Origin of the sequence: Rhodococcus wratislaviensis (assembly GCF_900455735.1) — a bacterium.
Classification (GTDB): domain Bacteria; phylum Actinomycetota; class Actinomycetes; order Mycobacteriales; family Mycobacteriaceae; genus Rhodococcus_F; species Rhodococcus_F wratislaviensis.
Window position 1 is genome coordinate 172,634 of record NZ_UAUI01000029.1, and the last position, 55,354, is coordinate 227,987.

Here is a 55,354-nt window from a genome sequence, read left to right on the forward strand (position 1 = left end):
GCCAGCCCGGTGCCGCCGGCCAGCAGCAGGGCGCGACGCTTCTGCTCGCGGAGGAAGAAGCTTCCCATCGGGCCGGTGAACTCGAGCGCGTCGCCGACCTGTGCGCGGCTACGCAGGTACTCCGACATCAGGCCGCCGTCGGTGATCTTGACCAGGAACGACAGTTCCTTCGACGTCGGTCCGGTGCTGAACGAGTACGAGCGCGTCGCTTCGGTCCCGGGAACGGTGATGTTCACGTACTGGCCGGGGAGGAAGACGAGGTCGTCCCGGTTCGCGATCTCGATCGTGAACCCGATGGTGGTGTCGGAGAACTTGCGGATCTCCGTGACCGTCGACGAGAACGTGCCCGCGGCGGTCTTGGCGACGTCGGACGTCGTCGGGATCTGCAGCACCAGATCGCTTTCCGGCATCATCTGGCACGGCAGGCAGTACCCCTGCTCCGCTTCTTCGTCGGTGAGCGCTTCCTCGATGTAGTCGCCGCCGTCGTACGTGCCGGATTCGCAGAGCGACTTGCAGGTGCCGCACGCCCCGTCTCGACAGTCGAGCGGAATGTTGATGCGCGCGCGGTAGGACGCGTCGGCGACCGTCTCGTCGCCGTCACACTTGATGAAGCGGGTGATCCCGTCCTCGAAACTCAGTGCAACTTGGAAAGTCATGGAAAACAGCTCGATTCGCGAAGAATGGGGAACAAATCAGATGTGGTAGATGTCGACCACGTGGTGGATGTAGTCGTTCTTGAGCACGACCTTCTTCTTCCGGATCAGAGGCTGCTCACCGGAGAAGTCGATGGTGTAGAACGAATTCCCGAAGTACGTGTCGACCGTGTTGTACCGGAAGTAGAGCGTGAACCAGTTGAACCGGACGTCCACGACGTCGCCGCGACGCTCGGTGACCTCGACGTTCGAGATGTTATGACCGGTGCGGGGTTCCGGAAGACTCGTCGCGCTCGACCGATCGGTCTTGATGCGGAACACCCGGTCCTCGATGCCACCACGGTTGGCGTAGTAGATCAGGGAGATCTCGGTCATCGGGTCGGTGGTCAGTTCACCGTCGTCGGCCCACGCCGGCATCCAGAACTCGGAGTCGGGGTGATAGCACTCGATCCACTTCTCGAACTCGCGGTCGTCGAGGTAGCGGGCCTCACGGTAGAGGAACTGCTCGATGTCGTGCTGGGTGACAGTGCTTTCGGCTACTGCGGTCATGTTTCTCGTCTCCCTCAGCGGTTGTTCGCGGCAACGTCGGCGTCGAGCGCCTTGGTGAGCGCTTGCACCCAGTAGCCGTGCTGGATCGGGTACAGGCCCTCGTCCTCGGTCTTCACGCCGCTGGAGATGGGGTTGATGCCGATCTTCTTCGCGTCCTCGTCGGGGCCCTGGAGTTGGTGGGTGACACCGCGGCTGAGGTCGTTGAACGGTGCGGCGCCGGCCTGGTACGTCTTCTGGCAGGAGCGGAACTCCTCGAGATCGTCCGGGGTGGCCATGCCGGTGGCGTTGAAGAAGTCCTCGTACTGGCGGATGCGGGCGGCGCGTGCGGTGCGGCTCTCACCCTTGGGGGCGATGCAGTAGATGGTGACCTCGGTCTTGTCGACGGAGATCGGACGGAAATGCCGAATCTGCGAACCGAACTGGTCCATGAGGTACACGTTCGGGTACAGGCACAGGTTGCGGGACACGCCGATCATCCAGTCGGCGCGGTCTTCGCCGTACTCGGCGACGAGTTCGTCGCGACGCTCGTTCAGCGGACGGTTGGCGGGGTCGGCCCACTTGGTCCACAGCAGCAGATGGCCGTTGTCGAACGAGTAGTAGCCGCCCTGCTGCTTCGACCACTTGCCGGCGTCCATCGCCTTCGTGGCGTTGGTGGACTCGCCCGACTCCCGGCGCGACGTGGTCGCGGCGTAGTTCCAGTGGGTGGCGGACACGTGGTAGCCGTCGGCGCCGTTCTCGGTCTGCAGCTTCCAGTTGCCGTCATAGGTGTAGGTGGACGCGCCGCGCAGGACCTCGAGGCCGTCGGGCGACTGGTCGACGATCATGTCGATGATCTTCGTGGTGTCACCGAGGTGTTCCTCGAGCGGCGGGACGTCGGCGTTGAGGCTGCCGAACAGGAAGCCACGGTAGTTCTCGAACCGCGCGACTTTGGTGAGGTCGTGGGAGCCGTCCTTGTTGAACTGCTCCGGGTACCCGGCCTCACGCGGGTCCTTGACCTTGAGGAGCTTGCCGGAGTTGTTGAACGTCCAGCCGTGGAACGGGCAGGTGAACGTGGTCCGGTTGTCCGTCTTGCGCCTGCAGAGCATGGCGCCGCGGTGGCTGCACGCGTTCACCAGGGCGTTGAGCTCGCCCTCCTTGTTGCGGGAGATCACGATCGGCTGGCGGCCCATGTACGTGGTGAAGTAGTCGCCGACGTTCGGGATCTGGCTCTCGTGGGCCAGGTAGATCCAGTTGCCCTCGAAGATGTGCTTCATCTCGAGTTCGAACAGGTCCTCGTCCGTGAATACGCTACGTCGCACCTGGTAGCGGCCGGTTTCCGCGTCCTCGATGAGTGCGTCGGCCAGCTTGGCCCGCACGTTTTCGGACGGCGCTGTGTACAGGGTTTCAGTCATGGGATCCTCCAAGATCTCCGGGGGCTTGCGCCCTGCGAGGGCGCCCGGGTCCGGCAATGAATTCCACTCTTGCAGCCTGTGCGCTGCATCACACTAGGCATTTACCGAGTACTGACTAGGACGTGTTCGGCATGCGCACACCGGGGTCTCGGAGAACCCCGGTGTGCGTCGGTGCCGCGATCAGACGGCAGGCGTGAACTTCTCCCGGAAGATTCGCCGTGGAGCCATACGCCGGCGCTTGAATGCCTTGACGCCGGCGTCGACCATCGCGGGCGGCCCGCACAGATACCCGGAGTATCCGCGACAGGCGTCGAAGTCCTCCACGAACGCGTCCGTGACGTAGCCGGACCGCCCGGACCACGACTGGTCGCTGAGGCACGGCACGTACCGGAAGCCCGGGTGTGCGCACTCCCACTCCCGGAACAGGTCGACGTCGTAGAGGTCGGACTCCTCGCGCACGCCGTGATACAGGTGGATCGCGCGGTCCGGAGCCGACGTGAGTGCCTGGCGGGCCATGGCTTTCAACGGCGCCAATCCTGTCCCGCCGCCGAGCAGAACCATCGGACCCTCGTCGTCCGGATCGAGGCGGAAGTCGCCGAGCGGGCCCAGCAGGTCGACGCGCTCGCCGACGGACATCGATCCGAAAACCCATCCGTCCGTGGCCACTCCGCCCGGCTGCCGGCGGATGTGGAATTCGAGCACCTTCGATTCACCGGGTGGATTGGCCATGGAGTACTGACGACCCTGGCCGGTGCCGGGTACCCGCAGTTCGACGTACTGCCCCGCGGAGAATTCGAGCGGGCTGTCGAGCGTGACGAGAACCCGCCGCGTGTCACGGGCGACGTCCTCGATCGCGCTCACGGTGCCGACGAGGTCCCGCAGGGCGTGGACGGCGCCCGCCGGCGCCGTGTCCAGGCGTTCCACCACCGTGTCACTGCACGGGGTCACCTGGCAGGCCAAAGCAAACCCCCGCTCGCGTTCGGCCTGGGAAAGCGTGTTCTCGGGCGACCGACGGTGATCGACGGACCCCGACACGACCCGCAGCTTGCACGTTCCGCACGTGCCCTGATTGCAGGAGTTCGGCATCCACACTCCGCCCCGCAGAAGCGCGTCCAGCAAAGATTGGTCGGGTCCGCACTCCACGGTGTCGGCGGCGACCGATACGGTGAAGGTCACGGCTACACCTCCCACGTGGTCTGGAGTGCGGTGGGGCCGCGGAAGCCCCAGCCCCAGAACTCGACGTCCGCGGCGGTGTCGCGCTCGAGGTTCGGGATCGCCTCGAACAGTTCCTCCAGTCCGATCCGGCACACGTGGTTGGCGAAATAGATTCCCGCGCACGCGTGGTTGCCCGAGCCGAATGCGAGGTGGGGGAGCGGGGGACGGGTCATGTCGTACTGGGTGGGGGCGTCGTAGACCTCCGCGTCGTGGTTGGCCGAACCGTACGACAGCAGGACGACGGACCCCTCGGGGAGGGACACGTCGCCGAGCGTGACGTCCGTGGTGCTGATGCGTGCGGTGGCCGACCAGATCGGGGACGTCCAGCGCATCCCCTCGGAGATGGCCCGCGGAATGAGGGCAGGCTCGTCGACGACGGCCTCCAATTGCTCGGGCCGGGTGAACAGGCCGACGAGCGTCGACGCCATGCCGTGGCCGGGTTCCTGCATCGCGCCCAGAAGATAGACGAAGAGGGTGGGGTAGATGTACTCCCGGTCGCGAACCCGGCCCTCGGGCATGCCGTCGTGCAACCAGTGCGAGATGGCGCTGTCGTCGGGGTTGACGATCCAGTTGTCGATCAGCGGATCGACGATCGCCCGGATCTCGGCTTTCGCCTCGTCACCCTGGACAAATCCCTCGGGGTTGGTGAACTCGCCGTTCTCGTCCACCCCGGCGTTGGTGAAGGAGTTCGACAGCCGGTGGAACCAGTCGCGCAGCGTGTCCGAACTGACGTCGTTCAGGCCGAGCAGGTCGCCGAGTGCGCGGACGCTGACGGGCTCGCAGTACTGAGAGACCAGGTCGGCCTTGCCGTCGTTCTCGAACTGCTCCACGTAACGCCGGGCGATGGGGCGGACGAGTCCGTCGACCCAGCGGTCCACCTCCGACGGCTGCAGTGCGGGGTCGACCATCGAGCGGAGGTCGCGGTGGATCTCGCCGTTGACCCCGATCACGGCGGGGTGACCGAACGTGCGGCCGCCGGCCTTGGTGATGATCCCCTCGAAGTCGGGGCTGTTGGCGATGGTGCGGCAGAGGTCGGCGGTGGTCGCGACGAACGAACCGAGAACCGGGACGTACGCCAGCGGCGCCTCGGCGCGCAGCCGTTCGTACACCGGGTACGGGTTGCGCTCGAGTTCCGTCATAGTGATCTCGTCGATCCAAGACAGGGTGGCGGTCATGTCAATTCTCCTCTTCGGAAACAACTTTCGCGGCCATGGCGGCGTGGAGGAGAACGTAGTGCGCAGGTCGGTGGGTCGTCTAGCCATTCTGCGCGGGGTCTGGACGATGTGCGCGACCAGTTGTGATCGGGGTCTCAGTTATCCTCGACTCGGCGTCCCGGCGCAGCTTCAATAGGTCGGAACGACTCTTACCGAGGCAGGTGCATGACGATGGCATCGACGATCACCGAGACCCAGGACTGGGATGCGGCGTCGAGGGCGGTGGCCGGTGCGTATTTTCCGCACACCCTGACCGATCTGTCGTCGGGCGGTGCGATGACGCTGTCGATGCGGACCGTCGACTTCGGTCCCGTCACGCTCGGCAGGCTGGACTGGGGCGCGGACGTGTCGATCGAATGCGACTACCCGGGTGCGTACGAGGTCAACATCCCGCTGTCCGGTTCACTGGAATCCTGTTCGCAGGGCGACACGGTGGTGTCGCGTCCGGGGCAGGCCACGGTCTTCCGGGCCGACGAGCCGACTCTGATCAGCCGGTGGAGCGGCGATTGCACGGTGCTCGGCGTCAAGTTCGACAGCGACTACCTCCAGCGGGAGGCCGACCGGATTCTCGGCGCCGACTTGCGCCTCGGGCTGCGCCTGCCGTCCCAGATCGATCTCACCGGTGCATCGGAGAGCAGCTGGTTTCGCCTGGTCCGCTCGCTGACCGCGCAGCTGCGGGAGCCGGCCGACCTCCTCGCCAATCCGGTGGTCGGCCCGCAACTCGCCGGCGCGATCACGTCGGCCTTCGTCCTCGCCGTCACACCCGACGAGGAGGTGCGCGGCGGCGCGCCCCGACCGCGGATCGTCAAGCGGGTCCTCGACGGGTTGAACGACGACCCGGCCCGGGCCTGGACGGCGGCCGACATGGCCGAACTCGCCGGCACCAGTGTGCGCCGGTTGCAGGAAGGGTTTCGCGAGTACGTCGGACGAAGCCCGTCCGAATGCCTCCTCGACATCCGCCTGAGTCGCGCCGACGCCGACCTGAGGGCGCTGGAGCCGGGTGTCACGGTCTCCGAAGTCGCTGCCCGATGGGGGTTTACCCATGCGGGCCGGTTCTCCGCCGCGTACCGCCGGCGGTACGGCAAATCCCCGTCAGAGCTGATTCGCTTCTGACGGGGACTGCGCGGGTGTTCGGTTACTTGTTACCGAAGTACGAGACGTCGTCGTTGCCGATGAGGTCGGGGACCGTCCAGCCGTCGAGGTCGTACTCGGACAGGCACTGCTCGGCGAAGCCCTTCATGGAGGCGACGTCGCCGCGGTTCTCGGCGGCGAACAGCAGTTCGGCCTTCACGTTCTCGTGGTTGCCGGAGTAATTGCGCTCGTACAGTTCGTGGCGGCCACCGAACTCGCTGCCGATCGAATCCCACAGCGCCTTCATGATCTTGACGCGTTCGACCGCGGTCATGCCGTCGGAGCCGCGGACGTACTTGTCCAGGTACGGGCGGACGTCGGGGCTCTTGAAGTCGCGTGCGCTCGAGGGCAGGTAGATCAGGCCGGACGCGACGTCCTGTTCGATGATCTCCTTGATGCGCGGGTAGCCCTGGATCATGAACATGCGGTACGTGAGGCCGTATTCGAGCTTGGGGATGACGGTGTCGCCGATCCACGGCTCGGGATTGCGTGCCATGGATTCGGTGAGTGACCAGAACAGGTTTCGCCAGCCGATGACCTCACCGACGCGGGTCTGCACGCCGCGGAAGCCGCCGGCTCCGGTGGCGTCGAGGGCCTTCATCAGCATGCCGGCGATGAAGTCGAGTTTCACGGCCAGGCGCGTGCAGCCCTGGAACGTGAAGCGGGGCAGGAATCCGGACTGCGGGAAGAAGCCGTTGATCTTGTCCACGTCGCCGTACATGAAGACGTTCTCCCACGGCACCAGCACCTTGTCGAAGATGAAGATGGTGTCGTTCTCGTCCATGCGGCTCGACAGGGGGTAGTCGAACGGGGTGCCCATCACGGCCGCGTTCTGGGTGAACGAGGACCGGCAGATCAGTTTCACACCCGGCGCGTCCATCGGGACGGTGCAGATGAGGGCGAATTCCTTCTTCTTGATCGGCAACCCGTAGTGGGCGATGAAGTTGTAGTTGGTGATCGCGGAGCCGGTGGCCACGACCTTGGCGCCGGAGACGATGAGGCCGGCGTCGGTTTCCTTCTCCACCTTCATGAACACGTCGCCGACCTCGTCCGGCGGGAGCTGCCGGTCGACGGGCGGGTTGATGATGGCGTGGTTCCAGTAGAGGACCTTTTCCTGCGATTCCTTGTACCAGCGTTCGGCGTTGTCCTGGAACGGCGAGTACAGCTCCTTGTTGGCGTGCAGGGTGCCGAGGAAGGAGGCCTTGTAGTCGGGGGAGCGGCCCATCCAGCCGTATGTCATGCGCGCCCAGGTGGCGATGGCGTCGCGTTCCTTCAGCAGGTCGTCCGAGGAGGTGGGTGCCTTGAAGAACGGCATCGTGACGCCGCCGTTGCCGGTGTCGGTGGGGGTGGTGACCTTGTCGACGTGTTCGCCGGTGTGCATCGAGTCGTAGAGGCGGGCGGTCATCCGGATGGGGTTGCGGAACGCCGGATGGGTGGTGACGTCCTCGACGCGCTCGCCGTGCAACCAGATCTCACGGTCGTCGCGCAGCGACTCGATGTACTCGTCACCGGTCATGGGCCGCGACGCGAAGTTCTTCGTGCGGTTGGCTTCGCAGTCTGCGGCCGGGTTGACCTTCGTCGGGTCGAGCGCGGTCTCGGGAGCGCTTTCGGTGGTGGTCATGGAATGTCCTTTCGGATCGGGCGGTCAGTTGACGGGCTGAAGATGGAATGGGGTGAAGGAGGTGGTGGAGTCGAACCAGCCGTTGTTCGGATCGTCCATCGATCCGTTCCATGCGGCCGACGCGGACGGTGAGCCGAGGTCGTGGAAGGTGCTCCGGTAGAACAGCAGCGGGTCCTTGCCGCTGGATTCGGCCGCGACGATCTCACCGATGAAGATGATGTGATCGCCACCGTCGTACTCGGCCCACGGCCGGCACGACAACGTGGCGGCGGCACCGCAGATGATGGGGGCGGTCGGCCCGTCGGCCCACACGGGTTCGGGGTTCTGCGGTCGGCCGGCGAAATGCATCGCGGTGTCCACCTGGTCGGCGGCGAGAATGTTGACGGCGAAGGGTGCCTTGCTCAAGTAGTTGCAGGCCTTGGACTTTCGGGTCAGGGTGATCTGGCACAATCTCGGCTCGATCGAGACGGCGGTGAAGGCGGTGACCGTCGCTCCGTGCGGCAGGCCCTCGGAGTTGGCGCACGTGATGACCGTGACTCCGCTGGCAAACTGCCCGAAAATGTTCCGGAGTTCGCGTTGCTCCATGCTCGGAGCCTCCCTTCCTGTCCGGGGCGCTGATGAGGTACGGACGAAGGTACGACCGTGGGAACGGCGCGTCGATCCGCTGAGCGCGGAGGTGATCCGCTTTGCGCGGTGACTTGGATCACGCCGAAAATTGCAATCGAAGGTGTCCGTAGTCACACTGGTGCCATGCAGCCCGCGTCCAAGCTGATTCGCCCCGAAGATTGGGACGAAGCGTCGCACGTGGTGTCGGACGTGTACTTCCCACACCGGCTGACCCCGCTGAACAGGTCCAACGCGGGCAACACCGTCGCGGAGGCGGTGGAACTCGGGCCGGTCAAGATCACCCACATCGGCTGGGGCGCGGACGTGTCGATCCAGTCGGACCACCCCGGCGCGTATGCGATCAACGTGCCGCTGTCGGGGCATCTGGAATCGGTGACCGGCAAGCACGAGGTGTCGTCCGTGCCCGGGGCGGGAACGATATGCCCGCCCGACACGACGACGCTCATCACCGACTGGAGCAAGGACTGCTCCATCATCGGCGTGCGCGTCGACCGCGACTACCTGCACCGCGAGATGGCGCGGATCCTGGCGCGGCCGGGACTGCGACTGCCCCCGCAGTTGGATCTGACCAGCGAGAACGGTGCCAGCTGGCTGGCCCTGGTGCGGTCGCTGCTCGACCAGATGCTGCGGTCGGACGGCATCTACACCAACCCCCTCGTCGCCGAGCAACTGTCGGGGGCGGTCACCACGGCGCTGGTCCTGGCAGCGATCCCGGACGACGAGACGGCCGGTGCCGGTACCCGGCCGCGCATCGTCAAGCGCGTCATCGACGAGATCCACGCCGATCCTGCACGGGCGTGGACGGCGGCCGAGATGGCCGAGATCGCGGGTGTCGGGGTTCGGCGCCTGCAGGAGGGATTCCAGGAGTACGTCGGGGTGAGCCCCCGCGACTACCTGCTGGACGTCCGGCTCGAACGCGTCCACGACGACCTGCTGCGCGCGGACGGTTCGTCGACGGTCGCCGAGGTCGCGATGCGCTGGGGTTTCACCCACACCGGCCGGTTCGCGGCGGCGTACCGGCGGAAGTACGGCGTGGCGCCCTCGGAAGCACTCCGGGGCTGACGGTCCGGCGTCAGCTCACGTAGGAGAAGATCGTCGCCATTCCGGCGGCAAGGTGATAGTCGTTGTGGCAGTGCGTGATCCACTGGCCCGGGTTGGTCGCGTCGATGTCGGCGGCGACGGTCTGTCCGGGGAGCACGATCACGGTGTCCTTCCGCGGTCCGGAGCCGTCCGGCCGGGCCACGGCGAACGTGTGCCCGTGCAGGTGCATGGGGTGGAACATCATCGTGGGGTTCGTGTAGACCAGCCGTACCCGCTGGTCCCGGTGGACGGTCAGCGGCGTGTGGTCGGGATAGGCCTGGCCGTTCACCGTCCACGTGTACTGCTTCATGTCGCCGCCGAGCGACGCCTCGAGGGTGACACCCGGGTCGACGACGGGTAGCCGGACGGCGTCGGTGGCCCTCAGGTCGGCCACGGTGAGCGGGGGAGGGTCCAGTTCGCGGGGCGCGACGGTGGGGTCGGGGGCGGCGCCGCCGCCGGTGCGCACCACCGCGAATCCCTGCGCGCCCTTCCCCTCGGCCACCGCGACCAGCGGGAACACCCCGTCCTGCAGGGTGACGACGGCGTCGTACCGCTCGCCCATACCGATCAGCACCGAATCGGTGTCGACCGGTTCGACGGGGAAGCCGCCCGTGTCGGTGACGGTCAGCCGGTGGCCACCCAGCGCGACCCGGAACGCGGTGTCGTCGCCGGCGTTGATCAGCCGGATGCGGGCGCGGTGGCCCGGCCGCGCTGTGAACACGGTCGGATCGCCGGGTGGTTTCCCGTTCAGCAGGTACACGGCGTACCGGACGTCGCCGGAGTCACCGCCGAGCACGGGCGACGTCATCTCGGGCATGGACGCCATCCGCCCGCCGCGGAGCGCGTCGAAGACTTGCGACGGCGTGCGGTCGGTCAACCAGTCGGACACCACGACGACGAACTCGGTGTCGTAGTTCGCGGGTGTCCCGGGATCGTCGATGATCAGAGCCCCGTACAGCCCTCGGCCGCGCTGGAGATCGCCGTGCGTGTGGTACCAGTAGGTGCCCGGGTCGGGCGGGATGAAGTCGTAGACGAACTCTGTGCCCGCCGGTATCGGGGCCTGTGTGACATCCGGGACCCCGTCCATGTCGTTGCGGATGGCCAGCCCGTGCCAGTGCACCGTGGTGGAATCCGAGAGCTGGTTGCGAAACCGCACCTGGACCCTGTCCCCGACGTTCGCCCGGAGTATCGGGCCCGGCAGTTGCGTGTTGTACAGCCACGCAGCGGTGCGCGTACCTGCGATGTCGACGTCGGATTGTGCCGCGGAGAGTTCGTAGGCGACCGGTCTGCCCCCGGGAAAGCGGCGTTCCTCGGCCTCGGCGTACGCGCGTACGTCCGGAGAGTCGGGCCCGATCGCGGCCTCGGCGTCGTCGGTGCGGGAGCAGGCCCCGGTGAGCCCGAGCAGTGCGGCTCCCGCTCCCCACTGCAGCACGCGTCGCCGGGACAACTGCACGTCGAGTGGACGGTTCCCAGGCATCCCCGCTCCTTCCGCGGGTGACCGTTTCCCGTGACGCTACTCGGGCGGGTCAGGCCAGGGCGCCGATTCGCGCCCGGTCGCGCAGTGCGATGAGTTCGCGGGCGTGCGCCTCCAGTTTGCGATCCTCGTCGGACTGCGGAACCCACTGCCGCGCCGCCGTCGCGGCGCCGTCCTCGTCGACGGCGGCGACCACGGTGAGGCAGTGGGTGGTCAGGTTCATCTCCCGGGTGCGCGGGTCACCGGACCGCACGTGCACCGAGATGTGCATGGTCTGCGCGCCGGTGTGCAGCAGGCGGGCGTCGACCTCGACGACGTGACCGATCTGGATCGGGCGGTAGAAACGAACCCCGCCGGCGTAGACGGACACGCACGGTGTGCCGTTCCACGACGTGCCGCACAGGTAGGCGGCCTCGTCGATCCAGCGCATCACGGTTCCGCCGTGGGTCTTGCCGCCCCAGTTGACGTCGGTGGGCGCGGCGAGGAACCGGGTGAGTGATTCCGGTGCGGTGCCCGCGTCGGTGTAATTCTGCTTGCTCATCGCCTCTTCGATGTCGGCTCGCAGGCCGATGCGCATGACCGCTTCTTCGGACTCCGCTCGGTCGGTGGCGGTGACGGGCTGCCACGGCGGCACACTCGTCGGCTTTCCGGAGTCGTCGACGGCCACGAAGATGATCAGGCAGTTGCTGGCCTCGGTGAACTGCCCGGTCCGCGGGTCGGCCGACGACACGGTGCACTGGATGTGCATGCTCGAGCGCCCCGTGTGGACGAGCCGCGCTTCGACCTCGACGAGGTGTCCCGACTCGATGGACCGGGTGAACTTGATGTTTCCCACGTAGGCGGTGACGCAGTAGCTCCCGCTCCAGCCGACCGCGCAGGCGTAGGCGGCCTTGTCGATCCATTCGAGGATCCGGCCCCCCTGGACGGCCCCTCCGAGCGTCGCGACCTCGGTGGGTGCGGCCAGGAAGCGGAGGGTGATGCTGCGGGGAGGCGTGGTCATCGATGTGATCCTCGGGAATTCGACGTGGCCGGCACGAGGGCGCGAACCGGGGACGGCGAAACGTCGTTGTCCGCCGGTGGCGGGGAAATTATCCCACAGATGCACCCGGCCGACCCGTCCGCGATGTGAACAGACCGGAGGTTGACGAATGCGTGTGACCACGCGCACACTCGACATCGACCGCACAGCGTTCTCAATGTACGCATAGCGTACGAGTGATCGGATCAGGTGATGACCTCGACGTCGACGACGACCGCACCTCACGTGGACCGGGCAGGCCTCGACCACGTCGACCGGGAGTTCTACCTCCCCGCGCAGCGAGTGCTGCCATGGAAGGCGAACCTCGCGGCGCTCCCCGGCGAACCGGGAACTCCGCTCCGCATCGCGGGGGTGGTGCGCTCACGCGACGGCGATCCACTGTCGGGGGCGGAACTCGAGATCTGGCACGCGGACGCCGACGGCTGCTACTCCGGGTACTCCGTCGAGATTCTGCGCAACAACCTGCGCGGCATCGTCGTCACGTGCGCCGGTGGCCGCTTCGACATCTCGACCGTGCGGCCCGCACCGTGCGAATTCTCCAGCGCCCGGAGCGAAGCCGACGTGGGTCACGTCAACGTGATCGTGCATGCGCGGGGCTTCCGTCCGCTCGAGACGCGGCTGGTTCCGACGCCGGGCGCGTCGCGGGAAGTGGGCGCGTCCGCCGTGGAGTCGCCCGTCGGCGTCAGTGCCGGCGGCGAGGTCGCCTGCGACTTCGTGCTCGACCCGGTCTGACCGACGTGACGCCGTCAGCCGGCGTAGCCCATGTCCGAGCTCAGTGCGGCCGCGGCGGCCAGGACGCACGGGACGGCCTGTTCCCGGAACTGCACGGGAGTGTTGCGCGCGGACGACGTGGAACAGGCGACGACCCCGACCACTGTGCCGCCTGCGTCGCGGACGGGGGCGGCCAGCGAGATCAGCCCCTTCTCCAGCTCCTCGGACGTCAGGGCGAATCCCTGCTCGCGGACCTTGGCGAGTTCCCGCTCGAGTTCGGCTGCCGTGCCGATGGTTTCGGGCCCGAGTTTCTGGAACGTGGACTCGGCGACCACCCGCTCGACCACGTCGGCGGGAGCCCAGGCGAGGAGCGCGCGGCCCATGGATGTGGCGTAGGCGGGGACGCGGGTGCCGACGGAGACGTTGATGCTCATGATCCGCCGGACGGGGACTCGAGCCGCGTACACCACGTCGGCGCCGTCGAGTACGCCGAGCGACGCGGACTCCTGGGTCTTCTCGGCCACCTCGAGCAGTCGGGGCATCGCGGCCTCGATCAGCGCGTGCGACTCCGAGTAGTGCTGTCCGATGCTGAGCACACGGGGGGTGAGCGACCACCGGCCGCCCGCGCCGGCGACGTACCCCAGCTTCTGCAGGGTGAGCAGGATCCGGCGGACGGCGGGGCGCGACAGTCCCGCTTCCGTGGCGAGTTCGGCGAGCGTGGGGTTCGGGCGTTGGGCGTCGAACGCCAGCAGCACGGCGAAACCGCGCTCGATGCTCTGGATGTAATCGCGATCGCTCTCGGTCATTGCGGCCTCCACCAGCGATTCGTGTGCGTATTCGGACTCGGGGTTGACATTTCAATGTGACTGCGCGCACAGTAGTGATGTACGCACAGCGTGATAGTAGTACGCAGAGCGTACAAAAGGCAAGACCCTCGGTGCGTGAACACCCACCGCGCCGCCCAAAACTCGATACAGCCCAATCCGCTCCCCTCCCAGCCCAAGGAGAAACAGATGACCACCACCGAGAGCCCCACCGCCGCCGGATCCGGCTCCGCCGCGACCGACAAGTTCAAAGCCGAGCGCGTCACCGCCGACACCTCGCCGGAGCGGCTCGCGGCCATTGCCAAGGATGCGCTCGGCGCACTCAACGACGTGATCCTGAAGCACGGCGTCACCTACCCCGAGTACCGCGTCTTCAAGCAGTGGCTCATCGACGTCGGCGAGGGCGGCGAGTGGCCGCTGTTCCTCGACGTGTTCATCGAGCACTCCGTCGAAGAGGTTCTCGCCCGCAGCCGCAAGGGCACCAAGGGCAGCATCGAGGGCCCGTACTACATCGAGAACTCCCCCGAGCTGCCGTCGAAGTGCACCCTGCCGATGCGTCCCGAGGACGAGAAGATCACCCCGCTCGTCTTCTCGGGCCAGGTCACCGATCTCGACGGCAACGGCCTCGCAGGCGCCAAGGTGGAACTGTGGCACGCCGACAACGACGGCTACTACTCGCAGTTCGCCCCGCACCTGCCCGAGTGGAACCTGCGCGGCACCATCATCGCCGACGAGGAGGGCCGCTACGAGATCACCACGATCCAGCCGGCGCCCTACCAGATCCCGACCGACGGCCCGACCGGTCAGTTCATCGAGGCGCAGGACGGTCACCCGTGGCGTCCCGCGCACCTTCACCTCATCGTGTCCGCGCCCGGTAAGGAATCGGTGACCACGCAGCTGTACTTCAAGGGCGGCGAGTGGATCGACAGCGACGTCGCGTCGGCAACCAAGCCGGAACTCATCCTCGACCCGAAGACCGGTGACGACGGCAAGAACTACGTCACCTACAACTTCGTGCTCGACCCCGCGTGACCCGTTCCACCCGTAGAGAAAGTGATCCGATGACCGACCTGTCGATCGTTTCCGTCGAAACGACGATCCTCGATGTGCCGCTGGTGCGTCCCCACAAGTTCGCCACCACGTCGATGACGGCGCAGCCACTGCTGCTCGTCGCCGTCACGACCGCGGGCGGCGTGACCGGCTACGGCGAGGGCGTCGTCCCCGGCGGCCCGTGGTGGGGCGGCGAATCGGTGGAGACGATGCAGGCGATCGTCGAGCGGTACATCGTCCCGGTGCTGCTGGGGCGGGGTGTCGACGAGATCACCGGCATCATGTCGGACATCGAACGAGTCGTCGCCAATGCCCGTTTCGCGAAGGCCGCCGTCGACGTCGCTTTGCACGACGCCTGGGCCCGCAGCCTGGGTGTGCCCGTGCACACGCTGCTCGGCGGCGCCTTCCGGAAGAGTGTCGACGTCACGTGGGCCCTCGGCGCCGCACCCGCCGAGGAGATCATCGAGGAGGCGCTCGGGCTCGTCGAGTCGAAGCGGCACTTCAGTTTCAAGCTGAAGATGGGTGCGCTCGATCCCGAGGTCGACACTGCCCGGGTGGTCCAGATCGCGCAGGCTCTGCAGGGCAAGGCCGGCGTCCGCATCGACGTCAACGCCCGCTGGGACAGGCTCACTGCGCTGAAGTACGTGCCCCGCCTCGTCGAAGGCGGCGTCGAACTGATCGAGCAGCCCACGCCCGGTGAGCAGCTCGAGGTCCTCGCCGAGCTCAACCGACTCGTCCCCGTCCCGGTGATGGCGGACGAGAGCGTGCAGACTCCGCACGACGCCCTCGAGGTCGCACGGCGCGGAGCCGCGGACGTCATCGCCCTCAAGACCACCAAATGTGGCGGCCTGAAGAAGAGCCGCGAGGTGGTCGCGATCGCGAAGGCAGCCGGAATCGCCTGCCACGGAGCCACGTCCATCGAAGGCCCGATCGGCACCGCGGCGTCCATCCACTTCGCGTGCGCGGAGCCCGGCATCGACTTCGGCACCGAACTGTTCGGGCCGCTGCTGTTCAGCGAGGAGTTGCTGCAGGAACCGATCCGCTACGCCGACGGTCAGGTGTTCCTGCCCGAGGGACCCGGCCTCGGAATCGAGCTCGACATGGACGCAGTCAAGACCTGGACCAGGAACTAAGGAGCACACCACCCGATGGCACTCTTTCACGTCCGCATGGACGTCGCCATTCCCCGCGACCTCGACCCGCAGGTCCGGGACGAGACCATCGCCAAGGAGAAGGCGTACTCGCAGGAGCTCCAACGCTCCGGCAAGTGGCCCGAGATCTGGCGGATCGTCGGGCAGTACAGCAACATCAGCATCTTCGACGTCGAGTCGGCCGACGAACTGCACGAGATCCTGTGGAACCTTCCACTGTTCCCGTACATGAACATCGAGATCATGCCGCTCACCAAGCACGGTTCCGACGTCAAGTAGGCCCTCCGGGCCCGTGCGTGGTTAGCGAGTCTCTGGACTCGTCAACCACGCACAGGCGGCGGAGCCGCCTATTTCTGCTGCGCCAGCAGCTGGTCCACCGCGCGCACGCTGAGGACGTGGTCGAGTGCCATGGTGGCGCTGCCGACGACTCCCGACAGTTCCCCGTGCGTCCAGGGGAGGATCTGAAGCTGTTGGGTGGCAACGGCGATGGCGTTGCCGTACAGGGTTTCGCGTAGCCCGGCGACGAACGTGTCGTAGGCCTGCGCCATGTCACCGCCGACGATCACGACCTCCGGATTGAGGAGGTTGATCGCACCCGACAACACTTCGCCGATCTGCCGTCCGCTCTCGCGGATCATCCGCCGGGCCTCGGCGTCCCCGGCCAGGGCGAGGGTGATCACGTCGCGGATGTGGGTGACTTCGCGTCCCTGCTCCTGCAGATTGCGGACCAGCGCCCACCCGCCGGCGACGGCCTCGATACACCCGACATCACCGCAGCGGCACACGACTCCTTGTGCCGCTGCGGTTTTCGTGTGCCCGATTTCGCCTGCCGCGCCGAGGGCACCACGCTGGAGGACGCCACCGGACACGAGGCCGGCGCCCAGACCGGTCGACGCCTTGATGAGCAGCATGTCGGCGAAGTCGCGGCGTTCTCCGCGCCGCTCCGCCAGCACCATGACGTTGGCATCGTTGTCGACGAAGACGGGTGCGTCGGTGACGTCGGCGAGGAACGGCTGGAGGGGGACGCCGTCCCAGCCCGACATCATGGGGGAGTTCAGGCTGCACCCGCGTTCGGTGTCGACGGTTCCGGGGAGGCTGATCCCGATCCCGACCGTCCTGCCCGCGGTCTCGCCCAGACTCTCGCGCAGTGCGATGAGGCGTTGCGCGATGACGGGCATCAGCTCGGCCGGGCTGGTGCCGATTTCCTGCTCCACGTCCTCGGCGACGATGACGTCGCCGGCGAGGTCGCAGATGGCCAGCTGGGTGCGGCTCCGGCCGATGGCCGCCGACAGCACGACACCGGCCTGTACGTGAAACGAGAGCTTCACCGGCGGTCGACCCCCGGTCGAGACACCCTCCTCGCGTTCGACGACGAGCCCCGACGCCTGAAGCGAGGAGACCCGCGCCGCGACCGCGGTGCGGGAGAGGCCGGTGAGGGTGCCGATCTCGGTGCGCGTCGTTGCTTGCCCTGCACGAATGAGGGCGAAGACGTCGCCACCCGTCGCCGGGGAGGTCGTCGAGCGAGGCGTCCGCATGCAGGCCATTCAACCAACCGGACACGCGTCTGACAACGTAAGGCCCGGATCTTTGTTCGCCGAAATACTTAAGTCTGTATTGATCGAAAGCGAAAGGTCGCCTACTGTCGTCTGTGACGGCCCACACATCCGGCTTTCAGAGGGAGATGACATGTCACCAGCGACCACCGTGGAACCGTGCGATTTCGTCGTGTTCGGCGGAACCGGCGACCTGGCGGTTCGTAAGCTGCTTCCCGCGCTCTACCTGCGCGACAGGGACGGCCAGCTGCCCGCCGAAACCCGCGTGATCGGTGCCTCGCGAGCCGGTCTCGACACCGACGGTTACCGCGACAAGGTGCGAGGCGAACTCGCGCGGTTCGTGTCCGGCGATCAGCTGGATTCGGACACCTGTGAGCGATTTCTCAATCGCCTCGAATACGTCTCCGTCGACGCCGCGGACCCCACGAACTGGGCGGGCCTCAGCGAGTGTCTCGCCGCGCGGGAAGGTTCGATCCGGGTCTTCTATCTGGCGTGCGCTCCCGGTCTGTTCGGGCCGATCTGTGAGAACCTCGCCCTGAACGGTCTCGCCGACGCGCAGTCCCGCGTCGTGCTGGAGAAGCCGATCGGACACGACCTCGCCTCGGCCCGCGCCGTCAACGACGCGGTCGGCGCCGTGTTCGAGGAGTCGCAGATCTTCCGCATCGACCACTACCTCGGCAAGGAGAGTGTCCAGAACCTCCTGGTCACGCGATTCGCCAACACGTTCCTCGAACCGCTGTGGAACTCCTCGTCGATCGACCACGTGCAGATCAACGTCGCCGAGTCGCTCGGAGTCGGCAGTCGCGGCGGCTACTACGAGTCGGCGGGTGCCCTGCGCGACATGCTGCAGAACCACCTCCTGCAGATGCTCTGCCTCGTCGCGATGGAACCGCCCACCTACGTCGACCGCGAGACCGTGCGAGACGAGAAGCTCAAGGTCCTCCAGGCCCTCAAGCCGATGAGCCCGCAGGACGTCGAACGCTGCACCGTCGCAGGCCAGTACGGTCCCGGCCTCGCCGACGGGATCGCCGTCCCCGGATACCAGGAGGACGTCGAGAACCCGGAGAGCACCACCGAGACGTTCATCGCCGTCAAGGCCGAGATCCAGAACTGGCGTTGGGCCGGCGTGCCGTTCTACCTGCGCACCGGCAAGCGCATGGACCGGCGCTGCTCGGAGATCGTGGTGCAGTTCAAGCCCGTCCCGCACCCCATGTTCCCCGGCAGCGAGGGCCACAGCGAACCCAACCGCCTGGTGATCCAGTTGCAGCCCCACGAGGGCATGCGGCTGCACATGACGGCGAAGGAACCCGGCCCCGGCGGTATCCGGCTCAAGCCGGTGTCGTTGGACCTCAACTACATCGAGACGTTCAAGCGTCCGTCACCCGACGCCTACGAGCGGCTGCTGATGGATGTGGTCCGGGGTAACCCGACCCTGTTCATGCGCCGCGACGAGGTCGAGGCCGCCTGGGAGTGGGTCGAGCAGATCCTCGTCGGCTGGGAGAAGTCCGAGCGCGCCCCGCGCCGCTACCCGGCGGGCACCAACGGACCCACCGACGCAACCACCCTGATCGAGCGCGACGGCCGCGCCTGGCACGAAGGAGTCACCGCATGACCGACGCACCCACACCGACGGCCGACGTGCACCCCGTCCTCGCCGCCGTCACCGAACGCATCATCGAGCGCAGCAAGCCCGAGCGCACGATCTACCTGGACCGTATCCGTCAGGCCGCCGACCGCGGTCCGGCGCGCGGCAAGCTGGCCTGCGCGAACCTCGCGCACGGATTCGCCGCGTCCGGCCCGGCCGACAAGAAGGCGCTGCGCAGCTTCGTCAAGCCCAACATCGCGATCGTCTCGTCGTACAACGACATGCTGTCGGCGCACCAGCCGTTCGAGCACTTCCCGCGGCAGCTGAAGGCCGCGGTCATGGAAGCCGGCGGCATCGCCCAGTTCGCCGGTGGTGTCCCCGCGATGTGCGACGGCATCACCCAGGGCCGCGACGGCATGCAGCTGTCGCTGTTCAGCCGCGACGTCATCGCGATGGCGACGGCGATCGGACTGTCCCACGACATGTTCGACGGTGCCCTCATGCTCGGTGTGTGCGACAAGATCGTGCCGGGAATGCTCATCGGCGCCCTGGGTTTCGGTCACCTCCCGACGATCTTCGTCCCGGCCGGGCCGATGACGTCCGGTCTGCCCAACAACGAGAAGTCGCGCGTGCGGCAGTTGTACGCGGAGGGTAAGGCCGATCGCGAGGAACTGCTCGACGCGGAGGCGGCGAGCTACCACGGTGTAGGCACCTGCACGTTCTTCGGCACGGCCAACTCCAACCAGCTCCTCATGGAGGTCATGGGCCTGCACCTGCCCGGATCGAGCTTCGTGAACCCGGGGACCCCGCTGCGCGAGGCTCTCACGTCGGAGGCGGGAAAGCGCGTCACCGGTCTCACCGCGCTCGGCGACGACTACACGCCGGTCGGCGAGGTCGTGGACGAGAAGGCCGTCGTCAACGGCTGCGTGGCGCTGCTCGCCACCGGCGGTTCGACCAACCACACGATGCACCTCGTGGCCATCGCCCGCGCCGCCGGAATCACCCTCACGTGGGACGACCTGTCGGAACTGTCCGCGGTGGTGCCGCTGCTCGCCCGGATCTACCCCAACGGCTCCGCGGACGTGAACCACTTCCACGCGGCCGGCGGCCTCGGCTACGTCGTGTCGTCGATGCTGGACGCGGGACTGCTGCACGAGGACGTGAAGACCGTCGTCGGCCCCGGGCTCCGCCGCTACACGGAGGAACCGAAGCTGTCCGGCGAGGGCGTCGAATGGCAGCCGGGCACGCGAATCAGCCTCGACACCAGCGTGTTGCGCGGACCGGAAGATCCGTTCGACGTCAACGGCGGCCTCAAGATGCTGACCGGAAACCTGGGTTCGTGCGTGATGAAGACGTCGGCCGTCCACCCGGACCACCGTGTGGTGACCGCTCCGGCCAGGGTCTTCGACGATCAGCTCGACTTCCTGGCCGCGTTCGAGGCGGGCACGTTGACCGGTGATTTCGTCGCCGTGCTCCGGTACCAGGGCCCGCGCGCCAACGGCATGCCCGAATTGCACAAGCTCACACCGGTACTCGGTGTTCTGCAGGATCAGGGCCGGAAGGTCGCGCTGGTCACCGACGGCCGGATGTCGGGTGCCTCCGGGAAGGTTCCCGCGGCCATCCACCTCACCCCCGAGGCGGCCGCGGACGGACCCCTCGCGCGGGTGCGTGACGGCGACGTCCTCACCGTCGACGCGGTGACCGGATCCGTGAACGTGCACCTCGACGACGAGGAACTGGCCGCCCGCCCGGCGACCGGTCGTGCGCTCGGTGCCGACGAATGGGTCGGCACGGGGCGCGAACTCTTCGCCGGCCTGCGAGCCGCTGTCGGACCGGCGACCCAGGGCGCCAGCGTTTTCCACCCCCAACCCGTCTAAGGAGTATTCAGTGACGAACAGCCCCTCCCTCCTCGACCGCGTCCCGGTCATCCCCGTCGTCGTCGTGGACGACCTCGGCGACGCAGTGCCGGTGGCCCGCGCGCTGGTGGCCGGCGGCATCCCGATGATCGAACTGACCCTGCGCACGCCCTGCGCGCTCGACGCCATCAAGGCGATCGCGAGCGAGGTGCCGGAAATCTGCGTCGGCGCGGGCACGATCGTGGAACCGGTACAGGCCGCGCAGGCGGCCGACGCGGGAGCGCAGTTCCTGGTCTCGCCGGGGAGCACCGAAACTCTGCTGAAGGCCATGACGGACACCGGACTGCCGCACCTCCCGGGTGCGGCGACGGTCTCCGAGGTGCTCTTCCTGCTCGAGCACGGCTACCGCGAACTCAAGTTCTTCCCGGCAGAGGCGTCGGGTGGCGCGAAGTTCCTCGGCTCGATCCACTCACCCGTTCCGGCGGCACGGTTCTGCCCCACCGGCGGCATCTCGACGTCGAACGTCGGCGACTACCTGTCGCTGCCCAACGTCGGCTGTGTCGGCGGATCCTGGCTCACGCCCGCCGACGCCGTGAAGCTGAAGGACTGGGACCGGATCAGCGGACTCGCGCGTGAGGCGGCGGCACTCGCCCGGTAGCGGGGGAGGCGGCGCGGTACGGTGATGTCGTGCGCGACAGTGACAACGGTGACTCCCAGCGGCCGGGTTCTCAGTCCTCGCTGAAGTCCGCCAACCAGCACCGTGTGGTCCGCGCACTCCAGACGTCGGGTGAGCTCACCCAGGCGGAGATCGCGCGTCGCACCGGGTTGGCCCCCGCCACCGTCTCGAACATGGTCAAGGAATTGACCGCGGCCGGGATGGTCGCCGTGCCCGGCGGCGACCACCCGGGCCAGCGGGGCCGTGCGGTGAAGCTGACCCGCAAGATGGGGCTCGCGGTCGGGATCGACTTCGGGCACCGCCATCTCACTGTTGCCGTCGCCGACATGGCCCACCAGGTGCTGGCCGAGGAGCGCGTCGAACTCGGCGCGGGGCACCGCGCCGAGGACGGCGTGGTGCAGGCGGGCGCTCTTCTGGACGCGGCCCTCGATCGCCTCGGCTGCGACCGTACGTCCGTTCTCGCGGTCGGCATGGGTCTGCCGGCGCCGCTCGAGACCGATACCGGTGAGGTCGGCGGCCCGTCGATCCTCCCGGGGTGGGTCGGTGTCGACGCGGCAGCCATCGCGTCGGAGTATCTCGGCACCGCGGTGCACGTCGACAACGATGCGAACCTCGGCGTGCTCGCCGAACACATGTGGGGAGCGGGCCGGGGAACCACCGATCTCGCCTACATCAAACTGTCCGACGGAGTGGGTGCCGGACTCGTCCTCGACGGCCGGCTGTACCGCGGAAGAGGCGGCACCGCAGGCGAAATCGGCCATCTGACACTCGACGAGTTCGGTCAGGTATGCCGCTGCGGCAACCGCGGCTGCCTCGAGACCCTCGTCGCCTCGCACGTCGTGATCGGCCTGCTCGCACCGAGCCGCGGCCCCGACCTCACCATCGCCGACATCGTCGCGATGGCCGAGGGCGGAGATGCCGCCTGCATCCGGGTGCTCGCCGACACGGGACGGCACGTCGGCGTCGCCGCAGCGAGCCTGTGCAACCTCGTCAATCCCGAACGTCTCGTCATCGGCGGTGAACTCGCGCTGGCCGGGGAACTGCTGCTCGGGCCGATGCGTGAGGTGGTCGGACGATATGCGGTGCCCAGCGCGGTCCGTTCCCTGGACATCCGCGTCGCCGAACTCGGTCCCCGGGCGCAGGTGCTCGGTGCCGTCGCGCTGGGTCTGCGATCCGCGCTTCCGGCCTGACTGTTCGCCGCTGAATTCTCACATCAGTTTGTGGGGTGAGCGCTGCGCTCGTGACGGTCAGTTCGTTCATTAATGAACATTTGCGCGGTGATGTTCGCCTATTTGTGTTCACATCTTGACGGTTCCCTATTCCGTTGCCTACTGTGTTCCACACCACAACGAATGCGCTCTCGCGCAGGCCTCGGCTCGATCCGAGACTCGTCACCCCCTTGCTCACGAGGAGACCCATGACTGAAAACGTCCTGTTGCCCGGTGCGGAATCGCCCGGCGACACAGCAGAGGGCACTTCGGTTCCCGTCCGTATCGCGGTCGTCGCGGCACTCGGCGGGTTGCTGTTCGGCTACGACAGCGCGGTGATCAACGGTGCGGTGTCGGCGATCGAAGGCAAGTTCCAGGTCGATTCCGCTCTCCTCGGATTCGCGATCGCCTCGGCACTGCTGGGCGCCGCGGCGGGAGCGATGCTGGCCGGGCGGATCGCCGACCGGTACGGACGCCTCGTCACCATGCGGGCCGCTGCCGTGATGTTCCTGCTGAGCGCCATCGGCACCGGATTCGCGGCCAACGTCGAGATGCTGGTGACGTTCCGGATCGTCGGCGGCATCGGTGTGGGGCTGGCCTCGGTCATCGCACCCGCCTACATCGCCGAGATCTCGCCCGCCCGGGTGCGCGGACGTCTCGGGTCGCTGCAGCAACTCGCGATCGTCACGGGCATCTTCGTCTCGCTCCTGGTCGACTACGCCCTCGCCGCCCTCGCCGGTGGGTCGCAGGAAGAACTGTGGTTCGGGCTCGAGGCCTGGCGCTGGATGTTCCTCGCGATGTGCGTGCCCGCATTGGCCTACGGACTGCTGTCGCTGACGATTCCCGAATCCCCGCGCTACCTGATCGCCCAGGGCCGCCTCGGTGAGGCTCGCGGCATCCTCGCGGTCCTGCTCGGCGAGAAGGGTCTGGACCTCAAGATCGAGAGCATCCGCTCGACGCTGGCCCGTGAGACGCAACCGTCGATCCGTGATCTGAAGGGCTCCGCGTTCGGCCTGATGCCGATCGTGTGGATCGGCATCGGACTCTCCGTCTTTCAGCAGTTCGTCGGCATCAACGTCATCTTCTACTACTCCAGCGTCCTGTGGCAGGCCGTCGGCTTCGACGAGGGCAGCTCACTGCAGATCACGGTCATCACGTCGGTGGTCAACATCGCCACCACCCTCATCGCCATCGCCTACATCGACCGGGTGGGCCGGCGACCGCTGCTGATCATCGGCTCCGCCGGCATGGCCGTGACGCTCGCGACCATGGCGTTCATCTTCGGCACCGCGTCCACCACCGTCGTGGACGGTGTCGCGACGCCGCAGCTGACCGGACTGCAGGGCCCGATCGCGCTCGTCGCCGCCAACCTCTTCGTGGTGGCCTTCGGAATGTCCTGGGGCCCTGTGGTGTGGGTCCTGCTCGGCGAGGCGTTCCCCAACCGCATCCGGGCCGCCGCCCTGTCGCTCGCCGCGGGCGCCCAGTGGGCGGCGAACTGGCTGATCACTGTGACGTTCCCGTCCATGAAGGACTTCTCGCTGGGAATCGCGTACGGCTTCTACGCTGTGTGCGCCGTGCTGTCACTCGTCTTCGTGTTGCGCTGGGTCAAGGAGACGAAGGGCGTGGAACTCGAAGCGATGCATTCGGATTCGGCCGCGTAGTACCGACCGCATCACGAAGAAGGCACCCGCGAGTACGTCACTCGTGGGTGTCTTCTTCGTCCTTCATCTGCTCGACTGCCGTCGCGGATTCGCTCACGATCGCGCGCATGGCCGCCTCCGCCGCATCGGCGTCGCCCATCTGGATGGACGACGCCACCACGCCGTGCAGGCGGATGGCTTCGGTCTCGGCGACGTGCGGCATCAACGAGTGCCGGGTGCGGCCCTCGAGCACCTCCACGACGATCTGCGACATCGCGCGCAACAGCGGATTCCCCGACGCGGTCAGCAGTGTGCGGTGAAAGTCGGAGTCGTGAGCCAGGTAGGCGTCCGTGTCCGCCGCGCGGGACGTCGACGACATTCCGATGACGGCCGCCGTCAGCGCCCCGCACTGTTCCGGCGTCGCCCGCGTCGCTGCGAGACGCGCGGCGAGAGGTTCGATGCCCGACCGTAGTTCGCTCAGGCTCGACAGCTGCTCGAACCGCTGTGGGCCGGCCAGCTTCCACCGAATCACGCTCGGATCCAGCGAATTCCAGTGCTCCTCACCCAGCACGGTGATCCCGACGCGACGCCGCACGGCCAGCAGCCCGAGGGATTCCAGGACGCGGACCACCTCGCGGACGACGGTGCGGGAGACGGCGTACTGGGTGACCACGTCGTCGGCGGAGATCCGGGTGCCGGGTGCGACGACCCCGGCCACGATGTCGCTACCCAGTCGATCGAGCACCGTCTCGTGCAATTGCCGGTACTCGCCGCCGTCTGCGTTGGTCATCCGCCGATGTTCCCACGGTTAGCCCCATTGAACACACGTTGGCGCGCGATTCAGACTCTAAGTAGTACTTAATTGGGTTCGGCCTTGAAATCATATGGTTTATGAGGCAGAGTGACCTGAGTCACGAACAAGGGTCATTCCATCACCGATCTCCCTGGAGCAACAGAATGAGTACCGCGTCACTACTCGCAGCGGCCGACAGTGCCGGCCACGACGCGCGGCTGATCACGGCCGCCGTCGTCGGCGTCGCCGTGATCATCGCGCTGATCACCTGGCTCAAACTCCACCCGTTCCTCGCGCTGTCGATCGGCGCCGTCGGCGTCGGCATCGCCGCAGGTCTGGGTGGGCAAGACTCGGTGAAGTCGTTCGTCGAGGGCTTCGGGGCCACGATGGGCAGCGTCGGAATCCTGATCGGGTTCGGTGCCATGTTCGGCAAGTTGCTCGCCGATTCCGGTGGCGCCGACCGCGTCGTCGACACCCTCGTCGGACGAGCGGGCCCGCGGTCGCTGCCGTGGATGATGGCGCTGGTCGGCGCCGTGATCGGCCTGCCGATGTTCTTCGAGATCGGCCTCGTGCTGTTGATGCCCGTCATCATCCTGGTCGCACGGCGTTCGGGACTGTCGCTGATGCGGATCGCGATTCCCACGCTGGCGGGTCTGTCGGCCATGCACGGTCTCGTTCCGCCGCACCCCGGGCCACTGGTCGCGGTCGCGGCCCTGAACGCCAACCTCGGACTCACCCTCGCGCTCGGCGTCCTCGTCGCGATTCCCACCGTCGTCATCGCCGGGCCGCTGTTCAGCAAGCTGGCGGCACGCTGGGTGGACGTCCCCGTTCCCGAGCTCTACGTGACCGTCGAGGACCGGGAAGGCGCCGAGGCCGCCGCCGAGCGTCGCCGGCCCAGCTTCGCGGCCACCCTGTCCGCCATCCTGCTTCCTGTCGTCCTGATGCTGGGCAAGGCGATCGCCGACGTCGTCGCCGCCGACTCGGAGTCGCCCGCGAAGGCGCTGCTCGACTTCCTCGGAACACCGGTCGTGGCCCTCGGACTCGCGGTGCTCGCCGGGATGGCGCTCCTCGGCCGGGGTGGCGGCATGGACCGCAAGGCCATCGCCGTCTCGCTGGAGAGTTCGCTGCCCCCGATCGCCGGGATCCTCCTCATCGTCGGCGCGGGCGGCGGATTCAAGCAGGTCCTGATCGACACCGGCATCGCCGACGTGATCGCCGACGCGATCAAGGACAGCGCCCTTCCCGTGCTGTTCCTCGCCTGGCTCGTGGCCGTACTCATCCGCGTCGCCACCGGATCGGCCACCGTCGCGACGGTCACCGCGTCCGGAATCCTCGCACCCGTCGCCGCCGAACTGACCTCCACGCACGTCTCGCTGATGGTGCTGGCGATCGGGTCCGGCTCGCTGTTCCTGTCGCACGTCAACGACGCGGGCTTCTGGCTGGTGAAGGAATACCTCGGCGTCACGGTGGTACAGAACCTGAAGACGTGGACGGTGATGGAATGCATCATCTCCGTCACCGGTCTGGCCGGTGTCCTCGCACTGAGCGTATTCATCTAAAGGGGGCCGAGAAATGTCGAGTGAGGTTGGTGAGATGCACGTGAGTACGCGCGAACCTGCAGGACGCACGCCGCAGACCGCGGATCCGGTCCTCGTGCTGATGGGGGTGTCCGGGTCGGGGAAGTCGACGGTCGCGGGAATCATCGCCGGCGCCATGGGCTGGGACCTGCAGGAGGGAGACGCCCTGCACCCACCCGCGAATGTTGCGAAGATGGCATCGGGGCAGCCGTTGACCGATGAGGACCGCTGGCCGTGGCTCGATGTCGTCGCGGGGTGGATTCGGGAACACACCGAGAACGGTCTGCCCGGGGTCATCACCTGCTCGGCGCTCAAGCGCAGCTACCGCGACGTGCTGCGGGGCGACAACGTCGTCTTCGTGCATCTCGCCGGGTCGCGGGCGCAGATCGGGGAACGGCTGACGGCCCGGCTCGACCACTTCATGCCCCCGTCGTTGCTGGACACACAGATCTCGACGCTCGAACCGATCGAGCCGGACGAGGACGCGATCGTGGTGGACGTGGGCGGATCACCCACCCAGGTGGCGACCGAGATCATTGCCCGGCTGGAGGAGCGACTGGCTCGGTGAACCTCGGGCAATCGGACGAAAATCCGTCGAAGTCGCTCGGCAACGGGCGACTTCGTCCTACCGTGGCGGGAGGTCTCGGGGAGCGGACGTGACGGTTTCGGGTGCGTTTCTCTCCGGATCGCCCTAGGGTGTCCAGTTGGCTGGACAAGCGTCCGATACAACGGAGGGCAGTATGCGAACGCGTGAATCGATCGTGTGGCACTGGGATGTCAGTCGGCGGGCGCGCATGACGTTCTGGTTTGCCAGGGCGTTCGTCAAACCGCTGTTCACGATATGGCCGACGACGGACCGCGGCATCGAACTGCTGGCGACCCTCGACGAGCTGATCGACCGGCTTCCCAAGCCGAAGGGCCTCGACATCGAGGCGATCTCGCTCGGCGGGGTGCCGTGCGAGAAGATCACTCATCCGCGACCCACGGTCACGTCGATGGACGGCGCCACCATCCTTTACTTTCACGGCGGTGGATTCGTGTTCTGCGGGCTCGCCACCCACCGTGCACTGTGCGGGTTGCTCGCCGCGCGTTCGGGTTCGCCCGTCGTCTCCGTCGAGTACCGGCAGCTTCCCAAGGGGGCGATCGGGGCGTCGCTGGTGGACGCCATGACCGCGTACACCGAGGTGCTGAAGGTCTGCGACGACCCCACCAGGGTGATCGTCGCGGGGGACTCGGCGGGCGGATACCTGGCGATGAAGGTCGCGGAAGTTGCCGCGTTGCGGGGCATCACCCGCCCGGCGGCCGTCATCGGATACTCCCCGCTGCTCAACCTAGACCTCGAGGATCACGACCCCGATTTCATGAAGCGTGATGCGTACCTGCCGATGTCGCAGGTGGCCAAGCTGAAGGACCGCTGGCTGGCCGGGCCCGATCAGATTCCGGGTGCCCAGTCGCCGGTGAACGCGGATCCGGCGCTGTTCCCGCCCGTCTTCCTCACCGCCGCCGAATACGAAATCATGCGGCCCGACGTCGAGATCATCACGGACAGGTTCGATCGCGAGGGACGGCAGATCGAGACCCACATCTGGAGTGGGCAGATCCACGCATTTCCGGTGATCGGCAAGGTGCTGCGGGAGAGCCGCACGATCATCGGGCTCACCGTCGACTTCGCGTCGCGCGCGCTCACGGAATCGAAGCGGCACTCGGCCTGAACGACTGAACGGCAGAACGGGTGGGCCTGTGCCCACCCGTTCTGCCGTTCCGGGCCTATGCGGGGTTGAGGACCCTGCGCAGCAGCGGTGACACCGTGATAAGCAGACCCAGCAGCGCGACTCCCGTGACGAGCACGAGGCCGGAGTGGAACTGGTGGAATCCGGCGCCGCTGACACCGGTGGCCGTGTGCGAGCCGGCGGTGACGAGCGCGGTGGTGAGTGCCAGCACGAGCGCGGCGCCCACCTGCGCGGACGTCTGCACGAGGCCCGACGCCAACCCCTGCTCGGAGTCGTCGACGCCCGACGTGGCCTGGGCCATGATCGACGTGAAGCCCAGTGCGAAACCGACGCCCAGCAGCAGCACGCTCGGCAGGATCGCGACCGCGTAGTGGGGCTGGTCGCTCCCCGCGAAGAGGAACCACAGGTAGCCGAGGCTCAACGAGGTCAGTGCCGCGATGATCATGCGTGCCGTGCCGAACGCGTCGATCAGGCGTCCGACGAACGGCGATCCGAACGCCACGATGATGCCGGCGGGCAGGAGTCCCAGCGCCATCTCCAGCGGCGACCATCCGAGCACCGACTGCAGGAAGATGGTCATCATGAACTGGAAGCTCAGGTAGGAGCCGAACAGCGCGACGATGCTGAGGTTCGCCCGCACGATCGACCCGGCCCGGAGGATGCTCAGACGCACCAGCGGGTGCGCCACCCGGTTTTCCGCGACGAAGAACGACGCCAACAGGGCCGCGGCCAGTGCGAACGAGCCCAGCGTGAGCGGATCGGCCCAGCCGCGGGCCGGTGCCGACACGACGGTGTAGACGGCGAGCAGCATTCCCGATACCAACGTGGCGGCGCCTACGATGTCGTGTCCGCCGTTGTCGGCGGCGCGGTCGCGGGGGATCAGGACGGCACCCGCGACCAGGGCGAGGACCGCGAACGGCACCGGCATCAGGAAGGTCCAGCGCCACCCGGCGCTGGTCAGCAGTCCGCCCAGGATCAGGCCGGACGAGTAGCCGCTCGCTCCGAAGACGGAGAAGATCGAGAGGGCCCGGTTACGGGCGGGCCCTTCCTTGAACGTGGTGGTGAGGATCGACATCGCGGTCGGCGCGGTGAACGCGGCGGCGAGGCCCTTCACGAAACGACTCGCGATGAGCAGCGTGCCGTTGTCGACGAGCCCGCCGACCAGGGACGCGATCGCGAACACGGTGAGTGCGATCAGGAAGACGCGGCGGCGTCCGAGGAGGTCGGCGGTGCGTCCGCCCAGCAGCAACAGACCACCGAATCCGAGTACGTATCCATTGATGATCCATTGGAGCGAGGTGGTGGACAGCCCCAACTCGGTTCCGATGGAGGGCAACGCAACACCCACCATCGAGACGTCGAGACCGTCGAGGAACATGACGAGGCACAGCACGGCCAGGACGCCCCAGAGGCGGGGTGTCCAGGCCTGGTCGGTCGACGGGGTGGCGGTGGCGCCCGACGAGGGGGCGAGGTCCGGGGTGGCGTCGCTGATAGTCACAGGGAGAATGTAGATGCACGTGCAATCAATGCGCAAGCACTAATTTCGTTTGCATTTAATTCGCTTGCACCTTTTGCGTACGCGCGCTAGGGTGCGGGACATGAGCTCTGAAGCAGACCTGCGCGGCACGTGGCGGCTGCTCGCGAGCAGATACAACTCGATCGCCTGCGAATTGGATCGTGAGATGCAACACGCTCACGGCCTGAGCATGAGTGATTTCGAGACGCTCGACCGACTGATGGACGCCACCTGCGAGCGACCGCGGATGCAGGACCTGGCGGCCGAGATGTACCTCAGCCCCAGCGCCCTGTCCCGGAGCGTGGCCCGGCTGGAGAAGGCGGGCCTGGTCGCGCGGGCGCTGTGTGAGGCGGACCGGCGAGGCGTGTTCGTCGACGTCACCGACGCCGGCCGCGAGGTGCACTCCGACGCCAAGAAGATTCAGGTGGGCGTGCTTACCGAAAGGCTTTCGGACGCAACCTGATCCGTCAGGTCAACGAGGTGGGTGTCGCGTAGTCGTCGGACGGGAACTCGCCGTCGACGACGGCGGTCACCACGGTGTTCTCGAGCGTGATCGCCCCTCCATGGTTGTCCAGGAATGCGGTGTCCGCGGCGTCGCGACCCGTCGCGATCCGCAGCAGTGCCGAACGCGGGGCCAATCGGGTCGCGTCGACCACACGCCATTCGTCATCGACGAACGCCTCGACGACAGCATGGAAATCCATAGGGTCGCACCCCGGCGCGTACACGGCCACCAGCCGCGCCGGAATGGTGACGGCCCGCAGAAGCGCCACCGTGAGGTGAGCGAAGTCACGGCACACGCCCGCCCCGGACAGCATCGTGTCGACGGCGCTGTCGGTGGATCTGCTCGAACCCGCCTGGTACAGCAGCCGCGACCCCACCCACGTGGTGATGTCCTGCAGCAGTTCCGGGTGCGGCTTGGACAGATTGAATTCACCCCCGGTGAAGCCGAAGAACTTGTCCGCCTCCGCATATCGGCTCGGGCGCAGATACTTCGACAGGTCGTAGTCGGTGACCGGAGGCGAATCAGCTTTACCCGCAACCGAAGCCGAGTACTCGACGTGCAGCGATCCGGGTTCGCTGTCCAGGAGGTGGACGCGAGTGCCGTGCTCCGCCACCATCTCCCGTGCCTCGACACGGTTACCGTCGAGGGTGAACGTCAACGATTCCGACAACTCCGAACCGGGCGTCCGGGCAACCGCGATCTTGAATTCGAGACTGGTGGCGTCGGTGACCGCGATGTCGAGAGTGGCGCTGACGTGACGTTTCATCAGCCCATCCTGGCACCCATCGTCCGGGGGTGCAGAACACCCCCGCCGAAATCAGGCCTGCACGCGCGGCCGCAACCACTCGACGAGGTCGTCGAGAACCTCCTCGTTCTCCGGTTCGTTGAACACCTCGTGGAACAGGTTTTCGTAGATCTCCACCGTGAGATCCTCCGAACCGACGTACTCGGCGATGAGTTCCGTGCCGTGCACACTCGCGAGTCCGTCATCCCGGCCGTGCTGGAGCAGCAGGGGAACTGTCAACGACGGCAGACGCTCCGGCAACCGTTCGGCGGCGAGGATCATCCCGCGCGCAATCCCGGCCGGGACCTTGCCATGGTGGACGAGGGGATCCTCCTCATAGGCCGACACGACCGCAGGATCGCGGGACACCAGCTTCGCGTCGAGCGACTCGACGGGCACCCCGGGGAGGAAGCGCCCCACCAGCTTGCCGATCTCGACCACGATGCGCGGCGTGCCGCTCGTCACGTCGACCGCAGGCCCGGACAGCATGAGTGCCTTCAGATCCTGCTGATGGTCGAGTGCGTAGGTCAGCGCGATGGACCCGCCCATGCTGTGCCCGAGGAGGAACCGGTCGGTGCCGGGCCAGTCCGTCGACGCGATGCCGAACAACTGGTGCAGGTCGTCGGTGAACTCGGTCCAGTCCTTCAGATGGACCCGTTTGCCGCCCGACCGCCCGTGCCCGCGGTGGTCGGGCGCGTAGATCGCGAGGTCGAGTTCCCCGAGCCGCTCGATCACATGGTCGTAGCGCCGGGCATGCTCGCCGAAGCCGTGGCACAGAACCAGCACGCCGCGCGGGCGCCGCTCGGGGAGCCAGACGTCGTAGACGATGGGAATTCCGCCGACGCCGGCGAAGGATGATTCTCGATGCTGCATGATGCCCCTTCGTGGTCCGAACACGACGACTCAGATCATTGCACGGTGAGGTACCCCGGCACGGGACAAATTAGGGTATCGGTCACTTCGACAACAGGTCGATCACGGCGCGCGAGGTGCGTCGCCGCAGCCACCCACGCGGTCCGTCCTCGCCCAGCGCGGCGCGGGCGGCGTTCAGGCCCGACACCCCGTGTACGCCCCCACCCGGGTGCGCCGAGGCGCTTCCCAGGTACAGGCCCTGGACCGGGGTCTCCGAACGGGACGTGCCCGGTCCCGGCCGGAACACCAGTTGTTGATGGAGTTGCGCCGTTCCGCCGTTGACGGCGCCACCCACGAGATTCGCGTCGGCCGCTTCGAGATCCGACGGGCGCTGTACGACGCGTCCGACGACCCGCTCCGAGAAACCCGGTGCGTGTGCCTCGAGGACGTCGTCGACGCGCGTCGCGAGCAGATCGGCGGACGCGTCGTCGGTGATGTCCCGCGGTAGATGTGTGTACGCCCAGGCGCTTTCGGTGCCCTCCGGTGACCTGCTGGGGTCCGCGGTCGTCATCTGCCCGAACAGCAGGAACGGGCTGGCCGGAATGGTGCCGGTGGTCAGGTCGGCCATCCAGCGGACGAGCCCGTTGTCGTCGGCGCCCAAGTGGACGGTGCCCGCACCGCTCAGGCTGGGGGACCGCCACGGGATCTTCTCCGACAAGGCGTAATTGACCTTCAGCACGGGCGTGTCCCACTCGAAGTGGTCGAGGTCGGCGCGCACGCGGGCAGGGACGGCGTGGTCCGGAAGCAGCGACCCGTACAGGGCGGGCGCGGACACGTCGGCGATCACCGCCCGACGAGCCGTGTAGCGGACACCCGACGCCGTCCGAACACCCACAGCTTTACCCGACCGGACGTCGATCCCGGTCACGGCGTCGCCGTAGTGGAAGTGCGCACCGGCGTGCTCGGCGCGGCGCACCATCGCGGCCGACAACTCGCCCGCCCCGCCCACCGGAACGGGGTAACCGCCGTCCTGGGCGAGCATCGTCAGGATGTAACCCATGACACCGCTGCCCGGTGCGTCCGGCGGGGTGTCGGCGTGCATCGCGTTACCCAGCAACAGAAGTCGAGCCGCCTCGCTGCGGAACAGTTCATGCGCCATCCGCCGTGCGGGCAGGAGGAGGAACCGGGCCAGTCGCAGCGACTCGGCCGTGCCCAGTTGTCGCAGCAGTCGGCTCGGACCCCGCACGGGCGGGAACGGGCTGAACAGGGTGCTCAGCAGCGGCTCCTTGACGTCGTGCCACTGCTCGACGAGCGCCGTCCACGCGGCACCGTCCCCAGGTTGACGGCGTTCGAGATCGGCGGCCGTGTCCGCGGGGTTCGGGTAAATCACCGGCGCGTCCTCGTCGGCAGCCGAGCGGGCGTGACCGAGCGCTCTGGGTGCATGACTCCACCGCAGGCCGTGCGACTCGAGGTCGAGACCGCGGAGCGCGGGCGACACGGTGGACAGGGGATAGAACGCGCTGAACAGGTCCGAGGTGAAGCCGGGGACGAGTTCTGCCGACCTCACCGCACCGCCGGGCGTCGGCTGCGCCTCCACGACCGCGACGTCCCAGCCCGCGTCGGCCAGGGTCGCGGCCGCGACGAGTCCGTTGGGACCGGATCCGATGACCACTGCGTCGACGTTGTTCACCCGACCAGGCTGTCAGAAAAGGCGGCGCTCTGCTCAGATGGGCGAGGGCGTGAACATCACCGGCATGTGCTTCAGCCCGTTGATGAAGTTGGAGCGCAGGCGCTGGGCCGGCGCGGTCTGCTCCATGTCCGGCATGCGACGCAGAATCTCACCCAGCATCACCTTCATCTCCGCCCGAGCGAGGTTGGCGCCGAGGCAGAAATGGTGACCGCCACCACCGAACGCAATGTGCTGGGAGTAGTGGCCGGTGGGCCGGTCGATATCGAACGTGTAGGGGTCGTCGAAGACCGCCTCGTCGCGGTTTCCCGACATGTGCCAGATGACCACGCGGTCGCCCTCGGAGATCTCGACGTCGTGCAGCACGGTGTCCGTGGTCGCCGTCCGCCGGAACTGCATCACCGGTGTGGCCCAGCGCAGCCCCTCCTCGATCAGAGCGTCGAGTTTGGACGGATCCTCGAGCACCTTCCTGCGCTCCTCGGGATGCTCCATCAGCGCCAGCTGGGTGTGGGAGATGGCGTTGCGGGTGGTCTCGTTGCCCGCGACCGCCAAGAGCATGAAGAACATGTTGAAATCCAGTTCGCCCAACTTCTCGCCGTGCACGTCGGCCTGGATGAGAGCTGTCGCGATGTCGTCGCGCGGGTGCTTCTTCCGATCCTCGAACATCTCCAGGCTGTACGCGAACATCTGGGCCGCCGCCGCCCGTTCCTGCCCTTCCTCGAGATGGAATTCCGGATCGGACGAGCCGATCATCTGATTCGTCAGGTCGAAGATCAGCTTGCGATCTTCCTGGGGCACGCCCAGGAAATCGGCGATCGCCTGAAGCGGGAGTTCGGATGCGACGTCGACGACGAAGTCGCACTCGCCGCGCTCGATCACCGCGTCGACGATGGTCGTGGCCCGCCGCGCGAGAATCTCGTGCAGCTGGCCGATGCGGCGGGGCGTGAAACCCTTGCTCACGATCTTCCGCAGCGCCGTGTGGTCGGGCGGGTCCATGTTCAGCATCATCAACTGCTGGCCCGCCAGGTCATCCGGGCTCAGGTCGTCGATATAGGTGGCGCCCCGCCACGACGAGTACGTCTCGGCGTCCCGGTTCACCGTCACGATGTCGGCATGACGGGTGACACACCAGAACGGGACGCCGCGCTCGTCAAGGTGCCGGTAGACCGGTGCCTCCCGCCGCAACACGGCGAACATCTCGTGGGGCACGCCCTTCGCGAAGGTGTCCGGGTTGTAGAGATCGACGTCGGCGAGCTGCACGGTCCCTCCTGAGGCCTCACGTACAAGAATACGTTCTAGTCCTGGAGGATGTGGAACAACGAAAAACGGCTCCGGAGAAATGAATCTCCGGAGCCGTTTCCACTTGGTAGCGGGGACAGGATTTGAACCTGCGACCTCTGGGTTATGAGCCCAGCGAGCTACCGAGCTGCTCCACCCCGCGTTGCATTGACAACACTACACCCTTCCCGGAGTGCTCTTGACCAACCCCGGGGAGGGCTAGGTCACATCAGCCGGAACTGGACCATTTCGATGGCGTTCTCGATCGCCTCGGAGACCTCGCGCAAGCGTTCGTCTGCGCCGGCCGCAGCGAGGATCTGCAGGCGGTCGGCGTCCCCCATCGGAATGTAGGTGGCGATCTCGTAGAGCCTCGTGCCGAGCGACCCGCGGAAACCGCCGATGACGGGAACATCGGGCGGAACGTTGCCGGTCTCCGTCGCGAGACGGCGGAGAAGGCCGTACAGGAATTCGAGTCTCTCGATGAGGGACGGGAATTCGTAGTCCGCTGTCTGAGTGCCGGTGTTCTCGTCCGGCCACACATCCACCTCGGCGATCGGATATGGGTTGTCGGGCAACCACTTCGACACCTTGATCCGTTCCTCCGTGCGGCAGAACAGCTCGTACCGCCCGTCGCCGATCGAGGCGTGGGATTCGATCCGCGCGATGGTGCCGACATCGTGGCGGACGTCGCCGCCCCCCACCTCGTTGCCGCGGGCAATGAGAACGACCCCGAAACGGGGACCGTCCGGTGCGTCCAGGCAGTCGCGAACCAGTTCCTGATAGCGGGGTTCGAAGACGTGGAGGGGGAGCTGCTGACCGGGCAGCATCGTCGAGCCCAGCGGGAACATGGGGAGCAGAGTCATCAGGGGATTCTCAATCGGGGTACGGGCGTCGCCGGCAACGGGTCGACGCGATCGATCTCGTCCGTGAGGTGTTCCGACCACGTCAGGAGGCCGGCGATGTCGAGGCCGTGCGGCGCCTCCACCTCGTAATGCCGGATCCGATCGTGGCCTTGGCGCAGCAGCGACCGCGCGCCGGTCTTGTTGCCCCGCATCAGGTGGGTGAGACCCACCGCGAGCTGTGCGAGCCCCTGCCATAGTTCCCGCTCGTCCTCGGGGGCGATCTTCCACGTACCCTCGAGGATCTCGTGGGCGTGGAACGGCATGCCGTGGTCGAGCAGCCGCTGAGCCTCGGTGATCGCCTCGTCGGGTGGTAACCGCAGGTCATCGGGGATGCGGGGCACACCCTCGGCGTCGTGCGGCAGGGGGCGGCCGAGTTCGTCGCGGGGGCGTGCATTGAGGGGTTTCCCCGCCCCGTCCCTGTCCCGATCGGTCATGGGACAAGGGTAACGCTCAGCCGCGGGTCGGCGAAGCGTTGGCGAGGGCCGCCGACACGCGTTTCGACAGCTCGTCGCGAACCAACCGGACTGTCGCGGACCGCAGGTGAACACGGTCGTCCTGGTGATAGAGATACCGGCCGTCCGCTTCGACGTCGATCCAGGTCAGTTCACCCAGAACGGGCTCGTCGAGGCCGCTGCGAGCACCACGGATGCAGATGTATCCGATTCCGGTCCGCGGCCGGCCCACGATCCTTCGCAGGAGAGTGCCGTCGGAGGCTCGGGCGTTCTGCAGGACGGAACTCCCGCTGCTGCGGTTCTCGAGGTCGTCGGGGTGCGCGGTCAGAGACGGGGTTCGTCCGGGCGGACAGTCGGGCAAGTCTTTCAGGAGTTGGGTGGTCAGCCAGTCGACGCCCTCGGTGCCGGCGGCGATCCGGATGTCGCCGCGGCCCGGTGCTCCACGCAGCTGTTCGGCGACGACCGCGATCCGGCCACGGATGCTGCCCCTCCGGCGAAGCCCGGAGTCGAGTTCGGGGGAGGGGGCGAGCACCGTGACGGACAGTTGCGGATCCCGGAGCGCCTGGATCGCGGCGACCAGTTTCGGTTCGTCGAGCGCGGTCCGCCACTGCTCCAGCTCGCGTTGCTGGACGGCGTACCGATCTTCCGTCGCAGCCGCCGATCGGTATTGCAGCGGGTACGGCATCCGGTCGAGATCGGTTGCCTCCCAGAGACACATGAATTGGGCTGACGTCAGCCGCCAGTTCATGCGCCGATCACCGGGGGTGCGACGGGGTCGAGTGTGCCGATCAGTTCGTTGCCGTTGTCGACGGTGACGAGGTAGCTCGGCGTCTGGTGCTCCGTGTCGCTGTCGCCGTTGCCGCCTGCTCGGCCGGGCGCACCCATCATCCCAGGTGCCATACCCATTCCGGGACGACTCATGCTCGGTTTCACCGGAGTCGCCGCCGCAGCAGCGGCAGCCGCCCCGGCGCCCGCTGCGGCACCACCGGACGGAATCGGGCCACCCGGAACCACACCGCTCGAGTTGGCTTCCGAGTCGCGCTTGTCGTTCTTGCGGCGCGCGCTCGACGCCGAGCCGCCGATGCCCGATCCGCCGACACCGGACCCTCCGCCTACTCCGCCGTAACCCCCGGCGCCAGCCCCCGTGCCCGTGCCCAGCTGCGAACCGGCACCGGCTGCGTTCTGCGCATTCGCGGCGGCAGTCTGTGCGGCTGAGCCGGATCCGGCCCCCGCGCCCTGATTGGCAGCGGCTTCGGCATTCGCGGCAGATGTAGTCGCGGCGTCATCCGCTGCGGACTCCCCGTCCGCCGGGTTCTCGCCGTTCGCGGACGAATCGCCCCCGCCCTCGCCCGACGCGGAGGAGGTCTTGCTGTCGGTGGTGCCCCAGGAACCGGTACCGCCCGAGTTCGGCGCAGCGGCGTTCGGATCGACGAAATCGGCCCTGTCGTTGGGTGAGTGCGGTGCCGGGAGGACGGGCACATTCGTGCCCACGTCCTGGTAATTCGGGACGTAGATGTTCTGCAGCTTTCGAATGGCCTCTTCCCTTGCCGCATCCCGCGCTGCTTCTCGAGCTTCGGCGGCAGTGGGTGTCAGGGGGAGAAGGCTCAGTGGTTGCTCCGACATCGGTGCTGGGATGCTGTTTTTCACATCCTGCGCAGCACTGCTGAGAATGTCGAGCTTCACGCCAATCGCTTGCACACCCGAGGTCAATTGGTCACTCGCGCCCGCAAGGTTTTCTGTCGCCGCGAGCGCTGCGTCGGCGGCTGCGCCCTCCCATTTTTCGGCAATCGTGTTCTTGAGAAGGGCGAACCCGAAGCCGATGGGTAGTGAGCCGACGATGGCGTGGCAAGCCTGAGCGAGTCCGCCGATGTCGTCAGGGTTCATTTCCTGCGTCTTCGCGTGGATCTCCGAGTGCTGCCAGCCCTCGAAACATTCCATCGTGGTGATGTAGGGCGGGTCGATCGCATCTGACCCGAGTTGCTCCGCCGACCTCTGCAGCTTGGTGCGGTGCTGATCGCCGGCACCATTGGGCAGCACGGCATCGAAGAAGGGAGCGAGCGGGTCTTTCGGTGCCATCGGTCAGTCCTCCTTCGGAATGAGCGGCTCGTAGGTGCGGGCTGTGTCTTCGAGGCCTCCGCACCACTCTGGTACCGATACGGGGCCAGCGTGATCGGCAAAAATGCTTCGCGTGAATCCGAGAACACCGTATGGAGTTTCGACACTGAGTTCGCAGTAATCCCTCACCGTGCTGTCGAAGATCAGGAGGGCTCTTCGGCCGTTGATCTCGATAGGGGTGGAGTGATCCTTCTTCTTCTCTTGTTCTTCGGCGAAGCTGATGTTTCCCGACAGGACATTCATGCCGTAGTAGAAGCCCTCCGGCTTGTGAAAGCTGTCGTAGCTGCACCCTAGGAAGGTGTAGCTTCCCCCCGTGAAGTCGGCGTTCTTTTCGCTCGTCGGGTCGTAACCGGCGGCGGTCAGTGTCGAATCAGGGATGTCGAGGCAGGGATCGAATGTGACCTGCGGTCGGTCAGATTGATCGACATGTCGAGGCACGCGAACAGTCGAACTGGGCAATTCCGTCGGAGTGGCTTCTCGGCTTGCTGCATGGGTGCTGCATCCTGCGAGCAGGAGGGAAACCGCGGCGACTCCGCATAATGCATTGCGCGTCATTGATCGACTCCTGTTCGAATACCAGAGAGTGCCAGGCTGATCGCGCTGTCGGTATCGGAAAATTCCTCGCCTCCCGCGGCAAATGTGTCACGCATAGTGATGATCACATCGCGGAATTCCCTCAGGCGCTCGCGTACAGAGCCAGAACCGTCGCCACCATTGAACTTGTCGTTGTATCGCGTCTGCAGTTGTTTCGCCGAGTCGAAGCCGCCGAACCCAGAAATGTACTTCAACTGGTCGGCGTTCTTAATCGCCTGATCCATCTGATCGATCATCGTGTTGCAGATGCCGACGCATCGTTGGATTGCGTCATCTTCCAGACGCAGTGTTTTGCTCATTCCCATCCCCCCCACTACTCGACAGGACCCCCACGGCCGCGTGCGGAGATGCTACCGCACAGGTGTGTCACTCGGTGTAGTGCGCAGCGACCCGATGTTCAGGCCGCGTGGAGGTATTCGATGAGGATGCGTTCCACCGGTGAGCTGATCTGAACCTCGCGGAACGGCAACGGTTTCGGTAGTGGTGGTGCGGTTGATCGGTACCGGTGTCCGGTGGGGGTGTGGATCTCGATCTTGTGCAGTCCGCCGGGCAGCTGGTGGGGCTTGGCGTTCCGCCCTGCGCCTTGCTTGGCGTAGTTGCAGGCCGCGCACAGGCCGGCGCCGTTGTGTGCGGTGGTCGGGCCGTCGTGTTCGCGGGGTTGGATGTGGTCGTGGTGCCGGATCGGCGCATCGCACCACGGTGTCCGGCAGGTTCGATCGCGCAGATCGATCAGCCTAGCCAACCCGGCGGGGAAACAACGGGCCTGGGACTCGGTCGCCGTCAGGGCTCCGGAGTGCGGGTTCGCGTACAGACGGCGCAGAGTCACCCGTGCCTCGTCCCCGGTTTCCGGATCTATCGTGGCCTGGACTGCCTCATTTATCCAGTGCCCCGCCAGTGCCGCGGGGACGGGCCCGTACCCCTGCGCGTAGGCGGGTTCGGACCCCCGGTCGAGGAGCGCGCGGTCGGAGATCACGAGGTTGACAGTGATCGGAGGTGCCGTCGCGGTGTGGGGCGCGCCGGTCACTCGAGAGACGAGCAGGTCGGCCATGATCTGCGACCGCGTGCGCTCGTCACCGGCGGCAAGGATCGAATCGGCGTCACGGGCGAGAGTCGCGTGCACCGCGACCCCCTGTGCCACCGGCAGCAGGGCGCTGACGTAGGCCATCGTGTCCGGTGCGGGACGGGACGTGACCCGCCTGTCCGATACCGCTTTGCGGGCCCGTCGTACGACGGCCTCGGCGTCGACTTCTGCAGCGGCCGCGCGCACTTTCGCGCAGACGGCCTGGTCGCCGAGTCCGTCCAAAGTTGCCGGGTCGGCGCACAGCGCGTAATCGAGTTCGGTGCGGTCTTCTCGGGTCAGGCACGCCGTTTCGCGGACGAGAATCGTTGCCCGCCACTCGCTGAGCACCCCTCGTTCGAGCAGCGCCAAGGTGCAGGGCATCTCGTGGACCAGAGCGGTCGCCATGCCGAGATGACGGCCACCTCGAAAGGGTGAGTCCCGTCGTGCCAACGCCACCTGGTTGGCGATACCTCGCCCGCGCTGTGCGACCGGCACGTCGCGGTCTGCTCGTTCGGTGCGGATGGAGGCGTCGAGGTCTGCGGTCACCCGGGCTTGGACACCCGCGCAGGCGGCTTTCACCTCTTCGAGTGCGCGGAGCACATCGATGCGCGTCGCATCGTCGATGGCCCGGTCGAGTTTCGGTAACTCGGCCAGAAACTCGGTCACCGCTGCTATATCCACACCGACCCCCCGGTTACCGTCGATTCCCCCGAATCGAACACATGTTCTACAGTAACCGACCCTGTGGGAGCTGGCAATACCTAGCCGGCACCCACCATGCGCATCGCGAGGTCGGCGTAGAGGTCTGCGACAGCCTCCGGCTCGGTGTAGGCGCCTGCCGGGAACCAGCGGCAGATGTCGACGCACAAAGACATGAGGGCGAGGGTGACGCCTTCGCCGTCGGGCACCGTGAATTCGCCGGATGCAGCCCCGGCGTCGACGACGGCGCGGACGATGTGGGTGATGTCGCGGCGCAGTTTGACCACGTCGCGGTAGTGCTCGGGCGTGAGGGCGTTGAGTTCGTACTGCACGACGCGAGCCTGTGCGTGGTGCGTGGCCTGCCAGCTCGCGAACGCGCCGATCAGTGCTTGGAGCCTCGTCGAGGGCGCCTCGTCGGGGAGGTCTGCACTCACGACGACGTCGAGTGCGGCGGTGTGGCCTTCGTAACTGATCGCGAAGAGCAGCTCTTCCTTGGATCGGTAGTGCGGGTACATCGCGGCGGGGCTCATGTCGAGGCGGGCGGCGATCTCGCGGGTGGTCGTGCCCCCGTAACCGCTGGTCGCGAACGCGTCGACGGCTGCGGCTCGGATGCGGGCGGCAGCCTTCGACGGGCTGATCACCTGGTTCGGTGATTCGCTCATGTCTTTCTCCATCCTCGGCTGCGCGGCTGTTGACAATACCGCGCCGCACGATCAGTATAAGCAAGCGCTTAGAAAATAAGCACACGCTTACATGGGCGTGGATACACACCACAGCTGGATTTCGACAAAGGAGCGGTCATGCGACGCACCCTGTACGGCCCCGATCACGAGGCATTCCGCGAATCGGCCCGGGAGTTCGTGAACCGCAACCTCCTGCCGGTGGCAGACAAGCTCATCGAGCAGCGCTTCATCGACCGCGAGATCTGGCTCGAAGCGGGACGCAACGGATTCCTCGGCCTCGAGGTCCCCGAGGCATACGGCGGAAGCGAAGCCGGCGACTACCGGTTCAACGCGGTGCTCGCCGAGGAGCTTTCGCGGGCGAGCGCCGCCGTGTCGTCGAGCTTCGGCATTCACGCCGACGTCGTCGCGCCGTACCTCGTGCAGCTCACGACCGAGGAGCAGAAGCAGCGCTGGCTGCCCAAGTTCTGCACCGGTGAACTGCTCACCGCGATCGGCATGACCGAGCCCTCCGGCGGTTCCGACCTCGCCTCGCTCAAGACCACCGCGGTCAAGGACGGCGACGACTGGATCATCAACGGGTCCAAGACGTTCATCACCAACGGTTACAACGCCGACCTGGTGATCGTCGCGGCGCGCACCAGCCCTGAGAAGAAGTCCAAGGGCATCACGCTGTTCGCCGTCGAGACCGGCATGGAGGGCTTCGAGCGCGGACGCAAGCTCGACAAGGTCGGCCAGCACGAGTCCGACACCGCCGAGCTGTTCTTCGAGAACGTGCGTGTGCCGTCGACGAACATCATCGGTGAGATCGACCGCGGATTCATCCACATGATGGAGATGCTTCCGCAGGAGCGTGTCGGTGCCGCCGTCTCGAACATCGCGCACGCCGCGCCGATCCTCGAGGAGACGATCCAGTACGCGAAGGACCGCAAGGCATTCGGACAGCCCATCGGCTCGCTGCAGTGGAACAAGTTCCTCCTCGCCGACCTCGTCACCCGCGTCGAGGTGACCCAGGCCTACGTCGACAACTGCGTCGCCGCACACGCCGACGGTGAGCTCACCGCAGTGGACGCCGCCAAGGCCAAGTGGTGGACTGCTCAGGTGCAGAACGAGGTCCTCGACCACTGCGTGCAGCTTCACGGCGGCTACGGATTCATGACCGAGTATCGTGCCGCCCGTGCGTGGATGGATGCCCGTGTCACCAAGATCTGGGCCGGTTCCAACGAGATCATGAAGGAACTGATCGGCCGCGACCTCGGCCTCTGAACCCGGTACCCGTAGCCCGACGACAAAGGAGTCGCTTCGTATGTCCGTTCTCGACAAGTTCAGCTTGACCGATCGGGTGGTCGTCGTGACCGGTGCGTCGTCGGGCCTCGGGGTCGCGTTCGCGCAGGCCGCGGCGGAGGCAGGCGCCGACGTGGTGCTGGCAGCACGCCGCACCGACCGTCTCGAGAAGACTGCCGAACTCGTGCGGGCCGCGGGACGTCAGGCGCTGTGCGTCGCGACGGACATCGCCGACCCGGCTCAGGCGCAGAACATGATCGACGAGGCCATGGAGAAGTTCGGTCGCGTGGACGTGCTCGTCAACAACGCAGGCGTCGGTACGGCGGTCCCCGCGACGCGGGAGACGCCGGAGCAGTTCCGGCAGGTCGTCGACATCAACCTGAACGGTTCCTACTGGGCGGCGCAGGCGGCGGGCAAGGTCATGAAGCCGGGCAGCGCGATCGTGAACATCGCGAGTGTGCTCGGCCTCACCACCGCGGGACTTCCGCAGGCCGCGTACGCCGCGAGCAAGGCCGGGGTCATCGGTCTCACCCGCGACCTGGCACAGCAGTGGGGTGCCCGCAAGGGCATTCGCGTGAATGCGATCGCTCCCGGATTCTTCGAGACGGAGATGACGGACCAGTACCAGGACGGGTACCTCGAATCGATGAAATCGCGGCTGGTTCTCGGTCGCCTCGGTGACCCGGAGGAGCTGGCCGCGACCGTCGTCTGGCTCGCTTCGGACGCCGCCGCGTACGTCACCGGTCAGACGATCGCGGTGGACGGTGGCATCACCATCACCTGAGCGTCGGGTTGGGCGGGGCTGCCGTGCTGGCGTATAAGTAGGAAATGACCACGCGCACCGTCCATGAAGAGTGGGACGACCAGCCCGCCCCGTCGATGGCGGCGACCGATCTGTTGCGGGAGCCTCCGGCGACCCCGCGTGGTGCACGCACGCGCGCGGCGTTGGTGGCGGCCGCGCGGACGGTGTTCGAGCGCTCCGGGTACCTCGATGCCCGGCTCACCGACATCACGAAGGAAGCCAACTGCTCGACGGGGTCGTTCTACACGTACTTCGACAACAAGGAGCAGGTGTTCGCCGCCGTGCTCGAGGTGGCGCAGGAAGACATGATGCACCCGGGCATGAAGCGGGTGCAGGACACCGACGACCCGTACGCCGTCCTGGAGGCGAGTAACCGCGCCTACCTGGAGGCCTACCGGCGCAACGCCAAGCTGATGGGGCTGCTCGAGCAGGTCGCGCACATCGACCCGGCGTTCGCGGACCTACGGCGTCAGCGGGCCGACGCGTTCATCGCGCGCAACGCGCGGGGCATCGCGGAGTTGCAGGCGCGGGGCATCGCCGACACGGAACTCGACCCGATGCTGGCGTCGCGGGCGTTGTCGGGGATGGTCAGCAGGCTGGCGTACAACGTGTTCGTGGCCAGCGTGAACGGGACCGACGGCACTCCCGTCGACTTCGACGACGTCGTGTTCACCACGACACGTATCTGGGCGAACGGACTGAGGTTCCCCGAGCGGAGCTGAGCGCCACATGACGGCGTGAGCGTGCGGGACACCCAGGTCGGCGAAACTGAATCCGACACCGGGTTCAGGTGATTTCTGTGGAAGACTGGGGTCACGTCCGTGTCCCCTCGAGGGAGGAATCTCGTGCAGGTTGCGCAGAAGGTTGCCATCGTCACCGGTGGCGGTGGTGGAATCGGCGGTGCACTCGCGGAGCGGCTCGCCGCAGAGGGTGCCAGGGTCGTCGTCACCGATCTCGACGGCACCGCGCTGGAATCGATCGTCCGAAGAATCGACGCAGAGCACCCCGGCGCTGCGCTTGCGGTGCAAGCCGACGCGTCCGACGATGCACAGATCGCCTCGGTCATCGACGCCGCGGAGAATGCCTTCGGCCCCGTCGACCTCTACTTCGCCAATGCGGGCGTCGCAGCAGGGGATGACCTCGAGCCCGACGACGCCGTGTGGGACCTCGCCCTCGACGTGAACGTCCGTGCGCACATCCGGGCCGCACGCCGCCTGGTCCCCGGCTGGATCGAGCGCGGCGAGGGGTACTTCGTCAGCACGGCCTCGGCCGCCGGGCTGCTCACTCAGATCGGTTCCGCCCCCTACTCGGTGACCAAGCATGCCGCCGTCGGATTCGCCGAATGGCTGTCCGTCACGTACGGCGACAAGGGCGTCCGCGTCAGCTGCCTGTGCCCCATGGGCGTCAACACCAAGCTGCTCACCGACGACGCGGCCCTGTCGGCCACCGCCGCGCGCGCCGTCACCACCGCGGGTTCGGTGCTCGAACCGTCCGAGGTGGCCGAATGCGTGCTCGCCGCAATGGAAGCCGAACAGTTCCTGATCCTTCCGCACCCCGAAGTGCTGGAGATGTACCGGCACAAGGGCGCCGACTACGACCGATGGATCCGGGGAATGCGCCGCTACCAGGCCACGCTCCTCGCCCAGCCGTCCTGACCCGACCGCACGAGGAGTCCGAATGTCGCTGTTCGACCTATCCGATCGCGCCCGGCAATACCAATCCGATCTGCTGGAGTTCATGGATTCGCATGTGTATCCGGCGGAGGCGGTGTACGAGGAGCAGATGCGGGAGTCGGGTGATCCGCATTTCCAGCCGCCGGTGTTGGAGGAGTTGAAGGCGGAGGCGCGGCGTCGGGGGTTGTGGAATTTGTTCCATCCGCATCCGGGGACGGGTGCGGGGTTGACGAATCTCGAGTATGCGCCGTTGGCGGAGATCATGGGGCGCAGTCATATTGCGTCGGAGGCGTGTAATTGCAATGCGCCGGATACGGGCAACATGGAGGTGCTCGAGTTGTTCGGTACGGCCGAGCACAAGGAGAAGTATCTGAGGCCGTTGCTGGAGGGGACGATGGCGTCGGCGTTCGCGATGACGGAGCCGGCGGTGGCGAGTTCGGATGCGACGAATGTGGAGTTGTCGATGGTGCGGGACGGTGAGGAGTATGTGCTCAACGGCCGGAAGTGGTTCGCGTCGAATGCGTTGCATCGTAATTGCAAGGTGTTGATCGTGATGGGGAAGACGGATCCGTCGGCGGCGCCGCATCGGCAGCAGTCGATGATGGTGGTGCCGATCGATGCGCCGGGGGTGACGGTGATGCGGGGGTTGCCGGTGTTCGGGTATCAGGATCGTGAGGGGCATGCGGAGATCGATTTCGCGGATGTGCGGGTGCCGGTGGCGGATGTGCTGAAGGGTGAGGGGGAGGGTTTCGCGATTTCGCAGGCGCGGTTGGGTCCGGGGCGGATTCACCATTGCATGCGGGCGATCGGGATGGCGGAGCGGGCGTTGGAGTTGATGTGTCGTCGGGCGTCGTCGCGGGTGACGTTCGGCAAGCCGGTCAGTGAGAATGCGAATGTTCAGGATTGGATTGCGGAGGCGCGGATCGAGATCGAGATGATCCGGTTGTTGACGCTGAAGGCGGCGTATCTGATGGATAGGGTGGGCAACAAGGAGGCGCGGACGGAGATCGCGGCGATCAAGGTGGCGGCTCCGAATATTGCGTTGAAGATTGTGGATCGGGCGATTCAGGTGCACGGTGGGGCCGGTGTCACCGACGACTTCCCCCTCGCCATGATGTATGCCCATCTGAGGACTTTGCGTCTCGCGGACGGACCGGACGAGGTCCACAAAATGTCCATCGCGAGAAGAGAACTGCGCAAATACCGTACGAAGACCGAGAACAACCAGCATGGAGGAAACAAGTGAGTCAGGAACGTAGAACCGCCATCGTCACCGGATCGGCCCGCGGGATCGGTGCCGCCGTCGCGAAGCGACTGGCCGACGACGGCTACGCGGTCGCCGTCCTCGACCTCGACGAGGCCGCATGTGCCGGGACCGTCGACGCGATCAAGTCCGCCGGTGGCGAAGCGCTGGCCGTGGGCGCGAACGTCGCCGACGAGGCGTCGGTCGCTGCCGCAGTCGAGCGGGTGGCGAATGAACTGGGCGCCCCGACCATTCTGATCAACAATGCCGGGATCACCCGCGACAACCTGCTGTTCAAGATGACCGTCGACGACTGGGACGCGGTCATGAACGTGCACCTGCGCGGTGCGTTCCTGATGTCGCGGGCCGTGCAGAAGCACATGGTGGACGCGAAGTTCGGCCGCATCGTCAACCTGTCCAGCACCTCGGCGCTCGGCAACCGCGGGCAGGTCAACTACTCGGCCGCCAAGGCCGGTATGCAGGGCTTCACCAAGACACTGGCGTTCGAGCTCGGCAAGTTCGGTGTCACGGCGAACGCGATCGCGCCCGGCTTCATCGAGACCGAGATGACCGCCGCCACCGCCGAGCGGGTGGGTGTCGGCTTCGAGGACTTCAAGAAGGCGGCGGCGTCGCAGATCCCGGTGAACCGCGTCGGGCAGCCCGAGGACATCGCACACACCGCATCGTTCTTCGTCAGCGAGGGCGCCGGATTCGTGTCGGGTCAGGTCGTCTACGTCGCCGGTGGACCGAAGGACTGATCGATGAAGGCGTGGCGTGTACACGAATTGGGGCAGCCGAGGGACGTTCTGACGTTCGAGGACGTCCCCGACCTCGAACCGAAGCCCGGGGAGTTGCTGGTCAAGGTTCTCTCGGCGGCCGCCAACTTCCCGGATGTGCTGTTGTGCCGCGGTGAGTACCAGATCAAGCCGCCGCTTCCGTTCACTCCCGGTGTGGAGCTGTGCGGCGAGGTGGTGGGGCTCGGCGACGGTGTCACCGAGTTCTCCGTCGGCGACCGGGTGATCGGCATGCCGAGCCTGCCGAACGGCGGGTTCGCCGAGTTGGCCGTCATGTCCTCGGCCACCGCATTTCCCGCCCCGGAGGCGCTCGACGACGCCGAGGCGTCGGCGCTGTCGATCGGGTACCAGACGGGATGGTTTGCGCTGCACCGCAGAACGCAGATCCAGCCCGGCGAAACGCTGCTCGTGCATGCTGCGGCAGGCGGTGTCGGCAGCGCGGCCGTGCAGCTGGGTAAGGCGGCAGGCGCCACGGTGATCGGCGTCGTCGGCGGGCCCGAGAAGGCGGCCTACACGCGGGAACTCGGGGCCGACCTCGTGATCGACCGGCACAGCGAGGACTTCGTCCAGGCCGTGAAGGACTTCACGGACGGTCGCGGTGCCGACGTCGTGTTCGATCCGGTGGGCGGCGACTCCTACACGAAGTCGACGAAGTGCATCGCATTCGAGGGTCGCATCATCGTGATCGGATTCGCGAGTGGCACCATCCCGTCACCGGGGCTGAACCATGCGCTGATCAAGAACTACTCGATCATCGGGCTGCACTGGGGGCTGTACAACGCCTACAACCCCGCTGCGATCCGGGAGTGCCACGACGAGCTGACGAGGATGGCCGCCGCCGGCGAGATCAAGCCGATGATCAGCGAGCGGCTCGGGCTCACCGACGTCGCGGACGGCATTGCGCGACTCGGCGAGGGAACGACGGTCGGACGGCTGGCTTTCCTGCCCGGCCGCTAGCGGTTGCGCTTCGCGTACAGCTCCTCGAGGTTGTGCCGCAAGGTCGCCTCGGTGTTCTTCACGGCCGTTTCGACGAACGGTTCGACGATGAGACCGAGGGCCTTGCCGGCGAGACCGCCGGGGAGTTTGTACGCGAAGTCGACGCTGATCTCGGTCTTGTCCTCACCGTGAGCGGTGAACTCCCAGGTGGAGGAGTTGGCGGCGCCGTCGAGCGACGCCAAGGTGATGACCCGGTCCTGCTCCCACTCGGTGACCTCGAGCCGCGACCGCAGGGTGCTGGGGCCGATGTGGATCGCGGCGTCGAAGGTCGACTCCATCCCCTGGTCGAATTCCCCGATCGGACGGAACTCCGAGACTCCGAACATCCAGTCGGGGACCGTCCGGTAGTCGTCGATGTACGCGAACGCCACGTGGATAGGCACGGCTGCGATCGCGGAGTGACGGACGTGGATCATCAGGTGGTCCCTGGCTCTCTGTCGGAGAAGGCTGTCGATCTGGGCGACCTCGTTCGACTCTAGTCAACTCCCGCGACCACAGCAGGGGAGCGGCGGGTACCTGTTCTACCGTAGGACCCATGACGGTAGAGGGCACCCAGCGTGGCAGTTCCTGGCGTGAGTACACCGACCAGGGGTTGTCCAAGGTTCTGGCCGCGGCGCTGGCGGCGTTCGTCGAGAAGGGATACGACGGCGCGTCGATCCGTGAGATCGCATCGCGCGCCGGGCTCTCGGTCCCCGGTCTCTATCACCATTACCCCTCCAAGCAGGCGCTGCTGGTGGGGCTGACGAACGCGGTGATGCGTGAACTCCTCGATCGCAGCCACGCGGCTGTGGCCGAGGCGGGCCCGACACCGGGGGAGCGATTCGACGCGGTCATCGAGTCGCTGCTGCGGTTCCACATGTACCGGCGCGAGCAGGCCTTCGTCGCGTCCCGTGAGACGCGGAGCATGGAATCGGAGAGCCGGAAGGCGTACATCGCGCTGCGCGACGAGCAGCAGGAGATGCTGGACGACATCGTCCGTGAGGGAGTCGCCGCCGGGCTGTTCCGTACGCCGTTCCCGGAGGACGCGAGCCGTGCCGTCGTCACGATGTGTGTCGCGGTGTCCACCTGGTACCGGGAGGACGGTCCGCTGTCGCCCGACGAACTGGTCGAGCGGTACCTGGCGATCGCGAGGAGCACGGTCGGCGCGTCCGACTGAGTCTTGACCGGCTTCCGAAGGTGTGGAATTGTCGGGGACGACTTCGACCGAGCGAGTGATCGGTCGGTACTGGAGTCGCCGTACTGACTGGAGGAAGTTGTGGCGATCGATCTGTCCTACGCACCCGAGGTGACCGCGCTCGTCGAGAAGACCGAGGCGTTCACCCGCGAAGTCGTGCTGCCCATCGAGGACGAGCACGGCGGCGACATCACAGCGGCCGGTGGCGACACCCTGCGCGTGGAGCTGCAGAAGGCGGCCAAGGACGCCGGTGTCTTCGCCCCCCACGCACCCGTCGAGTACGGCGGACACGGTCTGAACATGACCGATCGCGCGCCCGTCTTCGAGGCTGCGGGCTATTCGCTGTTCGGTCCGACGGCCCTGAACATCGGGGCACCCGACGAAGGCAACGTCCACATGCTCGCGCACATCGCCAGCCCCGAGCAGAAGGAGCGGTTCCTCGCCCCGCTGGCGCATGGCGACATGCGGTCGGCGTTCGCCATGACCGAGCCGTCGCCCGGGGCGGGCTCCGACCCCTCGGCGCTGACCACGCGCGCCGAGAAGGTGCCGGGCGGGTGGAAGATCAACGGCCACAAGTACTTCATCACCGGCGCCGACGGCGCGGGGTTCTTCATCATCTTCGCCCGCACGTCCGGCGTGCCCGGCGACCGCGGCGGCGCCACGATGTTCCTCACGCCGGCCGACGCCGAGGGGCTGACGGTGGGTCGTCACATCGACACCCTCGACAGGGCAATGATCGGTGGGCACTGCGAGGTGTTCTTCGAGGATCTGTTCGTCCCCGACAGCGGGGTTCTCGGCGAGGTGGACCAGGGATTCGCCTACGCCCAGGTCCGGCTCGGGCCCGCGCGGATGACGCACGTCATGCGCTGGCTCGGCGCGGCGCGCCGCGGCCACGACGTCGCGGTGGCACACGTCGCGCAACGTGACGGTTTCGGAGGCAAGCTGGGCGATCTCGGCATGGTCCAGAAGATGGTCGCGGACAACGAGATCGACATCGCGGCAACCCGGGCACTGTTGACGCGGGCGTGCTGGGAACTCGATCAGGGCGGCCACGCGAGCAACTCCACGTCCATCGCGAAGACCTACGCGTCCGAGGCCATCTTCCGCATCGTCGACCGCTCCATCCAGATGTGCGGCGGTCTCGGCGTGTCCGGCGACCTGCCCCTCGCCCGGCTGTCCCGCGAGGTGCGACCGTTCCGCGTCTACGACGGACCGTCCGAGGTGCACCGCTGGGCCATCGCCAAGCGTGTCGTGGGTGCCGCGAAGAAGGCCGCACGGGAGGCAGGCGCATGAGCGAACATCGGGGGCTCGACCTCGTTGCGCTGCGGAAGTTCCTGTCCGAGTCGGACGTTCCTCTCGACGGTGAGTTGCGGGCCGACCTGATCTCAGGCGGCAAGTCCAACCTCACCTACGCCATCTTCGACGACTCCTCGCGGTGGGTGCTGCGAAGGCCGCCCACCGCGGGGCTCACACCCTCGGCGCACGACGTGGCCCGCGAGTTCCGCATCACGTCGGCGCTGCAGGGCACCGACGTCCCGGTGGCCGCCACCGTCGCGCTGTGCGAGGACGACAGTGTGATGGGCGCGCCGTTCACCGTGGTGGAACACGTGACGGGCCAGGTGATCCGGACCAAGTCGGATCTCGAGGCGCTGTCCGGCGACGACATCGACTCGTGCACCGACGAACTGGTCCGTGTGCTCGGCGCTTTGCACAACGTCGACTACGACGCCGTCGGACTGGGCGCGCTCGGCCGCCCGGACGGCTACGTGGCCCGGCAGGTCACGTTGTGGGCGAGTCAGTGGGGGCGGGTGAAGACGACGGACTCCGCGGACGTCGACCGACTGCATGCCGCGCTGGTCGAATCGATTCCGCAGCAGTCGGAGTCGTCGATCGTGCACGGTGACTACCGCATCGACAACACCATCCTCGCGGCCGGCGACGTGAGCACCGTTGCGGCGGTCGTCGACTGGGAACTCTCGACCCTCGGCGACCCGCTCACCGACGTCGCCCTGATGTGCGTCTACCGGCATCCGGCTCTCGACCTGGTGCTCGGCGAACCGGCGGCCTGGACGAGCCCTCGACTGCCGTCTGCCGACGATCTCGCGCAGCGCTACACCGTGGCATCGGGGCGCGAACTGGTCCACTGGAACTTCTACCTGGCGCTCGCGAACTTCAAACTCGCCGTCATCGCCGAGGGCATCAACCACCGCTACCGGGTCGGCGCCACCGTCGGTGAGGGTTTCGACAAGGCGGGCGACGCGGTGCCCGAATTCATCGCGGCCGGCCTGCGCGCCTTGAAAGGACAGACCGTATGAGCCGCACCGCGCTGATCACCGGCGCCTCGCGTGGCATCGGACTGGGCATTGCCACCCGCCTCGCCGAGCAGGGGTACGGGCTGACGATCACCGCCCGCGATCGCGAGCGGCTCGAGTCGGTGGCCGCCGAACTGCGGACCGCGGGAGCGAAGGACGTCGTCGTGGTCGCAGGTGACCTCGCCGACGAGGAGTCGGCGGGACGCGTCGTCGAGGCGCACGCCGACGCCTTCGGCTCACTGAACGCACTGGTCCTCAATGCCGGGGTGGGAACCGCAGGCGCCATCGGCGAGTTTCCCATGCACCGATTCGACAAGAGCCTCGAAGTCAACCTGCGGGCGCCGTTCAGCCTGCTGCAGCAGTCGCTGCCGCTGCTCCGGACCGGTGCGGCGGAGAACCCGGGACGGGGGTCCAAGGTCGTGGCCCTGGCGTCGATCACCGGCGTGTACGCCGAAGCGGGGCTCGCCGTCTACGGGGCGACCAAGGCCGCGCTGATCTCCCTGACCGAGACGTTGAACGTGGAGGAGTCGGGCAACGGCGTCTCCGCGACCGCGCTCGCCCCGGCGTACGTCGACACCGACATGTCCGCATGGATCCACGACACGATCCCGCCCGAGGCGATGATCGAGGTCAACGACATCGTCGAACTCGTCGACGCCCTGCTGCGGCTGTCGTCGCGTGCGGTGGTCCCGAAGATCGTCGTCGGACGCGCCGGAACAGACGGCTACCGCGCCTAGTCCTCGTCCTCCTGCGCCTCGCCCCGCTTGCGGAAGAACTTGAAACCGGGCACGCCCTGGATCGCCTGACGCACGCCCTGAACCTCCTCGAGGAGCTGGTGGATCTCCGGCGACACTGTGTCCAGGGTCGCCAGGATCGGCATCAGCCCCTCCATGCGCAGGGTCAGCTCGGGCAGGTGGTTCACCAATCCGATCGCGGCGTGAATCTCCTCCTCGGTGAGATCGTCGACGAACCGCTGGGCCAGTGGGGCGGCCTTCGTCGCCAGCGGCTCGTACAGACCGATCAGGGTCTGCGCCGACGCGGACGTGTGCCCGGCGGTGGAGACCACGGTGGCTGCCGCCTCCGCAACCGCGTTCGCCTTCGCCACCGCGATCTCGGCGCCGTCGCTGATCGCCTCGATGCGGGAAATCAGCACCTCGACCTGGTCCAGAAGGACGCCGATCCGGCCGGGAAGGGAGACGACGAGTTCAGCGGTGTCCGCCGACCACCGGGCGATCCCGGTGAGGGTATGCACCAGGTCGCGGGTGCCGAGTTGTACGAGAGCCATCGGCCCATCCTGCCTGATGCATTTCGCACCTCACGTTTCGGTCGTGGCAGACGTCTACCTTTCAGAGACCCGCACACCTGGAAGGATTGGCACCGTGAATGCCGACCGCGCAGCACACACAGTCATCGATTCACCGATCGGCCCCCTGACGCTGGTGAGCGTCGACGGGGTGCTGAGCGGCATCTACATGGTCGAACACCGGCATCAGCCCAATCCCGCGACGTTCGGGGAGCGTGACACCGCAGGATTCGACGAGGCCACCACCCAGCTCACCGAATACTTCGACGGCCGGCGCACCGACTTCAGTGTCCCGCTCGCCGCGCGAGGCACCCCGTTCCAGCAACGGGTGTGGGACGCCCTGCGCACCATCCCGTACGGCGAGACGTGGACGTACGGTCAGCTGGCCGACTCCCTCGGCACCCCGACCGCGGTTCGCGCGGTGGCGGCGGCGAACGGCAGGAATCCGATCAGCATCATCGTTCCGTGCCACCGCGTCATCGGGAGCAACGGCAGCCTGACGGGGTACGCGGGCGGGCTCGACCGCAAACGGTTCCTGCTCGAACGCGAAGCGGAACGGGCAGGACTCCGGCTGAGCCGATGACCCTGAAGCCGTTCGAAGACATCGTGGCCGAGCACGGCCCGACAGTGCTGCGAGTCTGCCGGGCCGTGGTCGGTCCGGTGGACGCCGAGGACGCCTGGTCGGAGACGTTCATCGCCGCGATGCGGGCGTACCCCGAGCTGCGTCCGGGGAGCAACGTCGAGGCATGGCTGGTCACGATCGCGCACCGGAAAGCGCTCGACCACATCCGCGCGCGTGACCGGCGGCCCGTCCCCACCGACGAGCTTCCCGAGCAGACCACCGACCGCGGACTTCCCGGCGGTCACGACCCCGAGTTGTGGAACGCGGTCGGCGCCCTGCCGATGAAGCAGCGGGCAGCGGTGGCGTATCACTACCTGGCCGGGCTGCCGTACGCCGAGATCGCGGTGATCCTCGGCAATTCCCCGGACGCGTCGCGGCGGGCGGCCGCCGACGGCATTACGGCGCTACGCAAGACCCTCTCGATCTCTGTGAGTGGAGACATCACATGAACATCCCCGACATCGTCTACGCCCTGTCCACGTCGGACTCCGCGGTCGAGCAGAATCTGCGTGAGCGCCTCGCCGCCCTCGCCGCCGAAGCTGGGCTCCTCGACGTCGCGTACCGGACACTCGATACTCCTGTCGGTTCGCTCCTGCTCGCCGCCACCGATCGCGGGCTCGTGCGGGTCGCCTTCCCCAACCAGGATCACGACGCCGTACTGCAGACCCTCGCCGAGCAGATCAGCCCCCGGATCCTGCGTGCACCGGCCCGGCTCGACCGGGTGGCCCACGAGATCGACGAATACTTCCTCGGCGAGCGCACGAGCTTCGACATCCCGCTGGACTTCAGGCTGTCCAAGGGATTTCGGCTCGAGGTTCTTCACCATCTTCCCGAGATCGACTACGGGCACACCGCGAGTTACGCCGCAGTCGCGTCGGCCGCGGGCAGTCCGAAAGCAGTGCGCGCGGTCGGAACGGCCTGCGCCCTCAACCCGCTCCCGGTCGTCGTTCCCTGCCACCGGGTGGTCCGCAGCGACGGCAGCATGGGCCAGTACGCGGGTGGGCCGGAGGCCAAGTCGATACTGCTGACATTGGAGGCAGCGGCATGACTACCGTGACGCAACGCGTGGACGACCTGGATTGGCAGGGTCTCCACGCCGAGACCGATGCCGCGGGATGCGCGCAATCGGAGCAGATCCTGACCGCCGAGGAGTGCGGTCGGATCGCGGACATGTACGAGGAGGTCGAGCGTTTCCGGTCCACCGTCGACATGGCCCGGCACCGTTTCGGCTCGGGACAGTACCGGTACTTCGGCTACCCGCTACCGGAGGTCGTGGCCGAACTGCGTGCCGCCTTCTACCCGAAACTGCTTCCCGTGGCTCGGGACTGGGCCGCCAAGCTGAGGCAGCCCTCGCCGTGGCCGGACACATTGGACGAATGGCTGGACATGTGCCACGACGCCGGTCAGAAACGGGCCACACCGATCCTGCTCAGCTACCGCACGAACGACTGGAACGCCCTGCACCGCGACCTCTACGGTGACCTGGTGTTCCCGTTGCAGGTGGTGATCGGCCTCGACCGTCCGGGAGTGGACCACGAGGGCGGCGAGTTCATGCTCGTCGAGCAGCGGCCCCGCGCCCAGTCCCGGGGCACGGTGACGACGCTGCAGCAGGGGCACGCGCTGATCTTCACCACAAGGGACAGGCCCGTGCGCTCGACCCGCGGTTGGTCGACGGGACC

At 67.0% G+C, this 55,354-nt stretch carries 57 protein-coding genes and 1 tRNA gene (2 of these 58 cut by a window edge); 30 read left to right on the forward strand and 28 right to left on the reverse strand.

Annotation, left to right across the window (positions count from 1 at the left end; genetic code table 11):
- From benC to DTA22_RS35465, 5 genes are all read right to left on the reverse strand, one after another.
- A protein-coding gene (benC, locus tag DTA22_RS35445) for a benzoate 1,2-dioxygenase electron transfer component BenC (RefSeq protein WP_112302504.1) crosses the window boundary here: on the reverse strand, positions 1-656 show its 5' end (the start). The gene continues 883 nt to the left of window position 1, outside the view; only the first 656 of its 1,539 coding nucleotides appear in the window; it begins with the start codon at positions 654-656; its stop codon lies off the left edge, out of view.
- 36 nt (positions 657-692) lie between these two features.
- The gene (gene benB, locus DTA22_RS35450; protein WP_112302505.1) at positions 693-1,202 is read right to left on the reverse strand and encodes a benzoate 1,2-dioxygenase small subunit; all 510 of its coding nucleotides are present in this window, start codon (positions 1,200-1,202) and stop codon (positions 693-695) included.
- Between the two features lie 14 nt (positions 1,203-1,216).
- Positions 1,217-2,593 (reverse strand): benzoate 1,2-dioxygenase large subunit, encoded by a 1,377-nt coding sequence (benA, locus tag DTA22_RS35455; protein ID WP_037225713.1) that lies wholly within the window; start codon positions 2,591-2,593, stop codon positions 1,217-1,219.
- Between the two features lie 180 nt (positions 2,594-2,773).
- The gene (locus DTA22_RS35460; protein ID WP_112302506.1) at positions 2,774-3,769 is read right to left on the reverse strand and encodes a 2Fe-2S iron-sulfur cluster-binding protein; all 996 of its coding nucleotides are present in this window, start codon (positions 3,767-3,769) and stop codon (positions 2,774-2,776) included.
- Positions 3,770-3,771: 2 nt separating this feature from the next.
- The gene (locus tag DTA22_RS35465; protein ID WP_112302507.1) at positions 3,772-4,983 is read right to left on the reverse strand and encodes a cytochrome P450; all 1,212 of its coding nucleotides are present in this window, start codon (positions 4,981-4,983) and stop codon (positions 3,772-3,774) included.
- 204 nt (positions 4,984-5,187) lie between these two features.
- Between DTA22_RS35465 and DTA22_RS35470 the strand changes: the two genes are divergently transcribed.
- Positions 5,188-6,135: an AraC family transcriptional regulator gene (locus DTA22_RS35470; protein ID WP_112302508.1), complete on the forward strand. Its 948-nt coding sequence runs from the start codon at positions 5,188-5,190 to the stop codon at positions 6,133-6,135.
- Between the two features lie 22 nt (positions 6,136-6,157).
- On the opposite strand, the gene DTA22_RS35475 is transcribed toward DTA22_RS35470, so the two are convergent.
- Together DTA22_RS35475 and DTA22_RS35480 are read right to left on the reverse strand one after the other, a co-directional pair.
- Positions 6,158-7,774, reverse strand: coding sequence for a 4-hydroxyphenylacetate 3-hydroxylase family protein (locus DTA22_RS35475; RefSeq protein ID WP_112302509.1), 1,617 nt, complete (start codon positions 7,772-7,774; stop codon positions 6,158-6,160).
- 24 nt (positions 7,775-7,798) lie between these two features.
- The gene (locus DTA22_RS35480) at positions 7,799-8,359 is read right to left on the reverse strand and encodes a flavin reductase family protein (protein ID WP_037231006.1); all 561 of its coding nucleotides are present in this window, start codon (positions 8,357-8,359) and stop codon (positions 7,799-7,801) included.
- A 165-nt stretch (positions 8,360-8,524) separates the two neighbouring features.
- Between DTA22_RS35480 and DTA22_RS35485 the strand changes: the two genes are divergently transcribed.
- Entirely contained in the window at positions 8,525-9,463 is a 939-nt protein-coding gene (locus tag DTA22_RS35485) for an AraC family transcriptional regulator (RefSeq protein ID WP_112302510.1), read from the forward strand.
- A gap of 10 nt (positions 9,464-9,473) precedes the next feature.
- Here DTA22_RS35485 and DTA22_RS35490 read toward each other — a convergent pair whose 3' ends face one another.
- A complete protein-coding gene (locus tag DTA22_RS35490; RefSeq protein ID WP_112302511.1) occupies positions 9,474-10,958 on the reverse strand; it encodes a multicopper oxidase family protein in 1,485 nt (494 codons plus the stop codon).
- A 49-nt stretch (positions 10,959-11,007) separates the two neighbouring features.
- On the reverse strand, positions 11,008-11,955 hold the full coding sequence (locus tag DTA22_RS35495; protein ID WP_112302512.1) for an acyl-CoA thioesterase: 948 nt from the start codon (positions 11,953-11,955) through the stop codon (positions 11,008-11,010).
- Positions 11,956-12,186: 231 nt separating this feature from the next.
- Here DTA22_RS35495 and DTA22_RS35500 point away from each other — a divergent pair, with 231 nt between their 5' ends.
- A complete protein-coding gene (locus DTA22_RS35500) occupies positions 12,187-12,726 on the forward strand; it encodes a dioxygenase family protein (protein ID WP_112302513.1) in 540 nt (179 codons plus the stop codon).
- A 14-nt stretch (positions 12,727-12,740) separates the two neighbouring features.
- Here the strand turns inward: DTA22_RS35500 and DTA22_RS35505 are convergent, their stop codons facing one another.
- Positions 12,741-13,511 carry an IclR family transcriptional regulator domain-containing protein gene (locus DTA22_RS35505; RefSeq protein ID WP_112302564.1) on the reverse strand — a complete coding sequence of 257 codons (771 nt, stop codon included), beginning with the start codon at positions 13,509-13,511 and terminating at the stop codon, positions 12,741-12,743.
- A gap of 207 nt (positions 13,512-13,718) precedes the next feature.
- Between DTA22_RS35505 and catA the strand changes: the two genes are divergently transcribed.
- The 3 genes from catA to catC are packed head-to-tail and all read left to right on the forward strand — an operon-like array spanning position 13,719 to position 16,009.
- A complete protein-coding gene (gene catA, locus DTA22_RS35510) occupies positions 13,719-14,561 on the forward strand; it encodes a catechol 1,2-dioxygenase (protein ID WP_037230996.1) in 843 nt (280 codons plus the stop codon).
- A gap of 29 nt (positions 14,562-14,590) precedes the next feature.
- Positions 14,591-15,712, forward strand: coding sequence for a muconate/chloromuconate family cycloisomerase (locus tag DTA22_RS35515; RefSeq protein WP_112302514.1), 1,122 nt, complete (start codon positions 14,591-14,593; stop codon positions 15,710-15,712).
- Positions 15,713-15,727: 15 nt separating this feature from the next.
- Positions 15,728-16,009 carry a muconolactone Delta-isomerase gene (gene catC / locus DTA22_RS35520; RefSeq protein ID WP_037230994.1) on the forward strand — a complete coding sequence of 94 codons (282 nt, stop codon included), beginning with the start codon at positions 15,728-15,730 and terminating at the stop codon, positions 16,007-16,009.
- A gap of 68 nt (positions 16,010-16,077) precedes the next feature.
- Here catC and DTA22_RS35525 read toward each other — a convergent pair whose 3' ends face one another.
- The gene (locus tag DTA22_RS35525) at positions 16,078-17,265 is read right to left on the reverse strand and encodes an ROK family transcriptional regulator (RefSeq protein ID WP_037230991.1); all 1,188 of its coding nucleotides are present in this window, start codon (positions 17,263-17,265) and stop codon (positions 16,078-16,080) included.
- A gap of 151 nt (positions 17,266-17,416) precedes the next feature.
- Between DTA22_RS35525 and zwf the strand changes: the two genes are divergently transcribed.
- From zwf to DTA22_RS35550, 5 genes are all read left to right on the forward strand, one after another.
- Complete coding sequence (gene zwf / locus DTA22_RS35530) at positions 17,417-18,895, forward strand: glucose-6-phosphate dehydrogenase (RefSeq protein ID WP_112302515.1); 1,479 nt, start codon at positions 17,417-17,419, stop codon at positions 18,893-18,895.
- Positions 18,892-20,745 carry a phosphogluconate dehydratase gene (edd, locus tag DTA22_RS35535; protein WP_037230986.1) on the forward strand — a complete coding sequence of 618 codons (1,854 nt, stop codon included), beginning with the start codon at positions 18,892-18,894 and terminating at the stop codon, positions 20,743-20,745. Before zwf ends, edd begins: the two co-directional genes overlap by 4 nt.
- Before the next feature lie 10 nt (positions 20,746-20,755).
- Positions 20,756-21,382, forward strand: coding sequence for a bifunctional 4-hydroxy-2-oxoglutarate aldolase/2-dehydro-3-deoxy-phosphogluconate aldolase (eda, locus tag DTA22_RS35540; RefSeq protein WP_037230984.1), 627 nt, complete (start codon positions 20,756-20,758; stop codon positions 21,380-21,382).
- Between the two features lie 29 nt (positions 21,383-21,411).
- A complete protein-coding gene (locus DTA22_RS35545; RefSeq protein WP_037230981.1) occupies positions 21,412-22,590 on the forward strand; it encodes an ROK family transcriptional regulator in 1,179 nt (392 codons plus the stop codon).
- 227 nt (positions 22,591-22,817) lie between these two features.
- Complete coding sequence (locus tag DTA22_RS35550) at positions 22,818-24,269, forward strand: sugar porter family MFS transporter (RefSeq protein ID WP_112302516.1); 1,452 nt, start codon at positions 22,818-22,820, stop codon at positions 24,267-24,269.
- Positions 24,270-24,306: 37 nt separating this feature from the next.
- Here the strand turns inward: DTA22_RS35550 and DTA22_RS35555 are convergent, their stop codons facing one another.
- On the reverse strand, positions 24,307-25,038 hold the full coding sequence (locus DTA22_RS35555; RefSeq protein WP_112302517.1) for a FadR/GntR family transcriptional regulator: 732 nt from the start codon (positions 25,036-25,038) through the stop codon (positions 24,307-24,309).
- Between the two features lie 167 nt (positions 25,039-25,205).
- Here DTA22_RS35555 and DTA22_RS35560 point away from each other — a divergent pair, with 167 nt between their 5' ends.
- The 3 genes from DTA22_RS35560 (at position 25,206) to DTA22_RS35570 (ending at position 28,330) form a co-directional block, all read left to right on the forward strand.
- Entirely contained in the window at positions 25,206-26,600 is a 1,395-nt protein-coding gene (locus DTA22_RS35560; protein WP_037230976.1) for a GntP family permease, read from the forward strand.
- A gap of 34 nt (positions 26,601-26,634) precedes the next feature.
- Positions 26,635-27,186, forward strand: a complete 552-nt coding sequence (locus DTA22_RS35565) for a gluconokinase (protein WP_037230974.1) — start codon at positions 26,635-26,637, stop codon at positions 27,184-27,186.
- 172 nt (positions 27,187-27,358) lie between these two features.
- Entirely contained in the window at positions 27,359-28,330 is a 972-nt protein-coding gene (locus DTA22_RS35570; protein ID WP_112302518.1) for an alpha/beta hydrolase, read from the forward strand.
- A gap of 55 nt (positions 28,331-28,385) precedes the next feature.
- On the opposite strand, the gene DTA22_RS35575 is transcribed toward DTA22_RS35570, so the two are convergent.
- Positions 28,386-29,882 (reverse strand): MFS transporter, encoded by a 1,497-nt coding sequence (locus DTA22_RS35575; RefSeq protein ID WP_112302519.1) that lies wholly within the window; start codon positions 29,880-29,882, stop codon positions 28,386-28,388.
- A gap of 64 nt (positions 29,883-29,946) precedes the next feature.
- On the opposite strand from DTA22_RS35575, the gene DTA22_RS35580 reads away from it, so the two are divergent.
- Positions 29,947-30,327 (forward strand): MarR family winged helix-turn-helix transcriptional regulator, encoded by a 381-nt coding sequence (locus DTA22_RS35580; RefSeq protein WP_112302520.1) that lies wholly within the window; start codon positions 29,947-29,949, stop codon positions 30,325-30,327.
- A 4-nt stretch (positions 30,328-30,331) separates the two neighbouring features.
- Here DTA22_RS35580 and DTA22_RS35585 read toward each other — a convergent pair whose 3' ends face one another.
- From DTA22_RS35585 to DTA22_RS35645, 13 genes are all read right to left on the reverse strand, one after another.
- Positions 30,332-31,135, reverse strand: coding sequence for a transglutaminase-like domain-containing protein (locus DTA22_RS35585; RefSeq protein WP_112302521.1), 804 nt, complete (start codon positions 31,133-31,135; stop codon positions 30,332-30,334).
- A gap of 51 nt (positions 31,136-31,186) precedes the next feature.
- Positions 31,187-32,026 (reverse strand): alpha/beta hydrolase, encoded by an 840-nt coding sequence (locus DTA22_RS35590; RefSeq protein WP_037230968.1) that lies wholly within the window; start codon positions 32,024-32,026, stop codon positions 31,187-31,189.
- Positions 32,027-32,108: 82 nt separating this feature from the next.
- A complete protein-coding gene (locus tag DTA22_RS35595) occupies positions 32,109-33,695 on the reverse strand; it encodes a phytoene desaturase family protein (RefSeq protein ID WP_112302522.1) in 1,587 nt (528 codons plus the stop codon).
- Between the two features lie 33 nt (positions 33,696-33,728).
- A complete protein-coding gene (locus tag DTA22_RS35600) occupies positions 33,729-34,952 on the reverse strand; it encodes a cytochrome P450 (protein WP_112302523.1) in 1,224 nt (407 codons plus the stop codon).
- 104 nt (positions 34,953-35,056) lie between these two features.
- Positions 35,057-35,133 (reverse strand) — tRNA-Met (locus DTA22_RS35605).
- A 61-nt stretch (positions 35,134-35,194) separates the two neighbouring features.
- The gene (locus DTA22_RS35610; RefSeq protein WP_037230959.1) at positions 35,195-35,833 is read right to left on the reverse strand and encodes an LON peptidase substrate-binding domain-containing protein; all 639 of its coding nucleotides are present in this window, start codon (positions 35,831-35,833) and stop codon (positions 35,195-35,197) included.
- Positions 35,833-36,306 carry a DUF309 domain-containing protein gene (locus tag DTA22_RS35615; protein WP_037230957.1) on the reverse strand — a complete coding sequence of 158 codons (474 nt, stop codon included), beginning with the start codon at positions 36,304-36,306 and terminating at the stop codon, positions 35,833-35,835. The genes DTA22_RS35610 and DTA22_RS35615 overlap by 1 nt, the downstream gene beginning before the upstream one ends.
- A gap of 16 nt (positions 36,307-36,322) precedes the next feature.
- Complete coding sequence (locus DTA22_RS35620; RefSeq protein WP_112302524.1) at positions 36,323-37,072, reverse strand: ESX secretion-associated protein EspG; 750 nt, start codon at positions 37,070-37,072, stop codon at positions 36,323-36,325.
- Positions 37,069-38,400, reverse strand: a complete 1,332-nt coding sequence (locus DTA22_RS35625) for a hypothetical protein (protein WP_112302525.1) — start codon at positions 38,398-38,400, stop codon at positions 37,069-37,071. Before DTA22_RS35625 ends, DTA22_RS35620 begins: the two co-directional genes overlap by 4 nt.
- A gap of 3 nt (positions 38,401-38,403) precedes the next feature.
- Positions 38,404-38,994: a DUF3558 domain-containing protein gene (locus DTA22_RS35630; RefSeq protein ID WP_112302526.1), complete on the reverse strand. Its 591-nt coding sequence runs from the start codon at positions 38,992-38,994 to the stop codon at positions 38,404-38,406.
- Positions 38,991-39,332 carry a hypothetical protein gene (locus tag DTA22_RS35635; protein WP_322789954.1) on the reverse strand — a complete coding sequence of 114 codons (342 nt, stop codon included), beginning with the start codon at positions 39,330-39,332 and terminating at the stop codon, positions 38,991-38,993. The genes DTA22_RS35630 and DTA22_RS35635 overlap by 4 nt, the downstream gene beginning before the upstream one ends.
- Positions 39,333-39,430: 98 nt before the next feature.
- The gene (locus DTA22_RS35640; protein WP_112302528.1) at positions 39,431-40,774 is read right to left on the reverse strand and encodes an HNH endonuclease; all 1,344 of its coding nucleotides are present in this window, start codon (positions 40,772-40,774) and stop codon (positions 39,431-39,433) included.
- An 80-nt stretch (positions 40,775-40,854) separates the two neighbouring features.
- Positions 40,855-41,454 (reverse strand): TetR/AcrR family transcriptional regulator, encoded by a 600-nt coding sequence (locus DTA22_RS35645; protein WP_037182564.1) that lies wholly within the window; start codon positions 41,452-41,454, stop codon positions 40,855-40,857.
- A 138-nt stretch (positions 41,455-41,592) separates the two neighbouring features.
- On the opposite strand from DTA22_RS35645, the gene DTA22_RS35650 reads away from it, so the two are divergent.
- The 7 genes from DTA22_RS35650 (at position 41,593) to DTA22_RS35680 (ending at position 48,225) form a co-directional block, all read left to right on the forward strand.
- On the forward strand, positions 41,593-42,738 hold the full coding sequence (locus tag DTA22_RS35650) for an acyl-CoA dehydrogenase family protein (RefSeq protein WP_005251441.1): 1,146 nt from the start codon (positions 41,593-41,595) through the stop codon (positions 42,736-42,738).
- A 40-nt stretch (positions 42,739-42,778) separates the two neighbouring features.
- Entirely contained in the window at positions 42,779-43,540 is a 762-nt protein-coding gene (locus tag DTA22_RS35655) for an SDR family NAD(P)-dependent oxidoreductase (RefSeq protein WP_037230934.1), read from the forward strand.
- A gap of 44 nt (positions 43,541-43,584) precedes the next feature.
- A complete protein-coding gene (locus DTA22_RS35660; protein WP_037230932.1) occupies positions 43,585-44,280 on the forward strand; it encodes a TetR/AcrR family transcriptional regulator in 696 nt (231 codons plus the stop codon).
- 123 nt (positions 44,281-44,403) lie between these two features.
- Entirely contained in the window at positions 44,404-45,213 is an 810-nt protein-coding gene (locus tag DTA22_RS35665; RefSeq protein WP_037230930.1) for an SDR family oxidoreductase, read from the forward strand.
- 22 nt (positions 45,214-45,235) lie between these two features.
- Positions 45,236-46,477, forward strand: a complete 1,242-nt coding sequence (locus DTA22_RS35670) for an acyl-CoA dehydrogenase family protein (protein WP_112302529.1) — start codon at positions 45,236-45,238, stop codon at positions 46,475-46,477.
- The gene (gene fabG / locus DTA22_RS35675; protein ID WP_037230925.1) at positions 46,474-47,232 is read left to right on the forward strand and encodes a 3-oxoacyl-ACP reductase FabG; all 759 of its coding nucleotides are present in this window, start codon (positions 46,474-46,476) and stop codon (positions 47,230-47,232) included. Before DTA22_RS35670 ends, fabG begins: the two co-directional genes overlap by 4 nt.
- Positions 47,233-47,235: 3 nt before the next feature.
- Positions 47,236-48,225 (forward strand): NADPH:quinone oxidoreductase family protein, encoded by a 990-nt coding sequence (locus DTA22_RS35680; protein ID WP_112302530.1) that lies wholly within the window; start codon positions 47,236-47,238, stop codon positions 48,223-48,225.
- Here the strand turns inward: DTA22_RS35680 and DTA22_RS35685 are convergent.
- Positions 48,222-48,680 (reverse strand): SRPBCC family protein, encoded by a 459-nt coding sequence (locus tag DTA22_RS35685; RefSeq protein ID WP_009475006.1) that lies wholly within the window; start codon positions 48,678-48,680, stop codon positions 48,222-48,224. The genes DTA22_RS35680 and DTA22_RS35685 overlap by 4 nt on opposite strands.
- A 119-nt stretch (positions 48,681-48,799) precedes the next feature.
- On the opposite strand from DTA22_RS35685, the gene DTA22_RS35690 reads away from it, so the two are divergent.
- The 4 genes from DTA22_RS35690 to DTA22_RS35705 all read left to right on the forward strand — a co-directional run bounded on the left by DTA22_RS35690 (position 48,800) and on the right by DTA22_RS35705 (position 52,487).
- Positions 48,800-49,420, forward strand: a complete 621-nt coding sequence (locus DTA22_RS35690) for a TetR/AcrR family transcriptional regulator (protein ID WP_112302531.1) — start codon at positions 48,800-48,802, stop codon at positions 49,418-49,420.
- 99 nt (positions 49,421-49,519) lie between these two features.
- On the forward strand, positions 49,520-50,731 hold the full coding sequence (locus DTA22_RS35695; RefSeq protein WP_037230915.1) for an acyl-CoA dehydrogenase family protein: 1,212 nt from the start codon (positions 49,520-49,522) through the stop codon (positions 50,729-50,731).
- Entirely contained in the window at positions 50,728-51,753 is a 1,026-nt protein-coding gene (locus DTA22_RS35700; RefSeq protein WP_112302532.1) for a phosphotransferase family protein, read from the forward strand. The genes DTA22_RS35695 and DTA22_RS35700 overlap by 4 nt, the downstream gene beginning before the upstream one ends.
- Positions 51,750-52,487 (forward strand): SDR family NAD(P)-dependent oxidoreductase, encoded by a 738-nt coding sequence (locus DTA22_RS35705; RefSeq protein WP_112302533.1) that lies wholly within the window; start codon positions 51,750-51,752, stop codon positions 52,485-52,487. Before DTA22_RS35700 ends, DTA22_RS35705 begins: the two co-directional genes overlap by 4 nt.
- Here DTA22_RS35705 and DTA22_RS35710 read toward each other — a convergent pair.
- Positions 52,484-53,035, reverse strand: coding sequence for a ribulose-1,5-bisphosphate carboxylase/oxygenase large subunit (locus DTA22_RS35710; RefSeq protein WP_112302534.1), 552 nt, complete (start codon positions 53,033-53,035; stop codon positions 52,484-52,486). The two genes, DTA22_RS35705 and DTA22_RS35710, sit on opposite strands and share 4 nt — an antisense overlap.
- Positions 53,036-53,129: 94 nt before the next feature.
- Here DTA22_RS35710 and DTA22_RS35715 point away from each other — a divergent pair, with 94 nt between their 5' ends.
- The 4 genes in view from DTA22_RS35715 to DTA22_RS35730 are tightly spaced (each overlapping or abutting the next) and all read left to right on the forward strand, a layout consistent with a single transcriptional unit that may run on beyond the window.
- Positions 53,130-53,636, forward strand: coding sequence for a methylated-DNA--[protein]-cysteine S-methyltransferase (locus tag DTA22_RS35715; RefSeq protein ID WP_112302535.1), 507 nt, complete (start codon positions 53,130-53,132; stop codon positions 53,634-53,636).
- Positions 53,633-54,124 (forward strand): RNA polymerase sigma factor, encoded by a 492-nt coding sequence (locus DTA22_RS35720; RefSeq protein WP_112302536.1) that lies wholly within the window; start codon positions 53,633-53,635, stop codon positions 54,122-54,124. Before DTA22_RS35715 ends, DTA22_RS35720 begins: the two co-directional genes overlap by 4 nt.
- Complete coding sequence (locus tag DTA22_RS35725) at positions 54,121-54,723, forward strand: methylated-DNA--[protein]-cysteine S-methyltransferase (protein WP_112302537.1); 603 nt, start codon at positions 54,121-54,123, stop codon at positions 54,721-54,723. The genes DTA22_RS35720 and DTA22_RS35725 overlap by 4 nt, the downstream gene beginning before the upstream one ends.
- Positions 54,720-55,354: the 5' portion of a 2OG-Fe(II) oxygenase gene (locus tag DTA22_RS35730; protein WP_037230892.1), read on the forward strand. It continues 76 nt past the right edge of the window; only the first 635 of its 711 coding nucleotides appear in the window; the start codon lies at positions 54,720-54,722; its stop codon lies off the right edge, out of view. The genes DTA22_RS35725 and DTA22_RS35730 overlap by 4 nt, the downstream gene beginning before the upstream one ends.

Bases quoted from the DNA above. Each gene is read 5' to 3' on its own strand.
- benB (WP_112302505.1), bottom strand. From the start codon at position 1,202: ATGACCGCAGTAGCCGAAAGCACTGTCACCCAGCACGACATCGAGCAG.
- benA (WP_037225713.1), bottom strand. From the start codon at position 2,593: ATGACTGAAACCCTGTACACAGCGCCGTCCGAAAACGTGCGGGCCAAG.
- DTA22_RS35465 (WP_112302507.1), bottom strand. From the start codon at position 4,983: ATGACCGCCACCCTGTCTTGGATCGACGAGATCACTATGACGGAACTC.
- DTA22_RS35470 (WP_112302508.1), top strand. From the start codon at position 5,188: ATGACGATGGCATCGACGATCACCGAGACCCAGGACTGGGATGCGGCG.
- DTA22_RS35475 (WP_112302509.1), bottom strand. From the start codon at position 7,774: ATGACCACCACCGAAAGCGCTCCCGAGACCGCGCTCGACCCGACGAAG.
- DTA22_RS35480 (WP_037231006.1), bottom strand. From the start codon at position 8,359: ATGGAGCAACGCGAACTCCGGAACATTTTCGGGCAGTTTGCCAGCGGA.
- DTA22_RS35485 (WP_112302510.1), top strand. From the start codon at position 8,525: ATGCAGCCCGCGTCCAAGCTGATTCGCCCCGAAGATTGGGACGAAGCG.
- DTA22_RS35490 (WP_112302511.1), bottom strand. From the start codon at position 10,958: ATGCCTGGGAACCGTCCACTCGACGTGCAGTTGTCCCGGCGACGCGTG.
- DTA22_RS35495 (WP_112302512.1), bottom strand. From the start codon at position 11,955: ATGACCACGCCTCCCCGCAGCATCACCCTCCGCTTCCTGGCCGCACCC.
- DTA22_RS35500 (WP_112302513.1), top strand. From the start codon at position 12,187: ATGACCTCGACGTCGACGACGACCGCACCTCACGTGGACCGGGCAGGC.
- DTA22_RS35505 (WP_112302564.1), bottom strand. From the start codon at position 13,511: ATGACCGAGAGCGATCGCGATTACATCCAGAGCATCGAGCGCGGTTTC.
- catA (WP_037230996.1), top strand. From the start codon at position 13,719: ATGACCACCACCGAGAGCCCCACCGCCGCCGGATCCGGCTCCGCCGCG.
- DTA22_RS35515 (WP_112302514.1), top strand. From the start codon at position 14,591: ATGACCGACCTGTCGATCGTTTCCGTCGAAACGACGATCCTCGATGTG.
- catC (WP_037230994.1), top strand. From the start codon at position 15,728: ATGGCACTCTTTCACGTCCGCATGGACGTCGCCATTCCCCGCGACCTC.
- DTA22_RS35525 (WP_037230991.1), bottom strand. From the start codon at position 17,265: ATGCGGACGCCTCGCTCGACGACCTCCCCGGCGACGGGTGGCGACGTC.
- zwf (WP_112302515.1), top strand. From the start codon at position 17,417: ATGTCACCAGCGACCACCGTGGAACCGTGCGATTTCGTCGTGTTCGGC.
- edd (WP_037230986.1), top strand. From the start codon at position 18,892: ATGACCGACGCACCCACACCGACGGCCGACGTGCACCCCGTCCTCGCC.
- DTA22_RS35550 (WP_112302516.1), top strand. From the start codon at position 22,818: ATGACTGAAAACGTCCTGTTGCCCGGTGCGGAATCGCCCGGCGACACA.
- DTA22_RS35555 (WP_112302517.1), bottom strand. From the start codon at position 25,038: ATGACCAACGCAGACGGCGGCGAGTACCGGCAATTGCACGAGACGGTG.
- DTA22_RS35560 (WP_037230976.1), top strand. From the start codon at position 25,206: ATGAGTACCGCGTCACTACTCGCAGCGGCCGACAGTGCCGGCCACGAC.
- DTA22_RS35565 (WP_037230974.1), top strand. From the start codon at position 26,635: ATGCACGTGAGTACGCGCGAACCTGCAGGACGCACGCCGCAGACCGCG.
- DTA22_RS35570 (WP_112302518.1), top strand. From the start codon at position 27,359: ATGCGAACGCGTGAATCGATCGTGTGGCACTGGGATGTCAGTCGGCGG.
- DTA22_RS35580 (WP_112302520.1), top strand. From the start codon at position 29,947: ATGAGCTCTGAAGCAGACCTGCGCGGCACGTGGCGGCTGCTCGCGAGC.
- DTA22_RS35585 (WP_112302521.1), bottom strand. From the start codon at position 31,135: ATGAAACGTCACGTCAGCGCCACTCTCGACATCGCGGTCACCGACGCC.
- DTA22_RS35590 (WP_037230968.1), bottom strand. From the start codon at position 32,026: ATGCAGCATCGAGAATCATCCTTCGCCGGCGTCGGCGGAATTCCCATC.
- DTA22_RS35610 (WP_037230959.1), bottom strand. From the start codon at position 35,833: ATGACTCTGCTCCCCATGTTCCCGCTGGGCTCGACGATGCTGCCCGGT.
- DTA22_RS35615 (WP_037230957.1), bottom strand. From the start codon at position 36,306: ATGACCGATCGGGACAGGGACGGGGCGGGGAAACCCCTCAATGCACGC.
- DTA22_RS35620 (WP_112302524.1), bottom strand. From the start codon at position 37,072: ATGAACTGGCGGCTGACGTCAGCCCAATTCATGTGTCTCTGGGAGGCA.
- DTA22_RS35625 (WP_112302525.1), bottom strand. From the start codon at position 38,400: ATGGCACCGAAAGACCCGCTCGCTCCCTTCTTCGATGCCGTGCTGCCC.
- DTA22_RS35630 (WP_112302526.1), bottom strand. From the start codon at position 38,994: ATGACGCGCAATGCATTATGCGGAGTCGCCGCGGTTTCCCTCCTGCTC.
- DTA22_RS35635 (WP_322789954.1), bottom strand. From the start codon at position 39,332: ATGAGCAAAACACTGCGTCTGGAAGATGACGCAATCCAACGATGCGTC.
- DTA22_RS35645 (WP_037182564.1), bottom strand. From the start codon at position 41,454: ATGAGCGAATCACCGAACCAGGTGATCAGCCCGTCGAAGGCTGCCGCC.
- DTA22_RS35650 (WP_005251441.1), top strand. From the start codon at position 41,593: ATGCGACGCACCCTGTACGGCCCCGATCACGAGGCATTCCGCGAATCG.
- DTA22_RS35655 (WP_037230934.1), top strand. From the start codon at position 42,779: ATGTCCGTTCTCGACAAGTTCAGCTTGACCGATCGGGTGGTCGTCGTG.
- DTA22_RS35660 (WP_037230932.1), top strand. From the start codon at position 43,585: ATGACCACGCGCACCGTCCATGAAGAGTGGGACGACCAGCCCGCCCCG.
- DTA22_RS35670 (WP_112302529.1), top strand. From the start codon at position 45,236: ATGTCGCTGTTCGACCTATCCGATCGCGCCCGGCAATACCAATCCGAT.
- DTA22_RS35680 (WP_112302530.1), top strand. From the start codon at position 47,236: ATGAAGGCGTGGCGTGTACACGAATTGGGGCAGCCGAGGGACGTTCTG.
- DTA22_RS35685 (WP_009475006.1), bottom strand. From the start codon at position 48,680: ATGATCCACGTCCGTCACTCCGCGATCGCAGCCGTGCCTATCCACGTG.
- DTA22_RS35690 (WP_112302531.1), top strand. From the start codon at position 48,800: ATGACGGTAGAGGGCACCCAGCGTGGCAGTTCCTGGCGTGAGTACACC.
- DTA22_RS35700 (WP_112302532.1), top strand. From the start codon at position 50,728: ATGAGCGAACATCGGGGGCTCGACCTCGTTGCGCTGCGGAAGTTCCTG.
- DTA22_RS35705 (WP_112302533.1), top strand. From the start codon at position 51,750: ATGAGCCGCACCGCGCTGATCACCGGCGCCTCGCGTGGCATCGGACTG.
- DTA22_RS35710 (WP_112302534.1), bottom strand. From the start codon at position 53,035: ATGGCTCTCGTACAACTCGGCACCCGCGACCTGGTGCATACCCTCACC.
- DTA22_RS35720 (WP_112302536.1), top strand. From the start codon at position 53,633: ATGACCCTGAAGCCGTTCGAAGACATCGTGGCCGAGCACGGCCCGACA.
- DTA22_RS35725 (WP_112302537.1), top strand. From the start codon at position 54,121: ATGAACATCCCCGACATCGTCTACGCCCTGTCCACGTCGGACTCCGCG.